At 71.7% G+C, this 56,828-nt stretch carries 52 protein-coding genes and 1 pseudogene (2 of these 53 cut by a window edge); 40 read left to right on the top strand and 13 right to left on the bottom strand.

The window, feature by feature from the left end:
- The 3 genes in view from ABT112_RS10710 to ccsB are tightly spaced (at most 3 nt apart) and all read left to right on the top strand, a layout consistent with a single transcriptional unit that may run on beyond the window.
- Positions 1-299, top strand: the end of a protein-coding gene (locus ABT112_RS10710) for a cytochrome c biogenesis CcdA family protein (RefSeq protein WP_351507916.1). 463 nt of this gene lie to the left of the window's left edge; 299 of the gene's 762 nt are visible here — the last part of the coding sequence; its start codon lies beyond the left edge, outside the window; the stop codon is at positions 297-299.
- A 3-nt stretch (positions 300-302) separates the two neighbouring features.
- Complete coding sequence (gene resB, locus ABT112_RS10705; protein WP_351507818.1) at positions 303-2,180, top strand: cytochrome c biogenesis protein ResB; 1,878 nt, start codon at positions 303-305, stop codon at positions 2,178-2,180.
- Positions 2,177-3,259, top strand: a complete 1,083-nt coding sequence (ccsB, locus tag ABT112_RS10700) for a c-type cytochrome biogenesis protein CcsB (RefSeq protein WP_351507816.1) — start codon at positions 2,177-2,179, stop codon at positions 3,257-3,259. Before resB ends, ccsB begins: the two co-directional genes overlap by 4 nt.
- A 104-nt stretch (positions 3,260-3,363) precedes the next feature.
- On the opposite strand, the gene ABT112_RS10695 is transcribed toward ccsB, so the two are convergent.
- On the bottom strand, positions 3,364-3,726 hold the full coding sequence (locus ABT112_RS10695; RefSeq protein ID WP_351507815.1) for a PLDc N-terminal domain-containing protein: 363 nt from the start codon (positions 3,724-3,726) through the stop codon (positions 3,364-3,366).
- A gap of 89 nt (positions 3,727-3,815) precedes the next feature.
- Between ABT112_RS10695 and ABT112_RS10690 the strand changes: the two genes are divergently transcribed.
- Positions 3,816-5,267 carry a menaquinone biosynthesis decarboxylase gene (locus ABT112_RS10690; protein WP_351507813.1) on the top strand — a complete coding sequence of 484 codons (1,452 nt, stop codon included), beginning with the start codon at positions 3,816-3,818 and terminating at the stop codon, positions 5,265-5,267.
- A complete protein-coding gene (gene mqnP / locus ABT112_RS10685; RefSeq protein WP_351507811.1) occupies positions 5,267-6,181 on the top strand; it encodes a menaquinone biosynthesis prenyltransferase MqnP in 915 nt (304 codons plus the stop codon). Before ABT112_RS10690 ends, mqnP begins: the two co-directional genes overlap by 1 nt.
- A gap of 190 nt (positions 6,182-6,371) precedes the next feature.
- Here the strand turns inward: mqnP and ABT112_RS10680 are convergent, their stop codons facing one another.
- On the bottom strand, positions 6,372-6,977 hold the full coding sequence (locus ABT112_RS10680; RefSeq protein ID WP_351507809.1) for a rhomboid family intramembrane serine protease: 606 nt from the start codon (positions 6,975-6,977) through the stop codon (positions 6,372-6,374).
- Positions 6,978-7,125: 148 nt separating this feature from the next.
- Between ABT112_RS10680 and ABT112_RS10675 the strand changes: the two genes are divergently transcribed.
- The 7 genes from ABT112_RS10675 to ABT112_RS10645 all read left to right on the top strand — a co-directional run bounded on the left by ABT112_RS10675 (position 7,126) and on the right by ABT112_RS10645 (position 13,336).
- Positions 7,126-7,833: a UbiX family flavin prenyltransferase gene (locus ABT112_RS10675; RefSeq protein ID WP_351507807.1), complete on the top strand. Its 708-nt coding sequence runs from the start codon at positions 7,126-7,128 to the stop codon at positions 7,831-7,833.
- Positions 7,834-8,044: 211 nt separating this feature from the next.
- Positions 8,045-8,497, top strand: a complete 453-nt coding sequence (locus ABT112_RS10670) for an Lrp/AsnC family transcriptional regulator (RefSeq protein ID WP_351507913.1) — start codon at positions 8,045-8,047, stop codon at positions 8,495-8,497.
- A 163-nt stretch (positions 8,498-8,660) separates the two neighbouring features.
- Positions 8,661-9,824 carry an aminofutalosine synthase MqnE gene (mqnE, locus tag ABT112_RS10665; protein ID WP_351507805.1) on the top strand — a complete coding sequence of 388 codons (1,164 nt, stop codon included), beginning with the start codon at positions 8,661-8,663 and terminating at the stop codon, positions 9,822-9,824.
- A 75-nt stretch (positions 9,825-9,899) separates the two neighbouring features.
- The gene (locus ABT112_RS10660) at positions 9,900-10,427 is read left to right on the top strand and encodes a GNAT family N-acetyltransferase (protein WP_351507911.1); all 528 of its coding nucleotides are present in this window, start codon (positions 9,900-9,902) and stop codon (positions 10,425-10,427) included.
- A 156-nt stretch (positions 10,428-10,583) separates the two neighbouring features.
- Positions 10,584-10,868: a DUF4229 domain-containing protein gene (locus ABT112_RS10655; protein WP_351507803.1), complete on the top strand. Its 285-nt coding sequence runs from the start codon at positions 10,584-10,586 to the stop codon at positions 10,866-10,868.
- A 356-nt stretch (positions 10,869-11,224) separates the two neighbouring features.
- Positions 11,225-12,562 carry a dicarboxylate/amino acid:cation symporter gene (locus tag ABT112_RS10650; protein WP_351507801.1) on the top strand — a complete coding sequence of 446 codons (1,338 nt, stop codon included), beginning with the start codon at positions 11,225-11,227 and terminating at the stop codon, positions 12,560-12,562.
- A gap of 150 nt (positions 12,563-12,712) precedes the next feature.
- Positions 12,713-13,336 (top strand): TetR/AcrR family transcriptional regulator, encoded by a 624-nt coding sequence (locus ABT112_RS10645; protein WP_351507799.1) that lies wholly within the window; start codon positions 12,713-12,715, stop codon positions 13,334-13,336.
- Positions 13,337-13,564: 228 nt separating this feature from the next.
- Here the strand turns inward: ABT112_RS10645 and ABT112_RS10640 are convergent, their stop codons facing one another.
- On the bottom strand, positions 13,565-14,797 hold the full coding sequence (locus ABT112_RS10640) for an FAD-dependent oxidoreductase (RefSeq protein ID WP_351507796.1): 1,233 nt from the start codon (positions 14,795-14,797) through the stop codon (positions 13,565-13,567).
- A 433-nt stretch (positions 14,798-15,230) separates the two neighbouring features.
- Between ABT112_RS10640 and ABT112_RS10635 the strand changes: the two genes are divergently transcribed.
- Positions 15,231-15,857: a TetR/AcrR family transcriptional regulator gene (locus tag ABT112_RS10635; RefSeq protein ID WP_351507910.1), complete on the top strand. Its 627-nt coding sequence runs from the start codon at positions 15,231-15,233 to the stop codon at positions 15,855-15,857.
- A gap of 3 nt (positions 15,858-15,860) precedes the next feature.
- On the opposite strand, the gene ABT112_RS10630 is transcribed toward ABT112_RS10635, so the two are convergent.
- Positions 15,861-16,808, bottom strand: coding sequence for a MaoC family dehydratase (locus tag ABT112_RS10630; RefSeq protein WP_351507794.1), 948 nt, complete (start codon positions 16,806-16,808; stop codon positions 15,861-15,863).
- Between the two features lie 491 nt (positions 16,809-17,299).
- Complete coding sequence (locus ABT112_RS10625) at positions 17,300-17,503, bottom strand: cold-shock protein (RefSeq protein WP_351507791.1); 204 nt, start codon at positions 17,501-17,503, stop codon at positions 17,300-17,302.
- A gap of 460 nt (positions 17,504-17,963) precedes the next feature.
- Here ABT112_RS10625 and ABT112_RS10620 point away from each other — a divergent pair, with 460 nt between their 5' ends.
- The 7 genes and pseudogenes from ABT112_RS10620 (at position 17,964) to ABT112_RS10590 (ending at position 24,639) form a co-directional block, all read left to right on the top strand.
- The gene (locus ABT112_RS10620) at positions 17,964-18,770 is read left to right on the top strand and encodes a menaquinone biosynthetic enzyme MqnA/MqnD family protein (RefSeq protein WP_502975311.1); all 807 of its coding nucleotides are present in this window, start codon (positions 17,964-17,966) and stop codon (positions 18,768-18,770) included.
- Positions 18,771-19,046: 276 nt separating this feature from the next.
- A complete protein-coding gene (gene mqnC, locus ABT112_RS10615; protein WP_351507789.1) occupies positions 19,047-20,243 on the top strand; it encodes a cyclic dehypoxanthinyl futalosine synthase in 1,197 nt (398 codons plus the stop codon).
- Positions 20,244-20,250: 7 nt separating this feature from the next.
- Positions 20,251-21,033 carry an amidohydrolase family protein gene (locus ABT112_RS10610; protein WP_351507787.1) on the top strand — a complete coding sequence of 261 codons (783 nt, stop codon included), beginning with the start codon at positions 20,251-20,253 and terminating at the stop codon, positions 21,031-21,033.
- Between the two features lie 225 nt (positions 21,034-21,258).
- A pseudogene (locus tag ABT112_RS10605) lies at positions 21,259-21,420 on the top strand (zinc ribbon domain-containing protein); the annotation flags it as partial.
- 105 nt (positions 21,421-21,525) lie between these two features.
- Complete coding sequence (locus tag ABT112_RS10600) at positions 21,526-22,656, top strand: serine/threonine kinase C-terminal domain-containing protein (protein ID WP_351507921.1); 1,131 nt, start codon at positions 21,526-21,528, stop codon at positions 22,654-22,656.
- 373 nt (positions 22,657-23,029) lie between these two features.
- On the top strand, positions 23,030-23,722 hold the full coding sequence (locus ABT112_RS10595; protein WP_351507785.1) for a demethylmenaquinone methyltransferase: 693 nt from the start codon (positions 23,030-23,032) through the stop codon (positions 23,720-23,722).
- The gene (locus ABT112_RS10590; protein WP_351507908.1) at positions 23,722-24,639 is read left to right on the top strand and encodes a glutaminase; all 918 of its coding nucleotides are present in this window, start codon (positions 23,722-23,724) and stop codon (positions 24,637-24,639) included. Before ABT112_RS10595 ends, ABT112_RS10590 begins: the two co-directional genes overlap by 1 nt.
- 176 nt (positions 24,640-24,815) lie before the next feature.
- On the opposite strand, the gene ABT112_RS10585 is transcribed toward ABT112_RS10590, so the two are convergent.
- Positions 24,816-25,271 (bottom strand): Lrp/AsnC family transcriptional regulator, encoded by a 456-nt coding sequence (locus ABT112_RS10585; RefSeq protein WP_351507783.1) that lies wholly within the window; start codon positions 25,269-25,271, stop codon positions 24,816-24,818.
- 129 nt (positions 25,272-25,400) lie between these two features.
- On the opposite strand from ABT112_RS10585, the gene ABT112_RS10580 reads away from it, so the two are divergent.
- Both ABT112_RS10580 and ABT112_RS10575 read left to right on the top strand, forming a co-directional pair.
- Entirely contained in the window at positions 25,401-26,411 is a 1,011-nt protein-coding gene (locus ABT112_RS10580) for an asparaginase (RefSeq protein ID WP_351507781.1), read from the top strand.
- A 330-nt stretch (positions 26,412-26,741) separates the two neighbouring features.
- Complete coding sequence (locus ABT112_RS10575) at positions 26,742-28,028, top strand: geranylgeranyl reductase family protein (RefSeq protein WP_351507778.1); 1,287 nt, start codon at positions 26,742-26,744, stop codon at positions 28,026-28,028.
- Positions 28,029-28,090: 62 nt separating this feature from the next.
- Here the strand turns inward: ABT112_RS10575 and ABT112_RS10570 are convergent, their stop codons facing one another.
- The 3 genes from ABT112_RS10570 to ABT112_RS10560 all read right to left on the bottom strand — a co-directional run bounded on the left by ABT112_RS10570 (position 28,091) and on the right by ABT112_RS10560 (position 29,824).
- Complete coding sequence (locus tag ABT112_RS10570) at positions 28,091-28,540, bottom strand: PIN domain-containing protein (RefSeq protein ID WP_351507776.1); 450 nt, start codon at positions 28,538-28,540, stop codon at positions 28,091-28,093.
- Positions 28,534-28,776 (bottom strand): hypothetical protein, encoded by a 243-nt coding sequence (locus ABT112_RS10565; RefSeq protein ID WP_351507774.1) that lies wholly within the window; start codon positions 28,774-28,776, stop codon positions 28,534-28,536. The genes ABT112_RS10570 and ABT112_RS10565 overlap by 7 nt, the downstream gene beginning before the upstream one ends.
- A gap of 262 nt (positions 28,777-29,038) precedes the next feature.
- Positions 29,039-29,824, bottom strand: a complete 786-nt coding sequence (locus ABT112_RS10560; protein WP_351507771.1) for a C40 family peptidase — start codon at positions 29,822-29,824, stop codon at positions 29,039-29,041.
- Between the two features lie 807 nt (positions 29,825-30,631).
- On the opposite strand from ABT112_RS10560, the gene ABT112_RS10555 reads away from it, so the two are divergent.
- From ABT112_RS10555 to ABT112_RS10485, 15 genes are all read left to right on the top strand, one after another.
- Entirely contained in the window at positions 30,632-30,991 is a 360-nt protein-coding gene (locus tag ABT112_RS10555; protein WP_351507769.1) for an NADH-quinone oxidoreductase subunit A, read from the top strand.
- 10 nt (positions 30,992-31,001) lie between these two features.
- Positions 31,002-31,556 carry a NuoB/complex I 20 kDa subunit family protein gene (locus ABT112_RS10550; RefSeq protein ID WP_351507767.1) on the top strand — a complete coding sequence of 185 codons (555 nt, stop codon included), beginning with the start codon at positions 31,002-31,004 and terminating at the stop codon, positions 31,554-31,556.
- On the top strand, positions 31,553-32,311 hold the full coding sequence (locus tag ABT112_RS10545) for an NADH-quinone oxidoreductase subunit C (RefSeq protein WP_351507765.1): 759 nt from the start codon (positions 31,553-31,555) through the stop codon (positions 32,309-32,311). The genes ABT112_RS10550 and ABT112_RS10545 overlap by 4 nt, the downstream gene beginning before the upstream one ends.
- The gene (locus ABT112_RS10540) at positions 32,311-33,645 is read left to right on the top strand and encodes an NADH-quinone oxidoreductase subunit D (protein ID WP_351507763.1); all 1,335 of its coding nucleotides are present in this window, start codon (positions 32,311-32,313) and stop codon (positions 33,643-33,645) included. Before ABT112_RS10545 ends, ABT112_RS10540 begins: the two co-directional genes overlap by 1 nt.
- Positions 33,646-33,671: 26 nt before the next feature.
- The gene (gene nuoE, locus ABT112_RS10535) at positions 33,672-34,499 is read left to right on the top strand and encodes an NADH-quinone oxidoreductase subunit NuoE (RefSeq protein ID WP_351507907.1); all 828 of its coding nucleotides are present in this window, start codon (positions 33,672-33,674) and stop codon (positions 34,497-34,499) included.
- Positions 34,499-35,890, top strand: a complete 1,392-nt coding sequence (gene nuoF / locus ABT112_RS10530) for an NADH-quinone oxidoreductase subunit NuoF (RefSeq protein ID WP_351507761.1) — start codon at positions 34,499-34,501, stop codon at positions 35,888-35,890. The genes nuoE and nuoF overlap by 1 nt, the downstream gene beginning before the upstream one ends.
- On the top strand, positions 35,891-38,449 hold the full coding sequence (locus tag ABT112_RS10525) for an NADH-quinone oxidoreductase subunit G (protein WP_351507759.1): 2,559 nt from the start codon (positions 35,891-35,893) through the stop codon (positions 38,447-38,449).
- A complete protein-coding gene (gene nuoH / locus ABT112_RS10520; RefSeq protein ID WP_351507757.1) occupies positions 38,446-39,831 on the top strand; it encodes an NADH-quinone oxidoreductase subunit NuoH in 1,386 nt (461 codons plus the stop codon). Before ABT112_RS10525 ends, nuoH begins: the two co-directional genes overlap by 4 nt.
- A 92-nt stretch (positions 39,832-39,923) precedes the next feature.
- Positions 39,924-40,538: an NADH-quinone oxidoreductase subunit NuoI gene (gene nuoI / locus ABT112_RS10515; RefSeq protein ID WP_351507755.1), complete on the top strand. Its 615-nt coding sequence runs from the start codon at positions 39,924-39,926 to the stop codon at positions 40,536-40,538.
- Positions 40,535-41,362, top strand: coding sequence for an NADH-quinone oxidoreductase subunit J (locus tag ABT112_RS10510; protein ID WP_351507752.1), 828 nt, complete (start codon positions 40,535-40,537; stop codon positions 41,360-41,362). The genes nuoI and ABT112_RS10510 overlap by 4 nt, the downstream gene beginning before the upstream one ends.
- On the top strand, positions 41,359-41,658 hold the full coding sequence (gene nuoK, locus ABT112_RS10505; protein WP_351507750.1) for an NADH-quinone oxidoreductase subunit NuoK: 300 nt from the start codon (positions 41,359-41,361) through the stop codon (positions 41,656-41,658). Before ABT112_RS10510 ends, nuoK begins: the two co-directional genes overlap by 4 nt.
- Positions 41,659-41,670: 12 nt before the next feature.
- Complete coding sequence (gene nuoL, locus ABT112_RS10500) at positions 41,671-43,566, top strand: NADH-quinone oxidoreductase subunit L (protein WP_351507748.1); 1,896 nt, start codon at positions 41,671-41,673, stop codon at positions 43,564-43,566.
- Between the two features lies 1 nt (position 43,567).
- The gene (locus ABT112_RS10495; protein WP_351507746.1) at positions 43,568-45,163 is read left to right on the top strand and encodes an NADH-quinone oxidoreductase subunit M; all 1,596 of its coding nucleotides are present in this window, start codon (positions 43,568-43,570) and stop codon (positions 45,161-45,163) included.
- A 56-nt stretch (positions 45,164-45,219) separates the two neighbouring features.
- The gene (gene nuoN, locus ABT112_RS10490; RefSeq protein ID WP_351507905.1) at positions 45,220-46,830 is read left to right on the top strand and encodes an NADH-quinone oxidoreductase subunit NuoN; all 1,611 of its coding nucleotides are present in this window, start codon (positions 45,220-45,222) and stop codon (positions 46,828-46,830) included.
- A gap of 262 nt (positions 46,831-47,092) precedes the next feature.
- Positions 47,093-47,911 (top strand): glycerophosphodiester phosphodiesterase, encoded by an 819-nt coding sequence (locus ABT112_RS10485; RefSeq protein WP_502975308.1) that lies wholly within the window; start codon positions 47,093-47,095, stop codon positions 47,909-47,911.
- A 57-nt stretch (positions 47,912-47,968) separates the two neighbouring features.
- On the opposite strand, the gene ABT112_RS10480 is transcribed toward ABT112_RS10485, so the two are convergent.
- The 3 genes from ABT112_RS10480 to ABT112_RS10470 all read right to left on the bottom strand — a co-directional run bounded on the left by ABT112_RS10480 (position 47,969) and on the right by ABT112_RS10470 (position 51,398).
- On the bottom strand, positions 47,969-48,601 hold the full coding sequence (locus ABT112_RS10480) for a Uma2 family endonuclease (RefSeq protein ID WP_351507744.1): 633 nt from the start codon (positions 48,599-48,601) through the stop codon (positions 47,969-47,971).
- Between the two features lie 328 nt (positions 48,602-48,929).
- A complete protein-coding gene (gene fahA / locus ABT112_RS10475; protein ID WP_351507742.1) occupies positions 48,930-50,141 on the bottom strand; it encodes a fumarylacetoacetase in 1,212 nt (403 codons plus the stop codon).
- A 321-nt stretch (positions 50,142-50,462) separates the two neighbouring features.
- Entirely contained in the window at positions 50,463-51,398 is a 936-nt protein-coding gene (locus ABT112_RS10470) for an AraC family transcriptional regulator (protein WP_351507740.1), read from the bottom strand.
- Between the two features lie 81 nt (positions 51,399-51,479).
- Here ABT112_RS10470 and ABT112_RS10465 point away from each other — a divergent pair, with 81 nt between their 5' ends.
- From ABT112_RS10465 to ABT112_RS10455, 3 genes are all read left to right on the top strand, one after another.
- Entirely contained in the window at positions 51,480-52,445 is a 966-nt protein-coding gene (locus ABT112_RS10465) for an NAD(P)H-binding protein (RefSeq protein ID WP_351507738.1), read from the top strand.
- 241 nt (positions 52,446-52,686) lie between these two features.
- Positions 52,687-53,697: a polyprenyl synthetase family protein gene (locus ABT112_RS10460; RefSeq protein ID WP_351507736.1), complete on the top strand. Its 1,011-nt coding sequence runs from the start codon at positions 52,687-52,689 to the stop codon at positions 53,695-53,697.
- A 373-nt stretch (positions 53,698-54,070) separates the two neighbouring features.
- Entirely contained in the window at positions 54,071-55,354 is a 1,284-nt protein-coding gene (locus ABT112_RS10455) for a LolA family protein (protein WP_351507734.1), read from the top strand.
- Between the two features lie 336 nt (positions 55,355-55,690).
- Here the strand turns inward: ABT112_RS10455 and ABT112_RS10450 are convergent, their stop codons facing one another.
- On the bottom strand, positions 55,691-56,828 hold the 3' portion of the coding sequence (locus tag ABT112_RS10450) for a M28 family metallopeptidase (RefSeq protein ID WP_351507732.1). Its footprint extends 227 nt past the window's final position; the window shows 1,138 of its 1,365 coding nt (coding positions 228-1,365); its start codon lies off the right edge, out of view — the gene reads right to left on this strand; it ends in the stop codon at positions 55,691-55,693.

The raw sequence follows: 56,828 nt of genomic DNA, 5'->3' as shown, positions 1-56,828 counted from the left end.
GCCTCGGCCCGACGCTGGCCGCGGTCAACACCCTGGCCCTCCGCGAGGCGAGCGCCGGCCGCGGGGCGCTGCTCACCACCGTGTACTGCCTGGGTCTGGGCCTGCCCTTCATACTGGCGGCGGTCGCCTTCCGGCGGGCGCTCGGCGCGTTCGGCTGGGTCAAGCGGCACTACGTCTGGGTGATGCGGACCGGCGGCCTGATGCTGGTCACCGTCGGAGTCCTGCTCGTCACCGGCGTCTGGGACCGGATGATCGCCGACATGCAGGTCTGGACCTCCAACTTCACCCCGGGAATCTGATCCATGACCCACACGGACAACGCCACCGCCGACGCCGCGGAGGAGACCGGCCTGGGCGCAGCCGGCTCCCAGCTGTCGACGGCGCCGGTCGAGGAGCAGCCCGGGCAGGCGATGCCCGGGTCCTTCGGCGGGGTGCGCCGGCCCGGGGTGCTGGGTGGGCTCGCCTGGTCGGGCCGGGAGGCCGTCGGCTGGGGCCGCTGGTTCTGGCGGCAGCTCACCTCCATGCGCACCGCGCTGATCCTGCTCTTCCTGCTGTCGCTGGCCTCCGTCCCCGGTTCGCTGGTGCCGCAGTCGAGCGTCGACCCGGTCAAGGTCCAGACGTTCAAGGACCAGCACGAGACCCTCGCCCCCGTCTACGAGAAGCTGGGGCTCTTCCACGTCTACAGCTCGGTGTGGTTCTCGGCCGTCTACATCCTGCTGTTCGTCTCCCTCATCGGCTGCATCGTCCCCCGCAGCTGGCAGTTCGTGGGCCAGCTCCGCGGCCTGCCGCCGGCCGCGCCGAAGCGGCTGACCCGGCTGCCCGCCCACACGACCTGGCGCACGGACGCCGAGCCCGGGCAGGTGCTCGCCGCCGCGCAGCGCATGGTCCGGCGGCGGCGCTTCCGCGCCCACACCGTCGGTGACGCCGTCGCAGCAGAGAAGGGCTACCTGCGGGAGGCCGGGAACCTGGTCTTCCACATCGCGCTGATCGTGATGCTCGTGGCCTTCGCGGTCGGGCAGCTGTGGAAGTCGGAGGGCGGCAAGCTGATCGTCGAGGGCGACGGCTTCTCCAACACGCTCACCCAGTACGACGACTTCAAGTCCGGCAGTCTCTTCGACGCCGACAGCCTCGCGCCCTTCGGCTTCTCCCTGCACTCCTTCGACGCGACCTACGAGCGGAAGGGCCCGCAGAAGGGCACCCCCCGCAAGTACCGCGCCGACGTCACGTACTGGGAAGGCGCGGACGGGAAGACGAAGCGGAGCGCCATCGAGGTGAACAAGCCCCTCGATGTCGCGGGCAACAAGGTCTACCTCCTCGAGCACGGCTATGCGCCGGTCGTCACCGTCCGGGACGGCCAGGGCGACGTCGCCTACCAGGGTTCGGTGGCCTTCCTCCCGCAGGACGGCAACCTCAGCTCCGTCGGCGTGATCAAGGTCCCGGACTACCGGGACAAGGACGGCAAGAAGGACCAGCTCGGCTTCCAGGGCCGGTTCGCCCCGACCTATGCGCTGGACGCGGTCCGCGGCCCGCACTCCTCCTTCCCGGCGCTGGACTTCCCGGTGCTGTCGCTGAACGCCTACCACGGCAGCCTCGGCATCGACTCCGGGCTGCCGCAGAACGTGTACCAGCTCGAAACGCGCAAGATGAAGCAGTTCAAGGACAAGAACGGCGACATCTTCCGCAAGGCGCTGCGTCCGGGCGAGACCATGAAGCTCCCGGACGGCGCGGGCTCCCTGAAGTTCGACGGGGTGAAGGCCTGGGCCAGCTTCCAGGTCTCCCACCGGCCCGCCAACGGGTTCGCCCTCGGCGGCGCGGTGGCGGCGCTGGCCGGTCTCGCGGCCTCGCTCTTCATCCAGCGCCGGCGCGTCTGGGTGCGGGCGGTGCGCGACGCCGACGGCAGCACGGTCGTCGAGATGGCCGGGCTCGGCCGCAGCGAATCGGCGAAGCTCCCGGAGGAGCTGGCCGATCTCGCCGTGGCCCTCCGGCCGGACGCGCCGCCGACGGAGCACGCTCCCGAGCAGGCGGCCCGGGACTCCGAGATGGCGGACCCGGCCCCCGAGGAGAGTGCAGCCACCGAACCAGCCGGCTCACCAGCGGCGGAAACACCAGCGGCGGAAACGCCGGCCGACCCACCAGCCGACCCTGCCGAACCCGGAGAAGGCGAAGGAGCACGCGCGTGAACCTCGCGGCCGCGGCCAACGAGAACCTGGCCCACATCAGCAACGTGCTGATCTATTCGGCGATGGCGGTCTACACCCTCGCCTTCATCGCGCATATGTCGGAGTGGGTCTTCGGCAGCCGCAGCAAGGTGGGCCGCACCGCTGCCGCGCTCACCGCGCCCGCGGCCCCCGAGGTCACCGTCACGGCCTCCGGACAGGCCGGCGGCACGGCCGTGCTCGACCGCCCCAAGGTCGTCACCCGGTCCGTCGCGGGCACCCGTGACGTGCCCGACGGCCCCGGCGCCGCCGGCGGCACCGAGAAGGGCGATCTGTACGGCCGCATCGCCGTCTCCCTGACCGTCCTCGCCTTCCTCATGCACTTCGGTGGCGTGCTCACCCGTGCGCTCTCGGTGGAACGCGCCCCCTGGGGCAACATGTACGAGTTCTCCACCACGTTCTCGATGGTGGCCGTGGCGGTGTACCTCGTCCTCCTCGTGCTGAAGAAGAACGTGCGCTGGATCGGACTCCCTCTGGTCACGAGCGTCCTCCTCGATCTGGGCCTCGCTGTCTCCGTCTTGTACACCGACAGCGACCAGTTGGTTCCCGCCCTGCACTCGTACTGGCTGTGGATCCACGTCTCCTGCGCGATCATCTCCGGCGCGGTCCTCTACCTCGGCGCGGTCGGCAGCCTGCTGTACCTCTTCCGCGACCGCTACGAGGCCCGGCTCGCCGACCCGTCGGGCCAGCAGCCGGGCGCCTTCGCCGCCTCGGTCCTGGAGCGGCTGCCCTCCGCCGCCAGCCTCGACAAGTTCGCGTACCGCATCAACGCCACGGTGTTCCCGCTGTGGACCTTCACGATCATCGCGGGCGCCATCTGGGCCGAGGCCGCCTGGGGCCGCTACTGGGGCTGGGACCCCAAGGAGGTCTGGTCCTTCATCACCTGGGTCGCCTACGCCTGCTACCTGCACGCCCGCGCCACCGCCGGCTGGAAGGGCCGCAAGGCCGCCTACCTGGCCCTGATCGCCTTCGGCTGCTACCTCTTCAACTACTACGGCGTGAACATCTTCGTCACCGGCAAGCACTCCTACGCCGGGGTCTGACGGCTCGTTCGACGACGGCGGCCGTCCCACCGAGAAGGCTCGGTGGGACGGCCGCCGTCGTTCTGTCCGTCTCCCCCCCCGGGATGCGCGGGGAGTGAACCCGCTCAGCCCCGGTTCTCGTCCGGGCCGTGGTCCTCGTCCCGCTCCCGCTCGGGGTCCTTGTCCCGCGACGCCTCGCGGTCCTTGTCCAGGGACTTGAGGAAGTCGGGGTTGTCGTCCGGAGCGACCCAGCGGCCCCCGCCACGGCCGCCGAACGACCGGGTCGTGCCGCCCGCCGTCGCGCGCCGGGGGCGTCCTGCGAGGAACCACGCGAGCGAGCCGAACAGCGCATAGCCGAAGAGCACGATGATCAGCACCCAGGCACCCTTGGGAAGCTTGCGGACCTCGTTCTCGGGGGTGTTCAGACAGTCGATGAACGCGTAGATCCACATCGCCAGGACCAGCAGAAACGGCAGATACCTGAGCATGGTGGTGCGGTCCCCCTGACGGCGGGCGGTGAGGCCGGGCGAGGCCCCGGGTACGTGACCAGGGTAGTAGGTGCCCGATACTGGGGCGTATGGCTTACGACGATCTTCGCTCCCTGCTGCGGGCGCTGGAGCGCGACGGCGACCTCCAGCGCATCAAGGCCGAGGTGGACCCCTTTCTGGAGGTCGGTGAGATCGTCGACCGGGTGAACAAGGCCGGCGGACCCGCGCTCCTCTTCGAGAACGTCAAGGGTTCGGCGATGCCGCTGGCCATGAACGTCTTCGGGACCGACCGCCGCCTGCTCAAGTCCCTCGGACTGGCGTCCTACGACGAGATCAGCGAGAGGATCGGCGGTCTGCTCAAGCCGGAGCTGCCGCAGGGCTTCGTCGGGATGCGGGAGGCCTTCGGCAAGCTGGCCGGCATGGCGCACGTGCCGCCGCGGAAGGTCAAGGACGCCCCGGTCCAGGAGACCGTCCTCACCGGTGACGACGTCGACCTCGACCGGCTCCCGGCCCTGTTCACCTGGCCGGAGGACGGCGGGTCGTTCTTCAACCTCGGCCTCACGCACACCAAGGACCCGGAGACCGGGGTCCGCAACCTCGGGCTCTACCGGCTCCAGCGCCACGACCGCCGGACCATCGGCATGCACTGGCAGATCCACAAGGACAGCCGCAACCACTACCAGGTGGCGGCCCGCCGCGGGGAGAGGCTGCCGGTCGCCATCGCCTTCGGCTGCCCGCCCGCGGTGACGTACGCCTCCACCGCGCCGCTGCCCGCCGACATCGACGAGTACCTGTTCGCCGGATTCGTCCAGGGCAAGCGCGTCGAGATGGTCGACTGCAAGACCGTGCCGCTCCAGGTCCCGGCCAACGCCGAGGTCGTCCTGGAGGGCTGGCTGGAGCCCGGGAAGATGCTGCCGGAGGGCCCGTTCGGGGACCACACCGGCTTCTACACCCCGCAGGAGGACTTCCCGGCCCTCACCATCGACTGCGTGACGATGCGTCGGCGGCCGCTCCTCCAGTCGATTGTCGTCGGCCGGCCGCCCACCGAGGACGGGCCGCTGGGGCGCGCCACCGAGCGCTTCTTCCTGCCGCTGCTCAAGGTGATCGTGCCGGACATCGTGGACTACCACCTGCCCGAGGCGGGCGGCTTCCACAACTGCGCGATCGTCTCGATCGACAAGCGCTACCCCAAGCACGCGCAGAAGGTCATGCACGCCATCTGGGGCGCGCACATGATGTCGCTCACCAAGCTGATCGTCGTGGTCGACGCCGACTGCGATGTGCACGATCTGCACGAGGTCGCCTGGCGGGCCCTCGGCAACACCGACTACGCGCGTGACCTGAGCATCGTCGAGGGCCCGGTCGACCACCTCGACCACGCCTCCTACCAGCAGTTCTGGGGCGGCAAGGCGGGCATCGACGCCACCCGGAAGCTGCCCGAGGAGGGCTACACCCGGGACGGCGGCTGGCCGGAGATGGTGCGGTCCGACCCGGAGACGGCGGCGAAGGTCGACCGCCGCTGGAAGGAGTACGGCCTGTGATGTCCGCCGCCGAGGGCGTCGTCGGGCCGGGCCCGGCACCGACGGGCCGGGTGAAGGCATTCCTCCGGCTCGTGATGATCGAGCACTCGGTCTTCGCGCTGCCCTTCGCCTACATCGCCTCGCTCACCGCGATGTTCCTGGAGGACGGCCGGGTCCACTGGGGAGAACTGCTCCTGGTCACCGTCGCGATGGTGGGGCTGCGGACCTTCGCCATGGCCGCCAACCGGATCATCGACCGTGAGATCGACGCCCGGAATCCGCGCACCGCGAGCAGGGAGCTGGTCACCGGCGCCGTCTCCGTCCGGTCCGCCTGGACGGGTGCCCTCGTCGCCGTCGTCGTCTTCCTCGGGGCCGCGGCCCTGCTCAACCCGCTCTGCCTGGCGCTGGCCCCGGTCGCGGTGATCCCGATGGTGGTCTATCCGTACGGCAAGCGGTTCACCCACTACCCACACGCCATCCTCGGCCTGGCGCAGGCCATGGGCCCGGTCGGCGCCTGGCTGGCCGTCACCGCGGACTGGTCCTGGGAGGCGGTGCTCCTCGGGCTCGCCGTCGGCATCTGGATCGGTGGCTTCGACCTCATCTTCGCCTGCCAGGACGTCCAGGCGGACCGGGCGCACGGGGTGCTCTCCGTCCCGGCCCGGTTCGGGGTCGCGGGCGCGCTGTACGGGGCGCGGGCATGCCACGTCCTGACGGTCCTGCTGCTCGCCTGGTACGGCCTGGCCACCGGTGCGGGGGTGTTCTTCTGGGCGGGGCTGCTGATCGTGGTCACGGCGTTCCTCTACGAGCACAGCATCGTCCGGCCCGGCGATCTGTCCCGGCTCAACCGGGCCTTCTTCACCGTCAACGGCTTCATCGGCATCGCGCTGTTCGTCTGCTCCCTGCTCGACCTGCTGGTGCGCGGCCTGACGGTCTGACCGTCGGGCCGCCGACGGCGGGTACCGGTCGCCGTCGGCGCGCGCCGGGGGCTGCCGCAACCGGGACGGTGCCCGGGGCACAGCGGTGCGGGCGGCACATGCCGGAGCCCGTCGCCATCGGGGGCGGGGCGGCGTCGGACGGGAAGCGCGCCATCGCCGACCGGAGCAAGGGGCCGGTGGCCGCCCGGCTTCAGACGGGCTCGTCCGGGCGCCCGCGGCGGAACAGGAAGGCCGCCAGCACCCCGCCGACCAGGCCGAAGAGGTGCCCCTGCCAGCTCACCGCGCCCGCGCTGGGCAGCACGCCCCACAGAATCGAGCCGTAGACCATCGCCACCAGCAGGCCGACCAGGATGTCCAGCGGCCGGCGGTCGACGAACCCGCGGACCAGCAGATAGCCGAAGAGCCCGAAGACGACGACCGAGGCGCCCGCGGTCACCGAACCCGGCGGCGCGGTGAACCAGACACCGAGGCCCCCGACCAGGACGATCACGCAGACCACCCCGAGGAAGCGGCGCACGCCGCCGAGGGCCGCGAGGAAGCCGAGGATCAGCAGCGGCACGGTGTTCGCCGCGACGTGTCCGAAGCCGAAGTGGAGAAAGACCGCGGGCGGTATGTCCGCGAGTTCGGCCGGCTCGCGCGGGGTGATGCCGTACGGGTCGAGGGCGTGCCCCGTCGCCACGTCGACGGCTTCGAGCAGCCACAGCAGCGCCACCCAGCCGACCATCAGCACGGCCGCGGCCTTCATCCGGTCGCCTCTGCTCCGCCCCGCCGGCGCGGCCGCCGGTCCGTACGACATCGCACCTCGCCTCCTGTGCTCTCGCCCGGGCCCGGCCTCCTCCGCGGGCGCCGCGCTCCGGGCCGTCACCCGGACAACGGCCGAGGTGGGGCACCCGGTTCCTGCCCGGGCAGGGTTCCCGGTGGCTGCCTCCGGATAGGCTCGGGCCGTGCAGCCGCCCCAGCAGCAACCGAACGACGCCGCCGCCACCGGCCCGCGCCGGCCGTGGGTCGTCGGCGTGTCCGGCGCCTCCGGCACGCCCTACGCCGCCGCCGTCCTGCGTGCCCTGCTGCACGCGGGCGAGCCGGTGGACCTGGTGATCAGCCGGGCCTCCCGGCTCACGCTGCTGGACGAGACCGGCATCTCCTTCCGGGACGCCCACTGGCGCGCGGACCTCCGTACCTGGCTGGCGCGCGGCGCGGACGGCACCCCGGACTTCTTCGCAGCGGGGCTGCCGGACCTGGACGACGTGCGGTACTGGTCCGCGGGCGATCTGGCGGCCGGGCCCTCGTCGGGCTCGTACCCCGCCCGGGGCATGCTGATCGTTCCGGCGAGCACGGCCTGTGTGGCCGGGGTGGCGCTGGGGCTGTCGAAGGATCTGCTCCAGCGGACCGCGAGCGTGACCCTCAAGGAGCGCCGGACGCTGGTGGTCGCGGTCCGCGAGACACCGCTGAGCGGTCAGACGCTGAAGCAGCTGGTGGCGCTGGACGAGGCGGGGGCCGTGGTGCTGCCGGCCTCCCCGGCGTTCTACGCCGGGGCGACCCACATCCAGGAGCTGGTGGACTTCGTCGCGGGCCGGGCCCTGGACGCGGCCGGGGTGCCGCACACGCTGTACCGCCGGTGGCAGGGCGACATCGGAGGCTCCCGGGCGGAGTAGTCGCTCCGCTCCACGAGGGAGGACGGTCGCTTCCCGCGCCGGGGGGAAGCGAGGCTCGGCTGCGCCCCTGCCCCGGTGCGGCCCCGGGCGGGGCGACACCCGTACCGTGTCTTCGGGTATTGGCTGAAAGATTCACAGGCGAGTGGGGTTCCGCGCCTTAAATTTTATATATTGAACCTGAAATGACTGAATAATGGAAGGCTCCAGTTACATGGACGCGGTGGACAGGCAGCTCATCCAGGCCCTCCGGGAGAACGGCAGGGCCTCGTACGCCGAGCTGGGCAGGCTCGTCGGGCTCTCCGGGCCCAGCGTCACGGACCGGATCAACCGTCTCGAGGCGGCCGGCGTGATCACCGGCTACCGGGCGACCGTCGACTCCGCCTCCCTCGGCCTCGGGGTCACCGCCCTGATCGGCATCTCGCTGACCGACGCCACCGACCACGAGGACGTCGCGTACCGGCTGCGCGACCTGGAGGAGATCGAGGACTGCTGGTTCATCGCCGGCGACGACTCCTACATGCTCAAGGTGCGGGTCGGCAACGTCGACGGCCTGGAGAAGACCATCCGCCGGCTCTCCGGCACCAAGGGCGTCTCCCGGACCCGGACCACCATCGTGCTCTCCACCAAGTGGGAGAACCGGGTCGGCGAACTCCCCGAGGAGTGACCGGCCCCGTCCGGGACCGGGCAGCCGTCCGGGGCCGTCCGTCCACGGCCCCGGGCGCCGCGTGGGCCCGGAACGGCGGGGTCCGGGAGTGGTGCGGGCCGGTGACACAGGGGTGGCGTACGCTCGGGTGAGCCCGATCGGAAGACGTATGGGAGGCGGCCGCATGGACGCGGGGCTCAAGCGTGAGCTGGAGGAGAAGGTCCACGCGGGGGAGCGACTGACCCGTGAGGACGGCATCGCCCTCTACGAGTCCGACGACCTCGCCTGGCTGGGCGGCCTCGCCCACGAGGTGCGGACCCGCAAGAACGGCGACGTGGTCCACTTCAACGTCAACCGCCACCTCAACATGACGAACGTGTGCACCGCGTCGTGCGCCTACTGCTCGTTCCAGCGCAAGCCGGGCGAGAAGGACGCGTACACGATGCGCATCGAGGAAGCGGTCCGCCTCGCCAAGGCGATGGAGGGCGAGAACCTCACCGAGCTGCACATCGTCAACGGTCTCCACCCCACGCTGCCCTGGCGCTACTACCCGCGCTCCCTGAAGGCCCTCAAGGAAGCCCTCCCCGAGGTCTCGCTGAAGGCGTTCACCGCCACCGAGATCCACCACTTCGAGACGATCTCCGGGCTGACGGCCTCCGAGATCCTCGACGAACTGATCGACGCCGGGCTGGAGTCGCTGACCGGCGGCGGCGCCGAGATCTTCGACTGGGAGGTGCGGCAGCACATCGTCGACCACCGCACCCACTGGGAGGACTGGTCGCGCATCCACCGCCTGGCGCACGAGAAGGGGCTCAAGACCCCTTCCACCATGCTGTACGGGCACATCGAGGAGCCCCGGCACCGCGTCGACCACGTGCTGCGGCTGCGGGAACTCCAGGACGAGACCGGCGGCTTCCAGGTCTTCATCCCGCTGCGCTACCAGCACGACTTCGTCGACATGCAGGACGGCAAGGTCCGCAACCGGCTCCAGGCCCGCACCACGATGGCCACCGGGGCGGAGGCGCTGAAGACGTTCGCGGTCTCCCGGCTGCTCTTCGACAACGTCCCGCACGTCAAGGTCTTCTGGGTGATGCACGGCGTGCAGACCGCGCAGCTCGCCCTCCAGCACGGCGCGGACGACATGGACGGCTCGGTCGTCGAGTACAAGATCACGCACGACGCCGACAACTACGGCACCCCGAACAAGCTGACCCGGGACGACCTGCTCGACCTGATCCGCGACGCCGGCTTCCGCCCGGTCGAGCGGAACACCCGGTACGAGGTCATCCGCGAGTACCCGGGGCCGGACCCGGAGCGCCGCGAGACCCCGCAGCCGATGCGCCTCTGAGGTCCGCCGCGGCCACCTCATGACCGGATTCGGGGGGCCGGGCCGGATGCGCGCGAAACCGTAGGCTCCGTGGCCATGCCGCTCACGTTCGACCCGGACCCCGCCGTCACCCCCGGTCTGCGCGACGGCGTCTGCGCCCTGTGGGCGGAGGTCGCGAACGCCGGGGGCGCCGTCGGCTTCGTTCCGCCGGTGACGCCCCAGGACGTACGGCCCGAGCTGCTCACCCAGCTCGCGTCCATGGCCCGGGGCCGCACCCGGCTCGTCGTCGGTCGCGACGAGGACGGCACGGTCGTGGCGGCCGCCTTCCTCACCCTCAACACCGCCGCGGTCTCCCGCCACTGGTGCTGGGCCCACACCGTGCTGGTCCATCCGTCCCGGCAGCGCCAAGGTCACGGACGGGCCCTGATGGCCGCCGTCGGGCGCACCGCCCGCGGACTGGACGGCATCCACGGCATCCGGCTGACCTGCCGGAGCGGCCTGGGCCTGGAGGAGTTCTACGGCGCCTGCGGCTACCGGGAGGTCGGCCGGGTGCCGGACGGGATCCGGGTCGCGGACGGCGGCTTCCACGACGACGTGACGTTCTGGCTCCGGCTCCGCCGGTGACCTGAGCCGGAGAGCCGCTGCCCACTGCCACCGAATCGCCGGCACAGGCCCTGCGCCCTGCCCGAGGACCGGTCGGTCCCCCTCATTTGATCCGGATCCGGACATGCTTCACTGGAGTCGGCCCCGTACCGCCACCGCAGAGAAGAAGGTCCCTCCGTGAGCAGCAAGCAGCACGCCACTCTCCGCTACACCGCGATGCGCTTCGGCATCTTCGCCGGCTGCTTCCTCGTCGTCTGGGGCCTGACCCGCCTGCAGATCCTGCCGAGCGGTATCGGTGACTCCCACATCATCTGGGTGCTGCTGCTCGCCCTCATCCTGTCGGCGCCGCTCAGCTTCATACTCCTGCGCAAGCAGCGCGACCGGATGTCCGAGGAGGTCGCGCCGCGCGTGGAGCGGGTCAAGGAGCGGCTGACCGCCAACCAGGCCCAGGAAGACGCGTAACGCTCGTCACAGCACTGGGCCCTCTCCGGCACCGTCCGGCCACACCCCATCGCGGAGCAACCGCTCCACGGTGGGGTGTTCACGTTGTGCGCGGGGGTGTGCGCCGCCCCGTCATCTCAAAGAAGATCTTTGAATAGCTCAAAGTTCAAGTGTTACCGTGACGGGCATGACGACAGCAGCAGCGCACCGCATGGCCATGGGGCATCCGCTCATGGCGCGCCTGCCCGTCGATCTCTGCCGCTGTCTGCCCGCGGCCTGTTGCCGCAGCTGAGCGACAAGCATCGTCGGCGCTGCCGTCACCTCACGGCCCGCCGCACCCCGTGTCCCCCTGTTTTGTTCCTCGCCGGAGTGTGCCCGTGTCCACCGAAGCCCCCGCCCCGCAGCCGGCTGCCGAGAAGAGACTCGGCAGCCTCATACCGAAGGTGCCGTTCTGGGCGCAGATCCTGCTGGGTCTCGTCCTCGGCGTCGTGCTCGGCTGGATCGCCCGCAGCGGCGACGTCGGCTGGCTGCTCACCACCCTCGACAAGACCGGCTCGATCTTCGTCCAGCTGCTGAAGCTGGCGGTGGCGCCGCTCGTGTTCTTCGCGATCCTGGTGTCCATCACCAATCTGCGGAACGTCAACAACGCCGCCCGGCTGGCGACCCGCACCCTGCTGTGGTTCATGGTCACCTCGCTGATCGCGGTCGCCATCGGGCTCGCCATCGGCCTGATCACCAACCCGGGCTCGGGCACCGGCCTGACCCCGAAGGACGGCGCCAAGCCCGACGAGGCGGGCACCTGGCTGGACTTCCTGACGGGCATCGTCCCGGAGAACGTCATCACGCCGTTCACCGAACTCAACGTGCTGCAGATCGTCTTCATGGCCGCCGTCGCCGGTGTCGCCGCGCTCCAGCTCGGTGAGAAGGCGCAGCCGATCCTGGACCTCAGCCAGTCCGTCCTGGAGCTGCTGCAGAAGGCCCTCTGGTGGGTCATCCGGCTCGCCCCGGTCGGCACCCTCGGCCTGATCGGCTACGCCATCGCCACCTACGGCTGGAACCTGATCGGCAAGTACGCGACCTTCACCGCCGACGTCTACATCGGCTGCGCGCTGGTGATGTTCGGTGTCTACCCCCTGCTGCTGACGACGGTCGCCAAGGTCAACCCGCTGCAGTTCTTCCGGGGCGCCTGGCCCGCCATCCAGCTGGCCTTCGTCTCCCGCTCCTCGGTCGGCACCATGCCGGTCACCCAGCAGGTCACCGAGCGCCTCGGCGTGCCGAAGGAGTACGCCTCCTTCGCGGTCCCGTTCGGCGCCACCACGAAGATGGACGGCTGCGCGGCGATCTACCCGGCGCTCGCGGCGATCTTCATCGCGGAGATCTTCGGGGTGCACCTGGGCGTGGGCGACTACCTCCTGATCGCCTTCGTCTCCGTCGTCGGCTCGGCCGCGACGGCGGGTCTGACCGGCGCCACGGTGATGCTCACCCTCACCCTGTCCACGCTGGGCCTCCCGCTGGAGGGCGTCGGCCTGCTGCTGGCGATCGACCCGGTCCTGGACATGATGCGCACCGCCACCAACGTGGCCGGCCAGGCGCTGATCCCGGTCATCGTCGCCGCCCGCGAAAAGATCCTCGACCGTGACGCGTACGCCGCCGCCGGCGAGGACGCCCCGCACGGCGCGGAAGCGGACGCGGAGCCGGCCCCGGTCGCCGCGTAACCGTCCTTCCCTGCCGCGGAGCCCCCGATTTCCCCCCCGGATCGGGGGCTCCGCTCCGTCCCGGACCGCCACCGGGCGGACCGCGGCGGGTCCGGGCGCGGTGTACGGTCTGGTGTCGGCCGAAGTGCGAGGAAAGGGGAGGGCGTCGTCATGACTCCTCGACGGAGCCCCGACCCCGACGCGCCGACCTTCACCGAGCTGGCCCGCCGTCAGCAGATCATCGAGTGCACCATCGACCTGATCTCCACCCGGGGGTTTCCGGCGACGTCGCTGTCCGCGATCGCCGAGGAGGCCGGGATCTCCAAGGCCGCGGTGCTGTACCACTTCGCGTCCAAGGACAACCTCACCCGGGACACGCTGTCCTATGTGCTCGGGCAGTTCACCCGCTATGTGAACGAGTGCCTGGCGCGCCAGGCGGACCCGCGGGCCGCCGTCATGGCCTACGTCCGCGCGATGATCTCCTACCAGCAGGCCAACCGCCGCCATGTCCGGGTGATCACCGAGATGCTGCTGGACGACGCCGGCGGCACGCGGCTGAAGACACCCGGCTCCCATGACACGGCCGGCCGCTGGCAGGCGCTGGCCGATCTGCTGGCCCAGGGGCAGCGGGCCGGCCAGTTCCGGGAGTTCGCCCCGCAGGTCGTGGCACTCGCGATCGGCGGCGCGATCGACGGCGTGGTCGCCCACTGGCTCTCGGACCCCGGTCTCGATCTCGACGCGGCGGCGGACGAGTTGGAGGTCTTCACCCTGCACGCCATCGAACGCCGCGACTGACCCTTCCGCCCGGAGTCCCGGAGTCCCGGAGTCCCGGAGCCCCGGAGCCCCGGAGCCCCCTCCTCCCGCGAGCGGTCCGGCTCCCCGCCCGGGTCGACGGCGCCGGTGAGTGGCAGGTGCCGGCTCCCGCGAGCGGTCCGGCTCCCCGCGGCGGCTCCGCTTGCGCGACAGCCTCCCTGCGCGACAGCCTCCCTGCGCGACAACTCGCCCCTGCGCGACAGCTCGCCGCTACGCGGCGGCCCGGGCGAAGTCCGGTGCGTGCTCGGGGCGGACGCCGATGCCGCCGAAGTAGCCGATCACGGTGCGCAGCGCCGGCACGCGCCGCACCAGCCGCATCGGCACCGGCAGCCGGTCCCCGTCGAGGGTGCCGTCCAGGGCGGGCCGCAGCAGCATCTCGTGCTCGCCCGCCTGCGACTTCTGGGTCAGGGCCGTCGGCCAGTGGCGACGCCGCTGCACCCGTGCCAGGTCCCGTACGCCGACGGTGCCGCGGCGCAGCGGCTCGGCGAGGATCCGGGCGGCCGCCACGGCATCCTGCACCGCGAGGTTCACCCCGACACCGCCGACCGGCGACATGGTGTGCGCCGCGTCCCCGATGCACAGCAGGCCGTCGGTGTACCAGCGGCGGAGCCGGCCCACCGTCACCTCCAGCAGTTTGACGTCGTCCCAGGAGCGGATCGCGTTCGTCGCATGGTGGTCCCAGCCGAACAGGGCGCCGAGCCGCTGCCGCAGCCAGTCGATGTCGTTCCTCCGCAGCTGAGCGTCCTGTCCCTTCCTGATGAGGTAGGAGGCCTGGTAGTAGTCGCCGCGGTCCACCGTGACCGCGGCCTCGCCGTCCCCGAACAGCGCGAACACCCGGCCGTGCCCCGAGCCGGTGGCGTCCTGCCGGGGTATCCGCACCCACCAGACGTCCATCGGGACGTCGAACCAGTCGGAGCGCAGTCCGGCCGCCCGGCGCACCACCGAGTCCCGGCCGTCGCAGCCGACGGTCAGGTCCGCCGAGAGCTCACCGGGCGAGCCCTCCGCGTCGACGTAACGCACGCCCGTCACCCGCCCGTCCGCGCTGCGCAGCCCGGTGACCGAGGTGCACATCCGCAGGGTGAACGACGGCTCGGCGGCGGCCGCGGTCGCGAGCAGGTTCAGGAAGTCCCACTGCGGGACCATGGCGATGTACTTGTGCCTGCCGGGCAGGCGCCGGAAGTCGGCGAGGGCCACCGGCGTCCCGCCGATCACCATGCGCATCTCCTCCAGCCTGCGCTGCGGCAGTCGGGCGAAGCGTTCGCCGAGGCCGAGCTCGTCCAGGAGCCGGAGCGTCGACGGATGCACGGTGTCCCCGCGGAAGTCGCGCAGGAAGTCCCGGTGCTTCTCCAGCACCGTCACCTCGATCCCCGCCCGGGCGAGCAGCAGCCCGAGCATCATCCCCGCCGGGCCGCCCCCCACCACGCAGCACGTCGTCTTCTCCATGGACCCGCCCCTCTCGTCGAAACGCCTGCCCCACGGATCGGGCCGGCCCGTTCGCCCGCCCCGATGTAACCGCACGGTCAGCAATCTAACCGATCGGTCAGCCGCGTGGGGGTCGAACTCCGAAACCGGCGTTCTGCGCCTGATGGTTCGTTCGCCGGGCCCGTGCGACAGACCTTCACCTGTCTGAGGGCGTCTCAACCGGCGGATCCCGGAGGGTCGTCCGGCACGGGGTCGCGCGCGGCGGCGACGGAGGCGGCCCCGGCGCGACCCCACCGGAACGCGCCGCACGGAACGGGCGCGGAGCCTGCCGGGAGGCACGGGCCACCGCCGTGTACGGGCCGGTCGGCCCCGGTGCCGCCGGGCGCCACCGTAGGCTTACCCGCGAGTAGGAAACGGTGGGGAGGCGGCCAGGGTGGGCGGGAAGACCAAGCGAATGCCCCGGGCGGTGCGAGAGCGGCAGATGCTGGACGCGGCGGTGACCACGTTCGCGCAGCGGGGGTACCGGGCCGCCTCGATGGACGAGATAGCGGAACTGGCGGGCGTGTCGAAGCCCCTGGTGTACCTGTATCTCAACTCCAAGGAGGAGCTGTTCGGCGCCTGCGTCCGGCGGGAGGCACAGGCGCTGGTGGAGGCCGTGCGGAACGCGGTCGAGCCGGAGTGCGGGCCGGCGTCCCGACAGCTGTGGCACGGGCTGCGGGGCTTCTTCGCGCACACCGCCGACCACCCGGACGGCTGGGCGGTGCTCAACAGCCAGGCCCGCACCCATGGCGAGCCCTTCGCCGACGAGGTGGCCGCCATGCGCGAGCAACTCGTCGCGTACGTGCGGCGGCTCATCGCCGCGGCCGGCTGCGAGACCCGGTGCGCGCCGGAAGCGGCCGAGCGGGAGATCGCCGCACTGGCGCACGCCCTGGTCGGCGCGGCCGAGTCCCTGGCGGGCTGGGCCAACGCCGTTCCCGGCGAACGTCCTTCGGCGCAGGAGACCGCGACCATCGCGATGAACTTCGCCTGGCCGGGGCTGCAGAACCTGATGGACGGCAACCGCTGGTCACCGGCCCCCTGAACGTCAGCGGTTGCCGGGGCGCGCGGCCACCGGCCCGGTGTCCGTCGCCGCCCGCCCGGAGCGGTTCCCGGAGCCGTCCGCTTCGGTGGCGCCCCGGACGACCTGCCCGGCGAGGTGGATCCGCCGGCCGTCCGGACCGCCGCGCAGCTGAAAGGCCTGGCCGGCGGCGGCGTAGGTGACCGTCGAGGGGAGCAGGACCGGCGAGGTGAACTCGGCCCGGACGAAGACCTGTTCCGCCAGGGAGGCGCCGGACTCGGCCACACAGCGGGCGAAGCTCCAGATGCCGTGGGCGATGGCCCGGGGGAAGCCGAGCGGCTTGGCGGTCCAGGCGTACAGGTGGATCGGGTGGTAGTCACCGGTCGCCGCGGCGTGCCGGCGCCCGAGGTCGGCGGGGAGCGTCCAGGTGGCGCGGGCCGGCAGCAGCTCCGCCGCGCGGGCGGTGCGGTGGTCCCGCTCGGGCCGGGCGGGATGTCCGCGGCGGGTGAGATAGGTGCAGCGGCCCTGCCAGACCAGCTCGCCGTCGCGCCGGGCCTCGGTCACGATCGTCGCCGTGGTGCCCCGGCGGTGGGCCCGCAGCCCCTCCGCGTGCACCCCCAGCTCCAGGACGTCCTCCGTGCTCAGCGGTGCCCACTGCCGGATCTCCGCGGAGGTGTGGACCAGGCCCAGCAGCGGGAGCGGGAAGGCGCGGTCGGCCATCAGCCGGGCGGTCAGCGGAAAGGCCAGGACATGCGGATAGGTGAGCGGCAGCGGCCGCGTCTGCGAGAAGCCGCACACCCGGGCGTACGCACAGAGACGGCCGAGGTCGATCCGGGCCTCGGGGATGACGAGCCGCGTGCCCGGCAGCAGGGCGTCCGCTCTCGGCCGCTTGCCGATGCCGGTCATGATGCCCTTGCCGAGGGCCGGCATCAGCCGCGGCGGGCGGGGCAGTCGGACAGCGGTCGAATCGGCCATGGGCCAACTCCTCACCATGGCTGGGGTGGCGCCAATTTACTTTCCAGTAAGGCTAGTCAACTTGACCCGGCCTCGAAAGGAGCGGGTTTGGAGGTAGGGCGTGGCCGGCTGCCGCGTGGTTGGTGCCCTCGACGCCGGCCCGGATGGCGTACCGCTTCTTCCACTCCTCGGTTCGCTGTTCCTGGCGACGCCGGCCGACATGCCCGGATCGAGTGATCCCGGGGCCGCCGTCCGGCCGTACCGGGGATCCGCACGGCCCGCTGGGATGCCCTGAAGCTCGGCCGGGGCCGGGGCGGGGGTCCTGCGTCCCGTACCGGCCGGGGTGATTCTCGGAGCGGCCGCCGGGCCGGGATCAGGAGCGCGCCCCGGGCTGCCGCACCGGCACACCGGGCAAAGGCAGGAGCCCCGCTCCCCGCCGAAGCGGGGAGCGGGGCTCCTTGGGTACTGCTGCGTCGACCGCGATCGGCCGACCCCGGTGGAGATCCGAAGGATCAGACCGGGGTGACGTTCTCCGCCTGCGGGCCCTTCGGGCCCTGGGTGACGTCGAAGTTCACGGTCTGGTTCTCTTCCAGGGAGCGGAAGCCAGTCGCGTTGATCGCGGAGTAGTGGACGAAGACATCGGGGCCGCCGCCGTCCTGGGCGATGAAGCCGAAGCCCTTCTCGGCGTTGAACCACTTGACGGTTCCGGTAGCCATAAGCCCTCCTTGGGCCAAAGGGTTGCCCTGCTCCAGAACCTGCAAGAAGTCTGAAAACTACAAAAGCCTGCGGCGTCACATGCTCCGCAGGCTCTGTACTGCAAGGGAAACCAAACTGCAACTTGCCGTGAGCGTAGCACGGGGCGCTCAGCCGGAGAAAGAGGCGAAGATCACCCGAGGGTGGGGTTTCGTGCTGAGACTGCCGCCGTGGCCCGCTGTGGCATGGATTTCCCTGGTTTCAGGTGATCTGTGGTGACGTGTCCCCATGCCTTGTGTCCCGGCGTGTCGGGCGTGTCCCGCTCGCACCTCCGCCACGCGCACCGGGGCCCCGGGTCCGGTGCCGCACGGCCCCTGGGGCTAGCCTCGCGCTGTGGACCATCCTGAGCGAGCTGCTGCCCCCGCCGTTGACGATCATCCTCGCACCCGGCCCCGGGTCGGCCACATCCAGTTCCTCAACTGCATGCCCCTCTACTGGGGCCTCGCCCGTACGGGCGCCCTGCTGGACTTCGAGCTGAGCAAGGACACCCCCGAGAAGCTCAGCGAACAGCTCATCCGCGGCGATCTCGACATCGCGCCGGTCACCCTCGTGGAGTTCCTGCGCAACGCCGACCGGCTGGTGGCCTTCCCCGATCTCGCGGTCGGCTGCGACGGGCCGGTCATGTCCTGCGTGATCGTCTCCCAGGTGCCGCTGGACCAGCTGCACCGGTCCCGGGTGGCGCTGGGCTCCACCTCCCGCACGTCGGTGCGGCTCGCCCAGCTGCTCCTCGCCGAGCGGTACGGCATCGAGCCCGACTACTACAGCTGCCCGCCCGACCTCGGCGTGATGATGCAGGAGGCGCAGGCGGCGGTGCTGATCGGGGACGCCGCGCTGCGTGCCTCCCTGCACGACGCGCCGCGCCTCGGCCTCCAGGTGCACGACCTGGGGCGGATGTGGAAGGAGTGGACCGGGCTGCCGTTCGTGTTCGCGGTCTGGGCGACCCGCCGCGACTATCTCGCCCGGCATCCGCGGATCGTGTCCTCCGTCCACGAGGCCTTCCTGGACTCGCGTGATCTCTCGCTGGAGGAGGTCACGAAGGTCGCGGAGCAGGCCGCCCGCTGGGAGGAGTTCGACGCCGGGCTGCTGGAGCGGTACTTCACCACACTCGACTTCCGGCTGGGCGCCGAGCAGCTGAAGGGCATCGCCGAGTTCGCCCGCCGGACGGGGCCCACGACGGGCTTCCCGGCGGATGTCCGGGTGGACCTGCTCGGCGGCGGCCCGGCGGTGTAGGCGCACGTCGGCCGGGCCCGGTCCGCGCCCGGGGTCCGTGCCCGCGGCCGCTTGCCCGGCCCGCACCTGCCGCCCGCTCGCGGATGCCGGTGCGTCCGGCCGTGCGCGGAGCCGGAGTTCCGGGCCTCCGGAGCGGGAGGCGCCGCACGACGGGCGGCGCCGCGCCGGGGGCCACCGGGGCCGTCCGACCCCTGGCGTACGCTGGATCGGTCCGACTGTGCCATTTCGGGGGGCGACCCCCGGACGCCCGAAAACCTTCCGGAAGGGACGTCCCCGGTGAGCGAGAGCGCCGACCTCCAGTCCGTCCTCGACCGCGCCGCAGCCGGTGGCCGCATCACCCCGGAGGAGGCGCTCGACCTGTACCGGTCGGCGCCGCTGCACGCGCTGGGCGCTGCCGCCGACGCCGTGCGCCGCCGCCGCTACGCCGGCACCGAGCACATCGCGACGTACATCATCGAGCGCAACATCAACTACACCAACGTCTGCGTGACGGCGTGCAAGTTCTGCGCCTTCTACGCCCCGCCGAAGAGCGACAAGGGCTGGACGCGCGACCTCGACGACATCCTGCGCCGCTGCGCGGAGACCGTCGAACTCGGCGGCACCCAGGTGATGTTCCAGGGCGGGCACCACCCCGACTTCGGCGTCGAGTACTACGAGGAGCACTTCTCCGCGATCAAGAAGGCGTTCCCGCAGCTGGTCATCCACTCGCTCGGCGCGTCCGAGGTCGAGCACATGGCCCGGATCTCCGGGGTATCGGTCGAGGACGCCATCACGCGCATCCACGCCGCCGGGCTCGACTCCTTCGCCGGAGCCGGCGCCGAACTGCTCCCGGCCCGCCCCCGCAAGGCCATCGCCCCGCTCAAGGAGTCCGGCGAGCGCTGGCTGGAGATCATGGAGACGGCGCACGGGCTGGGCGTGGAGTCCACCTCGACGATGCTGATGGGCACCGGGGAGACCAACGCCGAGCGGATCGAGCACCTCCGGATGATCCGCGACGTCCAGGACCGTACGGGCGGCTTCCGCGCCTTCATCCCGTACACCTACCAGCCGGAGAACAACCATCTGAAGGGCCGGACGCAGGCCACCCTCTTCGAGTACCTGCGGATGATCGCCATCGCGCGGCTCTTCTTCGACAACGTCGCCCACATCCAGGGCTCCTGGCTCACCACCGGCAAGGAGGTCGGCCAGCTGTCCCTGCACTACGGCGCGGACGACCTCGGTTCGGTGATGCTCGAGGAGAACGTGGTCTCCTCCGCGGGCGCCAAGCACCGCTCCAACCTGCGCGAGATCATCGACATGATCCGGGCGTCCGGGCGGGTCCCCGCGCAGCGCAACACCACCTACCAGCACCTGGCCGTGCACGACGACCCGGCGAACGACCCGGTCGACGACAAGGTCGTCTCGCACTTCTCCTCGACGGCGATCGCCGGCGGCACCGCGCACCCGGAGCTCAAGCTCATCGACGCGAGCTGAGCACCGCGTGCTGACCGTCCACATCGCCGACGCCGTCTGGCCGGGCCCCGGCCGGGAGCCGGTGCCGGGCGGTGCGGTCGCGGTCAGCGGCACGCGGGTGGCGGCCGTCGGGCCGTACGCGGCGGTGGTCGCGGAACACCCCGGCGCGCGCGTGCGGCGCTGGCCGGGGCTGCTCACGCCCGGGCTGGTCAACCGCCGCGCCCCCGAACTGCTCGAAGAGATCTACCACCCCGATCCGCGGGAGGCCGACCGGCTCGGGACCGAGCCGGTGCGGTCCCCGGACCTGCTCGACGCGCTCGCGCTGACGCCCGCGCAGTGGGCGGGCAGCGCCCGGCGCGGACTGCAGCGGATGCTGGGGCACGGCACGACCGCGGTGACCGGCCCGTTCCGCTCCCCGGCGGTCCGCACCGCGGTGACGCGCGCCGGGCTGGTCCTGCTCGCCCCGCCCGCGGGTGCGGGGGCTGGTGCGGTTGTCGGCGCGGGGAGTGCCGGTGATGCGTCGCTCGACCCGTTGGACGCGATGGGGACCCCGGCGGGGGAGCTGCCGGAGGCGGTCCTCGCGGGGAGCCTGGAGCCCGGCGCGCGTGCGGACTTCGCCGTTTTCGACGTGCCGGTCGGGGAGTTCGACGTGCCGGTCGGGGAGGCGGCCGTCGGCGGGTACGCCGCCGAGGGGCCATCGGCCGAACCGGACGTGGACGTACCCGCCGCGGTGACCGAACTGGTCGAGCGGGGAGCGGGCAGCTGCGTCGCCACGGTGCTCGGCGGGCGGCTCGTCCACCGGCAGCGGTAGTTCGTCGGCGACACCCAGTCCGTCCGCGGCGCTGGTCGTCGGTGGTGCTGGTCGTCGGCGGTGCTCGGTCGTCGGTAGCGCTGATCCGTCGGTGGAGCTCGGTCGTCGGCAGTGCCCGTTCGCGTATCCACGTGCGGTTCCGGAGCCGGACGAGCGGGGCGGCCGGCGGATTTCTGCGCTTTCCGTAGGACACGGGCGGGCGTCAGTGGCCTGACGTACGCTCATATGTCCCGGAACACACGGTCGTTGCCGGGAACCGGCAGGGTGGTGGCACGAGTCCGTACCGACGTCGGTGATCTCCTAGTCACGGAGGGCGATATGCCGCCGTTCTGCCCCCACTGCGCAACAGAACTCCCCGCTGAGGCCCGTTTCTGCATGGCGTGCGGACGGGAAGCCGGGCAGGCGGCCGACACATCCGCGGAGCCGGTGTCCGCGGCCCCGGTGCGAGTGGAGGGTGAGCCCACCGCCCCGGAGCCCGCGGACGGTGAGTCGGTGGATCAGGAGTCCACGAGCCGTGGGTCCGCGGGGGAGAGCGAGGACGATCACGAGCCGACGGTGGTGGTCCCGGCCGGCTCCGGGGCCGACTCCCGGGCGGCGTCCGGCGAGGCGTCGTCCGAGGCGTCGCCCGAGGGCGGAGCTGCCGCCGCCGAAGCCGCCACCACCCGGTTCGAGGCCGGGGGCGCGGTGGTCCCCGCCCCGGCGCAGGCCGTCGGACCCGCCGCCGCTCAGCCCGGTGAGGTGGACCCCCACAGCCCGACCGTGGCCGGGGTGCAGCATCCGGCACCGACGTTGATCGGGCCCCGGGCGCAGCCGCAGCAGCCGGCCCAGGCCGGTGTGCCGGCTCCGCCGGCGCTGATCGCGACGCCGTCGCCCCGGCCGCCTGCCGCCCGCAATCGCCTGGTCACCTGGGGAGTCCTGGTCCTGGCCGCCTTCGTGGTGGGCGGCGTGGCCACGGCGGGGGCCCTCGTCCTGCGCGGTGGTGACAAGGGCGGCACAGCGGCCGGGCCCGGCGACGACAAGCCCTCGGCGGTGCGGAGCGCGGCCCCGGCCACGCCGGGGCCCGGTGCGTCGACGGTGGGCGCCGTCCCGTCGGTCTCGGCCGGCGTTTCCCCGCCCGCGCAGTCGCCGTCCTCGACCGCCCCCGCCGCGGTGCCGGTCACCCCCGGCCCGGCCTCGGAGGCCGGGCTCCCCGAGAACTACCGGCTGGCCCGCGATCCGCAGGGCTTCTCCCTCGGGGTACCCCGGTTCTGGCAGCGGGAGGTCAGCGGCGGTCAGATCGACTACCGGGGCACGACCGGCAACTCGTATCTGCGGATGGGCATCCGCAGCACCGCCCAGTCCTCCTACGACCACTTCCTGGAGCTCCAGGACATCGTCCGGAAGAAGAGCGCCGACTACCGGAACGTGGAGCTGACCGAGAACACGTTCCAGGGGCGCCCCGGCGCCCGCTGGGAGTTCACCTGGACCGAGAAGGGCACCGGACGGACGATGCACGCCATCGACCAGTCGTACGTGACCGAGGACGGCACCGAGTACGCGATCTACTTCCAGGAGCGGGACGACATGTGGCGCGTGGCCCGGGAGGTCTTCGACGTCGCGCTGAACACCTGGTCCGTGGGCTGACGCTGCCAGGGGAGCGGGAGCGGGAGCGGGAGCGGGGAGTGGGGAGCGGGGAGCGGGTGAGCCGGGCGCCGGCTTCTCCTCCGCCCCGCGCGCCCGCCCCCGCGCGCCCGGGGACCGGCCGCGCAGGCCCGCCGCCTCGGCCGCCGTCTCCGCGCCCGCCCCGCGCCCGCCCTGCGTCCGCGAACTGTGCCCGTCCCCGCGAACCGGGCCTGCCCCGCGCCTGCCCCGCGCCCGCGAACCGGGCCTACCCCGCGTCCGCGAACCGCGCCCGCCCCGGGCCCGCCCCGCGCCCGCGAACCGGGCCGGCGCCGTTCCGTCGGGCCCGTCGAGCCCCTGCCGTCGCCGGCCGGGGCCGCCTGCCAGAATGGGGCGCGTGACCCGAGCCTCCCTGGACAAGCAGCCGCACGAAGTCGCCGCGATGTTCGACGATGTGGCGGCCAAGTACGACCTCACCAACGACGTGCTGTCGCTCGGCCAGGCACGGCTCTGGCGCAAGGCGGTGGCCCAGGCCGTCGCCGCCCGCCCCGCCGAGCGGGTCCTGGACCTCGCGGCCGGGACGGCCACCTCCTCGCAGCCCTTCGTCGAGGCCGGCGCCTACGTCGTGCCCTGCGACTTCTCCATCGGCATGCTGCGCGAGGGCAAGAAGCGCCACCCCCACATGCCGTTCACCGCGGGGGACGCGACCCGGCTGCCGTTCGCGGACGCCTCCTTCGACGCGGTCACCATCTCCTTCGGGCTGCGCAACGTGCAGGACACCGACACGGCCTTCGCCGAGCTGCTGCGCGTCACTAAGCCGGGCGGCCGGGTCGTGGTGTGCGAGTTCAGCCATCCCACCTGGCAGCCGTTCCGCACGGTCTACACCGAGTACCTGATGCGGGCCCTGCCGCCGATCGCGACCGCGGTCAGCAGCAACCCCGACGCGTACGTCTACCTCGCCGAGTCCATCCGGTCCTGGCCGGACCAGCCCGCGCTCGCGGCGCGGATGCAGAAGGCCGGCTGGTCCAAGGTGGCGTGGCGCAATCTCACCGGTGGCGTCGTGGCGCTGCACCGGGCCGTCCGTCCCTGATGGAGCCGGACTACCAGGCCGTACTGGAGCAGGTCGCGGAGGACATCGCGCCGCAGATCGGCCACGGCCGCCCCGCGGAGTACATCCCGGCCCTGTCCACGGTCGACCCGCAGCGGTTCGGCATGGCGCTCGCCGATGTGCACGGGCAGGTGTACGGGGTGGGGGACTGGCAGGAGCCGTTCTCCACGCAGAGCATCACCAAGGTCTTCACGCTGGCGCTGGCCCTGGCGCGCGGCGGCGACAGCCTGTGGCAGCGGGTGGGCCGCGAGCCGTCCGGCAACCCGTTCAACTCGCTGGTGCAGCTGGAGTACGAGAACGGCATTCCGCGCAATCCCTTCATCAACGCGGGCGCCCTGGTGGTCACCGACCGGCTGCACGGCCTCACCGGCGACGCCCGGGGCGCCCTGCTGGACTTCCTGCGCACGGAGAGCGGCAACGACCGGCTGGACTTCGCGCCCGAGGTGGCCGAGTCGGAGGCCGGGCACGGCGACCGCAACGCCGCCCTGGGCTACTTCATGGCCAGCTGCGGCAACATGGACAACCCCGTGCCGACCGTCCTCGACCACTACTTCTGGCAGTGCTCCATCGAGATGAACTGCGCCGACCTGGCGCTCGCCGGGGGCTTCCTGGCGCGGCACGGCGTGCGGGCGGACGGCACGCGGCTGCTGACCCGGAGCGAGGCCAAGCAGGTCAACGCGGTGATGCTGACCTGCGGCACCTATGACGCCGCGGGCGAGTTCGCCTACCGGGTGGGCCTGCCGGGCAAGAGCGGCGTCGGCGGCGGCGTCCTCGCGGTGCTGCCGGGGCGGGCGACGCTGTGCGTGTACAGCCCGGGGCTGGACGCGCGGGGGAACTCGGTGGTGGGCGTGGCGGCGCTGGACCGCTTCACGACCCTGACCGGGCTCTCCGTCTTCTGACCTCCGCTCCGGCGGGCGCATCGCAGGAGCGTGCGCGCTGCCGGAGGGCGCGCCCCGCTGGGTCGGGAGCTCCGCCGGATCGCGCCCCCGCCGGATCGCGCGCCCCGCTGAGCCGGGCGCCCCGCCGGGTCCCGCGCCCGCCGGGCCGGGTGTCCCACCGGCCCGGGCGCCGGACGTCATCGGCCGATGGGCAGCCCCACCGGCTCCTTGATCCGCTTCATCACGATCTGCGAGTTCACCTCCGTCACCCCCGGCAGCGCCGTGATCCGCTCGATCCACAGCCGCTCGTAGGTGTCGATGTCGGCGACCGCGATCCGCAGCAGACATCCGGGGCTGCCGAAGAGCCGGTACGCCTCGACGACGTCCGGCAGGTTCTGGAGCGCCTCCTCGAAGGCCTCCACGCTCTCCCGGTCCCGCCGCACCTCCACCGAGACCAGCACCTCGAAGCCCCGCCCGACGGCCTTCGGGTCGACCACGGCGCGGTAGCCCCGGATCACCCCGTCGTGCTCCAGCTGCCGCACCCGGCGCAGACAGGGCGAGGGGGTCAGGCCGACCCGCTGGGCGAGCTCCTGGTTGGTCAGCCGGCCGTCCCGCTGGAGCTCGCGCACAATGTTGCGATCGATCTCGTCCATGTGAGCAATTATCTGCCACGTTCTGGCAATGGAATGTGAAGTTCAGCCATCCAATGCCAAGCGGAAACGCCTATTCTTGCCCGTTGGCCGTATGCAGCACGGTATGGACGGGAAGAGGGTGAGCAGGGCATGCGACGAGTCGTCGTGGTGACCACCGGCGGGACGATAGCCAGCCGCTGGCAGGGCAACGGGTACGCCGCCGACGCGGCCGGACAGGACGTGCTCGCCACGGCCGCCCTCCCCGAGGGCGTCGAGGCCCGGGTCGTCGATCTCTTCACCGTCAACAGCCCCCGGCTGACCACCGGCCATCAGCTCGTCCTGCTGCACACCGTCCACGAGATCCTGCAGGACCCGGCCGTCGACGGCATCGTCGTCACCCATGGCACGGACACCCTGGAGGAGTCGGCGTTCCTGCTCGACCTCCACCACGGCGACCGGCGCCCGGTCGTCTTCACCGGCGCCCAGCGCCCGCTGGAGGCCGCCGACGGCGACGCCGCCGGCAACCTCTACGACGCGCTGCTCACCGCGGCGCACGTGCAGGACCTCGGCACCCTCGCGGTCTTCGCCGGCCGGGTGCACGCCGCCCGGGGCACGGTGAAGACCCAGACCGTGGCCGCCGACGCCTTCGCCGACCCGTCGAACGCCGCGGTCGGAAAGATCGGCTTCGGCCGCGTCGAGGTGCTGCGCCGGCCGGTGCGCTCCGAGCCGCTGGCGCTGCCCGCCGCGGCCGCCGAGGTGCCGCGCGTGGACATGGTCATGCACCACACCGACGCCGACCCGCTGCTCTTCGACGCGGCCGTGCGGGCCGGGGCGCAGGGCATCGTGCTGGTGGCCACCGGCGCGGGCAACGCCACCCCGGAGTTCACCGAGGCCGTGGACCGCGCGGTCGCCCGTGGGGTGCTGGTGGCGCTGACCACCCGGGTCCCGGCGGGCCCGATCACGCCGATCTACACCGGTGGCGGCGCGGTGGACCTGATCGCGGCGGGTGCGGTGCCGACCGGCACGCTGCGGGCGGGCCAGGCCCGGATCGCCGTGCTGTCCGCGCTGCTGTCCGCCACGGACCCGGCCGAGCGCACCGCCGTCCTGCGGCGCATCGCGGACCCCAGCACCTCCGACGTCCCGGTCGTGGAGGCCGGCTGACGGGCCGACGGCGCGCGCCCGTCCTACGCGCCCCCGCCTGCCCGGCACCGCCGCCCCGCCAACTTCTCGCCCAACTCCCCGCACCCGGCGCCGTCCGGAAGCCCGCCGACGCTCCGGAACGGCCCGACGCTCCGGAACAGCCCCATGCTCCGGAACAGCGACGCTCCGGAACAGGGGCGAAAACCGCCGTACCCCCGTGCCCCCGCCCGTCCGCGGACGAGCCGGGGCGACCGGGTGCCGTGCCGCCGTCCGGAGGGCCCGTTCTAGACTGCGGAGATCCCGTTTTCTCCGCCGTGAGCGACGCCCGCCGAGAGCACCAGGAGTGCCGACGTGACCGACACCGACCTCAACGAGCGCAGCGCCGATGTGATCGTCGTCGGGGCCGGGCCAGCCGGGTCCACCACCGCCTACCACCTCGCGAAGGCCGGACTCGACGTCCTGCTCCTGGAGAAGACGGCCTTCCCCCGGGAGAAGGTCTGCGGTGACGGCCTCACCCCGCGGGCCACCAAGCAGCTCGTCGCCATGGGCATCGACATCTCCGAAGAGGCGGGCTGGCTGCGGAACAAGGGCCTGCGCATCATCGGCGGCGGCGTCCGGCTCCAGCTCGACTGGCCGGAGCTCGCCTCGTTCCCGGACTACGGACTCGTCCGCAAGCGCGACGACTTCGACGAGCAGCTCGCCCGCCAGGCGCAGAAGGCCGGCGCGCGGCTGTACGAGCGCTGCAACGTCGGCGCCCCGGTCCTCGACCCCCGCACCGGCCGGATCACCGGAGTCGAGGCGAAGCTCGGCGAGGAGAAGCTGCCGGTCACCTTCCACGCGCCGCTGGTGGTCGCCGCCGACGGCAACTCCACCCGGCTGTCCCTGGCGATGGGGCTGCACCGGCGCGAGGACCGGCCGATGGGCGTGGCCGTGCGGACGTACTTCACCTCGCCCCGGCACGACGACGACTACCTGGAGTCCTGGCTGGAGCTGTGGGACCGGCGGGACGGCGCCGAGCGGCTGCTCCCCGGCTACGGCTGGATCTTCGGCATGGGCGACGGCACGTCCAACGTCGGCCTCGGCGTGCTCAACACCTCCGCCTCCTTCAAGGAGCTGGACTGGCGCGAGGTGCTCAAGGCCTGGTGCGCGTCGATGCCGGAGGACTGGGGCTACACCCCGGAGAACATGACCTGCCCGATCCGGGGTGCCGCGCTCCCCATGGCGTTCAACCGGCAGCCGCACTACACCAAGGGCCTGCTGCTGGTCGGTGACGCGGGCGGGCTGGTCAACCCGTTCAACGGCGAGGGCATCGCCTATGCGATGGAATCCGGGCAGATCGCCGCGGAGGTCATCACCCAGGCGCACGCCCGGGCGACGCCCGCGCAGCGGGAACTCGCGCTGCGCGCCTACCCGAAGATCCTCAAGGACACCTACGGCGGCTACTACACGCTCGGCCGGGCCTTCGTGAAGCTCATCGGCAACCCGAAGGTGATGAAGGTGGCGACCCAGCGCGGTCTGACCCACCCGATGCTGATGAAGTTCACGCTGAAGATGCTGGCCAACCTCACCGACCCGACGGGCGGGGACGCGATGGACCGCATCATCAACGGCCTGAGCAAGGTGGCGCCGAAAGCCTGAGCAATTCAAGGCCGGGGCGCGCGGCACGAGGCGGGGCGTCCCGGCGTACGGCGGTTGGGCTCTCAGACGTTGACGATCTTCACCTTCGGCGAGCCGGGAAGCTCCTCGGCAGCCTTGCAGAGCGCCGGGATGTGTGACTTGTCGGATGTCACGAGCAGTACCGGGGGTGTGCAGAGTGCGGCCGTGGCCACCACGAGTGCGTCCACAAGGCATTCGTGACCGTCAAGGCCCGAGGCGTCCAGCAGCTTCGCCGCGGCGTCCGTCACCGCGTCGTTGACCGGTTTCACGTCGAACCGCGACAGGAGGAACTGGAGCCGCTTGGCGGCCTCTCCGCTGCGACGGACTTCCAGGGGCGTCAGGGCGGACAGCGCCACTCGTCGGCCACTCTGCTGAGCGACCTCGATGCGTGCCCGCATCCCTTCGTCGCCGTCGACGTGCAGCGAGAGCCCTTGGGCATCCAGGACGAGCGTGCCCTCGCTCTTGGCCTTGATCTTGAGGCGCTTGCTCACCATTCCTGTTCCGCCTGCCGCCGGGCTTCGGCGGAGACGGGGCCGAACGCCTTGCGGTCGGCGGCCACGACCTCGCGGAGCTTCTGCGCGGCGAGCCACTCCTCCAGGGCTTCGGCCACAACGGAGGAGAAGCCGTTCTTGCCGGTGCGCTCCTCGACTTCCTTGATCAGCGATTGCGCAAGCGACACGGATCTCTTACCGGCCCGCTCGGCGGCCTGGTGGGCTACGTGGCTGCTCATGTCTAGAACGTAACACCAGCGGTAGGAAATTTCTCGTCCGATGCTCACCCCGGGGGAACGAAGGCGGCCCCCGAAGGCGTAGCGCGCGCCGCCGCGCAGGCCGCCGGACATCGAGACGGCCCGTCGGCGGCGGCACCCCATCCAGGACAGGACCCATCCAGGACAGGAAACGCTGAGCCGGGACGGGAAACACCGAGGGCCCGACCGGCAGTCCGGTCGGGCCCACGGTGTGTCCGGGCGCCGGGCGCCCGTTCCGCTCTGGTCAGAGCACGCGGCGCGCGCTCGTCGGCGGGTAGTCGTCGAGGTTCTGCTTCACGACGCCCTTGCTGGGGTTGGCGGCGTCGATGTACTGGCCGTCGCCCACGTAGACGGCCACGTGGTAGGCGCTGCCGGTGCCGCCCCAGAAGAGCAGGTCGCCCTGCTGCAGGGAGTCCAGGGACACCTCGGTGCCGGTGGTCGACTGGTCCTGCGAGACGCGCGGCAGGTCGACACCCACGGACTTGAACGCGGCCTGGGTGAGGCTCGAGCAGTCGTACGCCGACGGGCCGGTGGCGCCCATGACATACGCCTTGCCGAGCTGGGCCTCGAGGAAGCTCAGCACCTGCCCGGCGCTGCCGGTGGCGGAGGAGGAGGCGGGGGCGCTCAGGGTGGTGCGCTCCGCGGAACGGGAGGCGCGCTCCTTCGCGGCGGCCTCCGCCTTGCGCTCGGCCTCAGCCTTGCGGTCCGCCTCCTGCTTGGCCTTCTTGGCGGCCTTGCGGGCGACGTCCGCGGCCCGGTCCTGCTGCTCCTGGAGCTCGGCGCGCTGCTGGTAGTCCAGGGCGGCCTGCTCGGTCGCCGCGGAGGACTGGGCGGCCGCGTCGGCGATCGCGGTGGTGACCGTGGGGAGTTCCGCGGTCTCGGCCGCCGCGGGCTCGGCGGCCTGGGCGCCCGACGCGCCGGTCACGGCCAGGGTGCTGAGGACGCCGCCGGCAACTCCGGAGCGCAGCACCCACGAGGTGGCGGTACGGCGGGGCTTCCGGCGGCTGGGTATGTGAGCGGTGTGGGACATGGGACCACGGGTATCAGGGGGCCGCGGTTACCTTCAAGAAACGTGTGCTGCGCCACACTTGTCGCGTACGCGTCGAGATTTGACCCCTATGGATCTCCGCGGGCGCTGTGCGGCACGGAGTCCGCTGTTCCGCTCACATCCGCGATCTAGGCGTTTCGTCGTTTCGCCCGAATTGCTCGCTGCTTACCACCGCTTGCCGTCGGTGGCCAAGCAATGCATTTCCGGCGGGTGAACCGGGGTGGGATAGCTAACAGATCGCCCGCGAATTGAATGCGGTGTCCCCGTCTGTGAACGCATGCACGTACCGGCGATCTTGTGGGCTTCGCGGCCTGTTTCCGTCACATCCGGTCACGCCTGGTCACATCCGGCGCCGGTTCATGCGCTCACCCCCGCCGTCCCCTTGGGGCGCCGACGGTGGCCCGTCGACCCCTCCGTCGCGATCTTCACGCGGGCGGGTGGCGTCTATTTATCAGCTGACGGCTTCCGGGGCGAATTTGCCAGTAAGGCTTCCCTTTGCTAGGCGACCCCCCACCTGACCAGCGGTAACACCCCTGATTGTCACACCTGGTGACGGCTCGGACGCTTCACGTATGAAGATCACCGCTCATCCGCCTTCATGATCGTTCGTCAGGTGGTGGAGATCACAAACTCCCTGCCGCACCCCGTGTCGCAGATCACAGACCGACAGGCATAGGATGCAGGCGACTCGGGCTTGTGAACTGCCTCACATAGCAGCGATCTTCGTGTCGGCAGTGCGCATGTCCGGTCACGGTCCGCAGTCATCGTCGACTGGAAGGAGCGAGGAGCGTGAACGCCTATGCGCCCATCCTCGTGCTCGGCGCCCTCGGGGCAGGCTTCGCGATCTTCTCCGTGGTCATGGCCGGCCTCATCGGTCCCAAGCGCTACAACCGGGCCAAGCTCGAGGCGTACGAGTGCGGAATCGAGCCGACCCCGCAGCCGGCCGGCGGCGGGCGTTTCCCGATCAAGTACTACCTGACGGCGATGCTCTTCATCGTCTTCGACATCGAGATCGTCTTCCTCTATCCCTGGGCGGTCAGCTTCGACGCCCTGGGACTGTTCGGGCTCGTCGAGATGCTCCTCTTCGTGCTCACCGTCTTCGTCGCCTACGCCTATGTCTGGCGTCGTGGCGGCCTGGAATGGGACTAGGGGCCACAACATGGGTATCGAGGAGAAACTGCCGAGCGGTTTCCTGCTGACGACCGTGGAGCAGGCCGCGGGCTGGGTGCGCAAGTCCTCCGTCTTCCCGGCCACGTTCGGTCTCGCCTGCTGCGCCATCGAGATGATGACCACCGGCGCCGGGCGCTACGACCTCGCCCGCTTCGGCATGGAGGTCTTCCGCGGCTCCCCCCGCCAGGCGGATCTGATGATCGTGGCCGGCCGGGTGAGCCAGAAGATGGCCCCGGTGCTGCGGCAGGTCTACGACCAGATGCCGAACCCCAAGTGGGTCATCTCCATGGGCGTCTGCGCCTCCTCCGGAGGCATGTTCAACAACTACGCGATCGTGCAGGGCGTCGACCACATCGTCCCGGTCGACATCTATCTGCCCGGCTGCCCGCCCCGTCCGGAGATGCTGCTGGACGCGATCCTCAAGCTCCACCAGAAGATCCAGGGCGAGAAGCTCGGCGTCAACCGCGAGCAGGCGGCCCGCGAGGCCGAGGAAGCGGCGCGGGCGGCCCTGCCCACCATCGAGATGAAGGGGCTGCTCCGGTGAGTGAGAACAACGGCGTCAACCCCGACCAGGACCTCAACGCCCAGAACCTGCCGGGCCAGCGGGGGGACCACGGCGAGGTCATCGGCACCCGCCGCGGCATGTTCGGCGCGAACAACGGCGGTGACACCAGCGGCTACGGCGGGCTCGTCCGGTCGGTGCGGCTGCCCGGCGCCTCGACCCGGCCGTACGGCGGTCCGAAGGGCGGTGACGGGGCCGGGGAGTTCGACGAGATCGCCGACGAACTCGAGGGCGCCCTGGAGGAACAGGGCCTGGTCCCCGGGAACGCCATCGAGAAGACCGTCGTCGACCGCGGCGAGCTGACCTTCCACATCGCGCGCGAGCACCTGCCGCAGGTGGCCCGGACCCTCCGCGACGATCCGGCGCTCCGCTTCGAACTGTGCACCGGGGTCAGCGGAGTCCACTTCACGGGGGACAAGGGACGGGAGCTGCGCGCCGTCTACCACCTGCGCTCGATCACCCACAACCGGCTGCTCCGGCTGGAGGTGAGCGCCCCCGACAGCGATCCGCACATCCCGTCGATCGTCCCGGTCTACCCGACCAACGACTGGCACGAGCGCGAGACGTACGACTTCTTCGGCATCGTCTTCGACGGCCATCCGGCGCTGACGCGGATCATGATGCCGGACGACTGGCAGGGCTTCCCGCAGCGCAAGGACTACCCGCTCGGCGGCATCCCCGTCGAGTACAAGGGCGCCCAGATCCCGGCTCCCGACCAGCGGAGGTCGTACACCTGATGTCTGCATCGCACGCGACGCCTCCCGCCACCGCACGGGAGACCACCGAAGGCACCGTCTACACCGTCACCGGCGGGGACTGGGACGAGGTCGCGGCCGCCGCCGCCAAGGCGGACGACGAGCGGATCGTCGTCAACATGGGCCCGCAGCACCCGTCCACCCACGGCGTGCTCCGGCTGATCCTGGAGATCGACGGCGAGACGGTCACCGAGGCCCGCTGCGGCATCGGTTACCTCCACACCGGCATCGAGAAGAACCTCGAGTACCGGACGTGGACCCAGGGCACCACGTTCGTCACGCGCATGGACTACCTCACCTCGTTCTACAACGAGACGGCGTACTGCATGGCGGTGGAGAAGCTGCTCGGCATCGAGAACGAGGTCCCGGACCGGGCGACGATCATCCGGGTGCTCCTCATGGAGCTCAACCGGCTCTCCTCCCACCTGGTGTGCATCGCCACCGGCGGCATGGAGCTCGGCGCCACCACGATCATGATCTACGGCTTCCGGGACCGCGAGATGGTCCTGGACCTGTACGAGCTGATCACCGGCCTGCGGATGAACCACGCATACATCCGGCCCGGCGGGCTGGCCCAGGACCTGCCGCCCGGCGCGGTCGACGCGGTCCGCGAGTTCGTCAAGAAGATGCGGAAGAACCTGCCGGAGTACGACAAGCTCGCCACCGGCAACCCGGTCTTCAAGGGCCGCATGCAGGACGTCGGCCACCTGGACCTCGCCGGCTGCATGGCACTCGGCGTCACCGGACCGATCCTGCGCTCCGCCGGACTCCCGCACGACCTGCGCAAGGCGCAGCCGTACTGCGGTTACGAGACCTACGACTTCGAGGTGCCGACCACCGACACCTGCGACGCGTACGGCCGCTTCCTGCTCCGGCTGGAGGAGATGCGGCAGTCGCTGCGGATCGTCGAACAGTGCCTGGACCGGCTGGAGCCCGGGCCGGTGATGGTCGGCGACAAGAAGATCGCCTGGCCCGCCCAGCTCGCGCTCGGGCCCGACGGCCTCGGCAACTCGCTCGACCACATCAAGAAGATCATGGGCACGTCGATGGAGGCCCTGATCCACCACTTCAAGCTCGTCACCGAGGGCTTCCGGGTGCCGCCCGGCCAGGCCTACACGGCCGTGGAGTCGCCCAAGGGCGAGCTGGGCGTGCACGCGGTCAGCGACGGCGGCACGCGTCCGTACCGGGTCCACTTCCGCGACCCGTCGTTCACCAACCTCCAGGCCATGGCGGCGATGTGCGAAGGCGGCCAGGTCGCCGACGTCATCGTGGCCGTGGCCTCCATCGACCCCGTGATGGGAGGCGTCGACCGGTGACAGACGTCAGCTTGGGCCTTCCGCAGATGCCCGCCCCCGACTTCCCGGCCGAGGTGCGGTCCCGGCTGGAGGAGGACGCGCGCGAGGTCATCGCCCGCTACCCCGACAGCCGTTCCGCACTGCTGCCGCTGCTGCACCTCGTCCAGGCGGAGGAGGGGTACGTCACCCGGACCGGTATCCGGTTCTGCGCCGAGATGCTGGGGCTGACCACCGCCGAGGTCACCGCGGTCGCCACCTTCTACTCCATGTACCGGCGCAAGCCGTCGGGGGAGTACCAGGTCGGGGTCTGCACCAACACGCTGTGCGCGGTGATGGGCGGCGACGCCATCTTCAGCGAACTCCAGGAGCACCTCGGCCTCGGCAACGGCGAGACCACCGAGGACGGCAAGGTCACCCTGGAGCACATCGAGTGCAACGCGGCCTGCGACTTCGCCCCCGTGGTGATGGTCAACTGGGAGTTCTTCGACAACCAGACCCCGCAGTCCGCCAAGCAGTTGGTGGACGACCTGCGGGCGGGCCGCACCGCCGAACCCACCCGGGGTGCCCCGCTGTGCACGTTCAAGGAGACCGCCCGGATCCTGGCCGGCTTCCCGGACGAGCGGCCCGGCGCGGTGGACGCCACCGGCGGCGCCGGGGCCCCGTCGCTGGTCGGCCTGCGGCTCGCCAAGGGCGAGGCCGCCCCCGGACGGATCGTCTCGCCGCGCTCCGCACCCCCGCAGGGCGCGGACGAGCAGCAGCCCCCGGCCGGCGGCGAAGCGCCCGCCGGGCACCCCAGCTCGCACGACGCCCCGCACACCACGGCGGCGTCCGACCCCCAGCACCCGGCCGGACCGGTGTCCGAGGAGGGTGAGTGATGACCGTGTCCACCGAACACGACGGCACTTCCCGGCCGGAGACGGGCGGGGGAGCGGCCCCCGAGAAGCTGCTGTCCCCCGTGCTGTCGGCCTTCTGGGACCAGCCGGACTCCTGGACCCTGGAGACCTACCTGCGCCACGACGGCTACGAAGGGCTGCGCGCGGCCCTGGCCATGCCGCCGGACGACGTCATCGCACTGGTCAAGGACGCGGGCCTGCGCGGCCGCGGCGGCGCGGGCTTCCCCACCGGCATGAAGTGGCAGTTCATCCCGCAGGGCGACGGCAAGCCGCACTACCTCGTGGTCAACGCGGACGAGTCCGAGCCCGGCACCTGCAAGGACATCCCGCTTCTCTTCGCCAATCCGCACTCCCTCATCGAGGGCATGATCATCGCCTGCCACGCGATCCGGTCGAGCCATGCGTTCATCTATCTGCGCGGCGAGGTCGTGCCGGTGCTGCGCCGGCTGCACCACGCCGTGGCCGAGGCGTACAAGGCGGGCTACCTCGGCCGGAACGTCCTGGACAGCGGCTTCGACCTGGACATCACCGTGCACGCCGGGGCCGGCGCGTACATCTGCGGTGAGGAGACCGCACTGCTCGACTCGCTGGAGGGACGGCGCGGACAGCCCCGGCTGCGGCCCCCCTTCCCCGCGGTCGCGGGCCTCTACGCCTGCCCCACTGTGGTGAACAACGTCGAGTCCATCGCGTCGGTTCCCGCGATCCTGCACCGGGGCAAGGACTGGTTCCGCTCGATGGGCAGCGAGAAGTCCCCCGGCTTCACGCTCTACTCGCTCTCCGGGCACGTCGCCCGCCCCGGCCAGTACGAGGCGCCGCTCGGCATCACCCTGCGGCAGCTCCTCGACATGAGCGGCGGCATGCGCAAGGGCCACCGGCTCAAGTTCTGGACCCCCGGCGGCTCCTCCACCCCGCTCCTCACCGAGGAGCACCTGGACGTACCGCTCGACTACGAGGGCGTGGGCGCGGCCGGTTCGATGCTCGGCACCAAGGCGCTGCAGTGCTTCGACGAGACGACCTGCGTCGTCCGGGCGGTGACCCGCTGGACCGAGTTCTACGCCCATGAGTCCTGCGGCAAGTGCACGCCCTGCCGCGAAGGCACGTACTGGCTGGTCCAGTTGCTGCGCGACCTGGAGGCCGGCAAGGGGCGGATGACCGACCTCGACAAGCTCAACGACATCGCCGACAACATCAACGGCAAGTCGTTCTGCGCCCTCGGCGACGGCGCCGCCAGCCCCATCTTCTCCTCGCTGAAGTACTTCCGCGAGGAGTACGAGCAGCACGTCACCGGGGGCGGCTGCCCCTTCGACCCGGCGAAGTCCACCGTCTGGGCCGACGACCACAAGACCGCCACCCACAAGGGGGTGCACGCGTAAATGACGATCACGACGAACGCCCCCTCCGGAGGCGGCGAGGCGGCAGTGCCGCCGGAGGACCTCGTCTCCGTCACCATCGACGGCATCGAGATCTCCGTCCCCAAGGGCACCCTGGTGATCCGCGCGGCCGAACTGCTCGGCATCGAGATCCCGCGCTTCTGCGACCACCCGCTCCTCGACCCGGCCGGCGCCTGCCGGCAGTGCATCGTCGAGGTCGAGGGCCAGCGCAAACCCATGGCGTCCTGCACGATCACCTGTACGGACGGGATGGTGGTGCGGACTCAACTCACCTCGCCCGTCGCCGAGAAGGCCCAGCGCGGGGTGATGGAGCTGCTGCTCATCAACCACCCGCTGGACTGCCCGGTCTGCGACAAGGGCGGCGAGTGCCCGCTGCAGAACCAGGCGATGAGCGCCGGGCAGGCCGACACCCGCTTCGAGGGGAAGAAGCGCACCTTCACCAAGCCGGTGCCGATCTCCACCCAGGTGCTGCTGGACCGGGAGCGCTGCGTGCTGTGCGCCCGCTGCACCCGGTTCTCGAACCAGATCGCGGGCGACCCGATGATCGAGCTGCTGGAGCGCGGCGCCCTCCAGCAGGTGGGCACCGGCGAGGGCGACCCCTTCCAGTCGTACTTCTCCGGCAACACCATCCAGATCTGCCCGGTGGGCGCGCTCACCTCCGCCGCGTACCGGTTCCGCTCCCGCCCCTTCGACCTGGTGTCGTCGCCGAGCGTCTGCGAGCACTGCGCGGGCGGCTGCGCCACCCGGACCGACCACCGGCGCGGCAAGGTGATGCGGCGGCTGGCGGCCGACGACCCCGAGGTCAACGAGGAGTGGATCTGCGACAAGGGCCGCTTCGCCTTCCGCTACGCCCAGCGGCCGGACCGGCTCACCACCCCGCTGGTGCGCAACGCCGGGACCGGTGAGCTGGAGGCCGCGAGCTGGCCGGAGGCGGTGGAGGCCGCGGCCCGCGGGCTGGCGGCGGCCCGTGAGCGGTCCGGCGGCGCCGGTGTCGGTGTGCTCACGGGCGGGCGGCTCACCGTCGAGGACGCCTACGCCTACGCCAAGTTCGCCCGGGTCGTGCTCGACACCAACGACATCGACTTCCGCGCCCGGGTGCACAGCGGCGAGGAGGCCGACTTCCTGGCGGCCTACGTCGCGGGGCGCGGCCGGGACCTCGACGGCAGCGGGCCGACCTACGCCGAGCTGGAGAAGGCCCCGGCGGTGCTGCTGGCCGGCTTCGAGTCCGAGGAGGAGGCGCCCGGCGTCTTCCTCCGCCTCCGCAAGGCGCACCGCAAGCACGGCCAGCGGGTGTTCTCGCTGGCCACCCACGCCACCCGGGGGCTGGAGAAGACCGGCGGCACGCTGCTGGGCGCGGCGCCCGGCACCGAGACCACCTGGTTCGCCGCGCTCGCGCGGGCTGACGCCGGCACCGCGCGGGACGGCCTGGACAGCGACGGGCTGCTGGCCGCCGAGGCGCTGCGCACCGAGGGCGCGGTGATCGTCGTCGGCGAGCGGCTGGCCGCGGTGCCGGGTGCGCTCACCGCCGCCGTGGGCGCCGCGAACGCCACCGGCGCCCGGCTGGTGTGGATCCCGCGCCGGGCCGGTGAGCGCGGCGCGCTCGAGGCCGGGGCACTGCCCGGGCTGCTGCCCGGCGGCCGGCCCGCCACCGACCCGCGGGCCCGTGAGGAGACCGCCGCCGCCTGGGGCGTCGGCGGGCTCCCGCAGCGGCCCGGCCGGGACACCGGTCAGATCGTCGAGGCCGCGGCGAGCGGTGAGCTGTCCGCGCTGCTCGTCGCCGGTGTGGAGGTCGCGGACCTGCCCGACCCGCAGCGGGCCCGCCGGGCCCTGGACGAGGTCGGCTTCCTGGTCAGCCTGGAACAGCGGCCGAGCGAGGTCACCGACCGGGCGGACGTCGTCCTTCCGGTGGCCGCCGTCGCCGAGAAGTCCGGCACCTTCCTCAACTGGGAGGGCCGGGCCCGGCCGTTCGAGGCCGCGCTCAAACCGGACCAGATGACCCGGCGCCACGTCCTCCCGGACGCCCGGGTGCTGCACATGATCGCCGACGCGCTGGCCGGCACCGCGGACGCCCCGCCGACCCCGGCCCTGGACCTGCCCGACGTCCGGGCGGCCCGGCGGGAGCTGGACCGGCTCGGCGGCTGGCGCGGCCCGTACGCCACGGCGCCCGGCCGGCCCGCCCAGCCGCTGCCCCGCCCCGACGCGGGCCAGGCGGTGCTCGCCGGCCACCGGCTGCTGCTCGACCGGGGGCGTCTCCAGGACGGTGACGAGGCCCTGGCCGGCACCCGGCACGCGGCGGTCGCCCGGCTCTCCGCAGCCACCGCCGCGGAGGCCGGGATCGCGGACGGCGACCCGGTGCGGGTGACCGGCCCGGCCGGATCGGTCGAACTGCCCCTGCTGATCACCCCGATGCCCGACCGGGTGGTCTGGCTGCCGATGAACTCCGTCGGGCCCGGCGTGACCGACGGTACCGGGGCGCGCCCCGGCGAACTGGTCACCCTCGGTGCGGGCACCGGGGCCGAGACGGCGGAGGTGCGGTCATGAGCGCAGTGACGTCCTGGCGGACCGGGCCGCTGACCTCGCTGGCGGCCGAGGACCTGTCCATGTTCGGGCGGGACCCCTGGTGGCTGGTGCTGATCAAGGCGGTCTTCTGCTTCGCGTTCCTGATGGTGACGGTGCTGTTCTCCATCGTCTGGGAGCGCAAGGTCGTCGCCTGGATGCAGCTGCGGATCGGCCCCAACCGGCACGGCCCCTGGGGCCTCCTCCAGTCCCTCGCGGACGGCATCAAGCTGATGCTCAAGGAGGACGTGGTCGTCAAGCGGGCCGACAAGGTCGTCTACGTCCTGGCGCCGGTCGTCGCCGCGATCCCCGCCTTCATGGCCATCGCGGTGATCCCCTTCGGGCCCGCCGGCAACGAGATCTCGATCCTCGGCCACCGCACCACGATGCAGCTCACCGACCTGCCGATCGCCGTCCTCTACATCCTGGCGGTCGCCTCGGTCGGGATCTACGGCATCGTGCTGGCCGGCTGGTCCTCCGGCTCGACGTACCCGCTGCTCGGCGGCCTGCGCTCCTGCGCGCAGATGATCTCCTACGAGATCGCGATGGGCCTGTCGTTCGCGGCGGTCTTCCTCTACTCCGGGTCGATGTCCACCTCGGCGATCGTCTCGGCGCAGGAGGACCGCTGGTTCGCGGTGCTGCTCCCGGTGTCGTTCCTGATCTACATCGTGGCGATGGTCGGCGAGACCAACCGCGCCCCGTTCGACATGCCGGAGTCCGAGGGCGACCTGGTCGGCGGTTTCAACACCGAGTACAGCTCCATCAAGTTCGCGATGTTCATGCTGGCCGAGTACGTCAACATGGTCACCGTCTCGGCGGTCGCGGTCACCCTCTTCCTGGGCGGCTGGATGGCCCCGTACCCGATCAGCGCGTTCTGGGAGGGGGCGAACCACGGCTGGTGGCCGATGCTCTGGTTCGTCGTCAAGGTCCAGCTGCTGCTGTTCTTCTTCATCTGGGTGCGCGGCACGCTCCCGCGGGTGCGCTACGACCAGTTCATGAAGCTGGGCTGGAAGGTGCTCATCCCGGTCTCGATGGTGTGGCTGATGCTGGTCGCCACGGTCCGGGCGCTGCGCAACGAGAACTACGACTTCCAGGACATCGTGCTGTACGTGGGCGGCGCCGTCATCGCGATCCTGCTGCTCTCCTTCGTCTTCGACATCTTCCGCCACCGCGCGGAGCAGAAGGCCGGGGCCGAGGAGGCACCGCCGGCCGCGTTCGACCCGATGGCGGGCGGCTTCCCGGTGCCGCCGCTGCCCGGACAGACCCTGCCGCCCGTGCCCCGGCGCCGTTCCCGCCAGGAGCGGACGCTCGTCGGGAACGGTCCGGCGGAGACCCCCGCCGAGGGCAAGGAGGCCGACGGTGCCTGAGTTCCGCGGCGCGGACCGCCGTCCACGGGCCCGAGCCCGTGCGACGACGACCGCGGCGACCCCAGTGACCCACGCCGGTGAGGAGGCATCCCGTGCCTGACTTCCAGAACCCCGTGGCCGGCTTCGGCGTGACCTTCAAGGCCATGTTCAAGAAGCGGCTGACCGAGCAGTACCCGGAGGAGAAGAAGCCCACCGCGCCCCGATTCCACGGGCGGCACCAGCTCAACCGGCACCCGGACGGGCTGGAGAAGTGCGTGGGCTGCGAGCTCTGCGCCTGGGCCTGCCCCGCCGACGCGATCTATGTGGAGGGCGCGGACAACACCGAGGAGGAGCGCTACTCCCCGGGCGAGCGCTACGGCCGCGTCTACCAGATCAACTATCTGCGCTGCATCCTGTGCGGGCTGTGCGTGGAGGCGTGCCCGACCCGGGCGCTCACCATGACCAACGAGTACGAACTCGCCGACCGGTCCCGTGAATCGCTCATCTACACCAAGGAGGAGCTGCTCGCCGGGCTGGAGGAGGGCATGGTCGACTCCCCGCACGCGATCTTCCCCGGGATGACCGAGAAGGACTACTACCGCGGGCTGGTCACCGAGGCCGCGCCGGGCACCGAGCGGCAGCCGGTCACCCACGGCGACAAGCCGCAGGAAGGCGCGGCGGACTTCGGGCCCGACGAGCCCGCGTCGGGGAAGGTGGTCGACGCATGAGCGCCCTCGCAGCCGCGGTGACCGGTGCGACCTCCACCGGTGAGGCGGTCCAGTTCTGGGTGCTGGGCACGGTCGCCGTCGTCGGGGCCCTGAGCACCGTCCTGATGAAGAAGGCGGTGCACAGCGCCCTCAGCCTGGCCGGCACCATGATCGTCCTGGCGGTCTTCTACCTCGCGAACGGGGCGTACTTCCTCGGCGTGGTGCAGATCGTCGTCTACACCGGCGCGGTCATGATGCTGTTCCTCTTCGTCGTCATGCTGGTCGGTGTCACCGCCGCCGACTCGCTCAAGGAGACCCTCAAGGGCCAGCGCTGGCTGGCGGCGGGCTGCGGCCTCGGGTTCGGCATCCTGCTGATCGCCGGCATCGGCAACGCCTCCCTGCGGAGCTTCAACGGCCTCGGGCAGGCCAACTCCGGCGGCAACGTCCAGGGGCTCGCCGCGCTGATCTTCACCAAGTACGTGTTCGCCTTCGAGATCACCGGCGCGCTGCTGATCACCGCGGCCGTCGGCGCGATGGTGCTCACCCACCGCGAGCGCACCGAGCGCGCCGCGAGCCAGCGCGAGCAGGCCGAGGCGCGGGTGCGCACCGGCACGCAGGTGCCGCCGCTGCCCGCCCCCGGGGTGTACGCCCGGCACAACGCCGTGGACATCCCCGGCCTGCTGCCGGACGGCACGCCGTCCGAACTCACCGTCAGCAACACGCTGCGCGCCCGCGGCCAGATCCGCGACGTCTCCGGTGAGGCGCTCGCCGACCTGGCGGCCCTGGAGCAGCGCGCCGAGGAGCGGCTCGGGCGGCTGGAGCGCAACGAGGAGGCGAGCAAGTGAACCCGGTCAACTACCTCTACCTCGCGGCGCTGCTGTTCAGCATCGGCGCCGCGGGGGTGCTGATCCGGCGGAACGCCATCGTGGTGTTCATGTGCGTCGAGCTGATGCTGAACGCCTGCAACCTGGCCTTCGTCACCTTCTCCCGGATGCACGGCAACCTCGACGGCCAGATCATCGCGTTCTTCACGATGGTGGTGGCCGCGGCCGAGGTCGTCGTCGGTCTGGCGATCATCGTGACGATCTTCCGCTCCCGCCACTCGGCCTCGGTCGACGACGCCAGCCTGATGAAGCTGTAAGGGGTCGCAACAGTGGAGAACCTCATCGGATTGCTCGTCGCGGCCCCGCTGATCGGCGCGGCCGTCCTCTTGTGCGGCGGACGGCGGCTGGACCGCAGCGGCCACTGGATCGGCACCGGTCTGGCGGCCGTCTCCTTTGCGCTCGGCGCGGTCCTCTTCGCCGACATGCTGGGCCGCCGGGGCGAGGAGCGCACCGTCCACCAGTACCTGTTCAGCTGGATCCCGGTGGAGGGGTTCCAGGCCGATGTGGCCTTCCAGCTGGACCAGTTGTCGATGACGTTCGTGCTGCTGATCACCGGGGTGGGGTCGCTGATCCACCTCTACTCGGTCGGCTACATGGAGCACGACGAGCGGCGCCGCCGCTTCTTCGGCTATCTCAACCTGTTCCTCGCGGCGATGCTGCTGCTCGTCCTCGCCGACAACTACCTGCTGCTGTACGTCGGCTGGGAGGGCGTCGGTCTCGCCTCCTACCTGCTCATCGGCTTCTGGCAGCACAAGCCGAGCGCGGCGACCGCGGCGAAGAAGGCGTTCATCGTCAACCGGGTCGGTGACGTCGGGCTGTCGATCGCCATCATGCTGATGTTCACCACCTTCGGGACCTTCGCCTTCGGGCCGGTGCTGGAGGAGGCCGGGGAGGCGTCCAGTGGCACGGTCACCGGGATCGCCCTGATGCTGCTGCTCGCCGCCTGCGGCAAGTCCGCCCAGGTGCCGCTGCAGTCCTGGCTCGGGGACGCGATGGAGGGCCCGACCCCGGTCTCGGCCCTGATCCACGCGGCGACGATGGTGACCGCGGGCGTGTACCTCATCACCCGCTCGTCGACGATCTTCAACGCCTCGCCCGACGCCCAGCTCGTGGTGGTGACGGTCGGCGCGGTCACGCTGCTCTTCGGTGCGATCGTCGGTTGCGCGAAGGACGACATCAAGAAGGCCCTGGCGGGTTCGACGATGTCGCAGATCGGCTACATGATCCTGGCCGCCGGCCTCGGCCCGATCGGCTACGTCTTCGCGATCATGCACCTGGTCACCCACGGCTTCTTCAAGGCGGGCCTCTTCCTCGGCGCCGGTTCCGTGATGCACGGGATGAACGACGAGGTGGACATGCGGAAGTACGGCGCCCTGCGCACGTACATGCCGATCACCTTCGTCACCTTCGGGCTCGGCTATCTGGCGATCATCGGCTTCCCGGGGCTGTCCGGCTTCTTCTCCAAGGACAAGATCATCGAGGCGGCGTTCGCCAAGGGCGGTACGGAGGGCTGGATCCTCGGCGGCACGGCCCTGCTGGGCGCGGCCATCACCGCGTACTACATGACCCGGGTGATGCTGCTGACCTTCTTCGGCGAGAAGCGGTGGCAGCCGGACGCGGACGGCAACGCGCCGCATCCGCACGAGTCGCCGCGCACCATGACCATCCCCATGATCGTGCTGGCCTTCGGATCGGTCTTCGCCGGCGGGCTGTTCAGTATCGACGAGTCGTTCCTGAAGTGGCTGGAGCCGGTCACCGGCCACAGTCACGGCCACTCGCCGCTGAGCGCGCTGACCGTCACCCTCGCCACCATGGTGGTGCTGGTGATCGGGGTCGCGATCGCCTGGGCCCAGTACGGCAGGCGCCCGGTCCCGGTGACCGCGCCGCGCGGCAGCCTGCTCACCCGGGCCGCCCGGCGGGACCTGCTCCAGGACGACTTCAACCACGTCGCCCTGGTCAAGCCCGGTGAGTACCTGACCCGCGGCCTGGTCTACCTGGACCACACCGTGGTCGACGGCGTGGTGAACGGCACCGCGGCCTCGGTCGGCGGGCTCTCCGGCCGGATGCGCAAGCTGCAGAACGGCTTCGCCCGCTCCTACGCGGTCTCGATGTTCGGCGGTACGGCGATCCTGATCGCCGCCACCCTGCTGATGAGGGCGGTCTGACATGTCCTTTCCCCTGCTGACGGTCACCGCGGTGACCCCGGCCGCCGGTGCCCTCCTCACCGCCGCGGTGCCCGCCGCCCGGCGCACCGCCGCCAAGTGGCTGGCCCTGGCCTTCTCGCTGGCCACGCTGGTGCTGGCGGCCGTGGTGCTGGTCCGCTTCGAACCGGGCGGCGGCCGGTACCAGCTCACCGAATCGCACGCCTGGATCGCGGACTTCGGGGTCCGGTACGAGCTCGGGGTGGACGGCATCGCCGTCGTCCTCGTGGCGCTGACCGCCCTGCTGATCCCGTTCGTCATCCTGGCGGGCTGGCACGACGCCGACCCGCTGGAGGAGAAGAACCCCAACCGCCGCTGGCGGCCCACCCAGGGCTTCTTCGCACTGATCCTCATGGTCGAGGCGATGGTGATCCTCTCCTTCGAGGCCACCGACGTCTTCCTCTTCTACATCTTCTTCGAAGCCATGCTGATCCCGATGTACTTCCTCATCGGCGGCTTCGGGGACCGGGCCCACGAGCACGGCGACGAGGCGGCGGCGACCCAGCGGTCGTACGCCGCGGTGAAGTTCCTGCTCTACAACCTGGCCGGCGGTCTGATCATGCTGGCCGCGGTGATCGGGCTCTACGCGGTGACCGCCGACGACCTCGGCACCGGGACGTTCTCCCTCCAGGAGATCGTGAAGGCCCGCGCGGACGGTTCGCTCGACATGGCGACCAACACCGAACGGGCCCTGTTCCTGGGCTTCTTCTTCGCCTTCGCCGTCAAGGCGCCGCTGTGGCCGCTGCACACCTGGCTGCCCAACGCCATGGGGGAGTCCACGGCCCCGGTCGCGGTGCTGATCACCGCGGTCGTCGACAAGGTCGGCACCTTCGCGATGCTCCGGTTCTGCCTCCAGCTCTTCCCGGAGGCGTCCACGTGGGCCACCCCGGCGATCCTCGTCCTCGCCGTGATCAGCATCATCTACGGCGCGCTGCTCGCGGTCGGGCAGCGGGACATCAAGCGGCTGATCGCCTACGCCTCGATCTCCCACTTCGGCTTCATCATCCTGGGCATCTTCGCGATGACCAGCCAGGGGCAGGGCGGCGCCACCCTCTACATGGTCAACCACGGGATCTCGACGGCGGCGCTGATGCTCGTCGCCGGCTTCCTGATCTCCCGCCGCGGCTCGCGCCTGATCGCCGACTACGGCGGGGTGCAGAAGGTCGCCCCGGTCCTCGCGGGCACCTTCCTCATCGGCGGTCTGGCCACCCTCTCGCTGCCGGGCCTGGCGCCCTTCGTCAGCGAGTTCCTGGTGCTGGTCGGCACCTTCAGCCGCTATCCCGTCCTCGGCATCGTCGCCACCGCCGGCATCGTGCTGGCCGCCCTCTACGTCCTGGTGCTCTACCAGCGCACCATGACCGGTCCGGTGAAGGAGGAGGTGCGCACCATGCCCGACCTCCGGGTGCGGGAGCTGGTGGTGGTGGCTCCGCTGGTCGCGCTGCTGCTGTTCCTCGGCGTCTATCCGCAGCCGCTGACCGAGATCGTCGACCCGGCCGTGCAGCACACGCTGTCCGACGTGGACCAGAAGGACCCCGAGCCCGAGCTGGAGGCCGCGAAGTGAACAGTGCGGTGACTGTCCACAGCCTGTGGACAACCTTGGCGGAAGCCCCGACTCCGATGGCCGCGCCGGACCGCATCCCGACGCCGCGCATGGAGTACGGGCAGCTCTCCCCGACGCTGATCGTGCTCGGCGCCGCCATCGTCGGGATCCTCGTGGAGGCGTTCCTGCCGCGCCGCAGCCGCTACTACACGCAGCTGCTGCTGTCGGTGGTCGCGCTCGCCGCGGCCTTCGCCGCCGTCGTCGGCCTGGCCGCCGGCGGCTACGCGACGGGCAGGTCCCGGATCTCGGCGATGGGCGCCGTCGCCGTCGACGGCCCGGCGCTCTTCCTCCAGGGCACGATCCTGCTGGTCTCCCTGGTCGCGGTCTTCACCTTCGCGGAACGGCGGCTCGACCCGGCCGCGCACGGCAACAAGGTCGACTCCTTCGTCGCCCAGGCCGGATCCGTACCGGGCGGGCCGGCCGAACGGGCCGCCGTCAAGGCCGGGTTCACCACCACCGAGGTCTTCCCGATCCTCCTCTTCGCGGTCGGCGGCATGCTCGTCTTCCCCGCCGCCAACGACCTGCTGACCCTCTTCATCGCGCTGGAGGTCTTCTCCCTCCCGCTGTACGTGCTCTGCGCGCTGGCCCGCCGCAAGCGGCTCCTCTCGCAGGAGGCCGCCGTCAAGTACTTCCTGCTCGGGGCCTTCTCCTCCGCCTTCCTGCTGTTCGGCATCGCCCTGCTCTACGGCTACGCGGGCACGGTCACCTACGCCGGGATCGCCGATGTCGTCGACGGCACCGTCCAGCGGATCGACCCGGTCCTCGCGACCACCATGGGCAACGACGTCCTGCTGCTCATCGGCGGGGCGATGGTGCTGATGGGGCTGCTGTTCAAGGTCGGCGCGGTGCCGTTCCACATGTGGACCCCGGACGTCTATCAGGGCGCCCCCACCCCGGTCACCGGCTTCATGGCGGCGGCCACCAAGGTCGCGGCGTTCGGCGCCCTGCTGCGGCTGCTCTACGTGGTGCTGCCGGGCCTGCGCTGGGACTGGCGGCCGGTGATGTGGGGCGTCGCGATCCTCACCATGCTGCTCGGCGCGATCGTCGCGGTCACCCAGACCGATGTGAAGCGGCTGCTCGCCTACTCGTCGATCGCGCACGCCGGCTTCATCCTGGCGGGCGTCATCGCCGCCACCCCGAGCGGGATCTCCTCGGTGCTCTTCTACCTGGTGGCGTACTCGTTCGTGACGGTCGGCGCGTTCGCCGTGGTCACCCTGGTGCGGGACGCGGGCGGCGAGGCCACCCACCTGTCCAAGTGGGCCGGGCTGGGCCGCCGTTCGCCGCTGGTGGCGGCCGTCTTCGCCGTGTTCCTGCTGGCCTTCGCCGGGATCCCGCTGACCTCCGGGTTCTCCGGCAAGTTCGCGGTGTTCAAGGCGGCGGCGGAGGGCGGCGCGGGCACGCTGGTGATCGTCGGTGTGATCTCCTCGGCCATCGCCGCGTTCTTCTACATCCGGGTGATCGTGCTGATGTTCTTCAGCGAGCCGAAGCCGGAAGGGCCGACGGTCGCGGTGCCGAGCCCGCTGACGACGACCGCCATCGGGGTGGGCGTCGCGGTCACGGTGGTGCTGGGCGTCGCGCCGCAGTACTTCCTGGACCTGGCGAGCCAGGCGGGGGTCTTCGTGCGGTGACACGGGCGGCTCCCGTCGACGCCGGTGCCCCGGGGCTTGAAGCCCCGGGGCACCGGCGTGTATCGGGGTGGTGGCGCTGGGCGGCCGCCGTGTGCCGGGGTGGTTCCCCGGGCGCCGCCGCTTATCGGGGCAGGAGGCCCGCTCCGACACGCGGCGCGGGTCGGCAGGCCGGTCCGCTCGTGCCATGACGTGTCATTCAGGGACGTTCCGCGCACCACGGGGCGTTGGGTGGGCGTTCACCGTCGGATGACAGCCTGCTTGCGTGAACCTCCCACAGCCCAAGCGCCTGCGCCGCACCCCGGCCGTGCCCCCTGACCGGGCCGCCGAGGTCGTCGCCCACCGCGGCGCCTCCCACGACCGCCCGGAGCACACCCTCGCCGCCTACGAGCAGGCGATCGCCGACGGAGCCGACGCGCTGGAGTGCGATGTGCGGCTGACCGCCGACGGGAGACTGGTGTGCGTCCACGACCGGCGGGTGGACCGCACCTCCGACGGCCGGGGCGCCGTCTCCGCGATGACCCTGGCGGAGCTGGACCGGCTCGACTTCGGGTCCTGGCGGGGCGAGGGCGCCGAGCCGGCCCGGGCGCTGGCCTTCGACGAACTGCTCGCCCTGGCCACCTCCGCTCCGCGCCCCGTGGCGCTGGCCGTGGAGACCAAGCACCCCACCCGGTGGGGCGGCCGGGTCGAGCAGGAACTCGTCCGGCAGCTACGGCTGTTCGGACTCGACCGGCGCGTCCCCGGTGAGCCGCCCCGGGTGCGGCTGATGAGCTTCTCCCGGACGGCGCTGCGCCGGATGGCGGTCCTGGCGCCCGATCTGCCGCGGGTGCTGCTCACCGAGCGCCGGTGGCCGCTGCCGGGGCGGGCCGCCGCGCTGCCGCGCGGGGTGCGGATCGCCGGGCCGGGCATCGACCTGGTCCGGTCCCGGCCGGAGCTCGTCTCCCGGCTGCGGGCGGCCGGGCACCGGGTCCATGTGTGGACGGTGGACGAGCCGGAGGACGTGGAGCTCTGTCTCCGGCTCGGCGTGGAGGCCCTGATCACCAACCGGCCGCGACAGGTACTGGAGCAGATCGGGGACCGGTGAGGGGGCTTACCGCCTGACGGGAGGGGCCGACCGCCTGCCCGTCGATCCTCTTTCGGTCTATGTGTTGGCGTTGGTGCCGCGGCGCGGGGTGATCTCGGTGAGGTCGAGATCGATGGTGAAGGGAACCGAGACCTTGAGCCGGTCATGGAAGATTCCGGTGGGAACGAAGACACCGGTCGCGGGCTCCAGCTCGAAGACGTAGACGACGGCCCGGCCCTTGTCGTTCTCAACACGCCAATAGTGGGGAATCCCGGCTTTGGCGTACTTGAGCGGCTTCGCTTCGCGGTCGCGTGCCTTGGAGTCGGGGGAGACCACCTCGATGGCCAGAACGACCTCCTCGGCCGGGAATCGGGTCTGGTCGTCGTCCAGGACAACCTTGCCCGGGACCACGACCACATCCGGCTCCGGCCGGTTCTGCCGGTCGATGTCGATGGTGAATTCCCGGACGACCTCCAGGTCATCGGGGGCCGCCGACTCCAGACGCAGCCTGAGGAAGTCGACGGCGCGGGTATGGAAGATGGTCTGCGGACTCACGAAGACGAGGCTCCCGTCGATCAGCTCCGTGTGGGGAGGAAGGTTCGGAAGCCGGTCCAGGTCGTCGGCGGTCCAGCCGCCCTCGGGCGGGATCGGCCACCTGGGCCCCGACGCCTCGGTCACGGGCTCGGTCTCGGGCTCGGGTTCGACACTCATCAGTGCTCCCATGGGCTGGAGTCTCGCCGGTTGGTCCAGCGTATCGGCGGAAAACGGATGAGGTCCCCACGTACGTGTGACCGAGTCGCGCGCCGTTGACCCGTGCCGACGCTCGTACGCTCCCTCTCACCCTCCCGCGAGGCGAGGGCCCGCACGGCCGATTCCGGTCGTCGGTGACCGCGGTGGCGAGGGCGGTCCGCGGCACCCCGTGAGCGCCCCCGGCCGCACACCCGTGGGTGTGCCCGGTGGTCGGTCACACCGCCCGAGCGCCGGGGCCGGTCAACGCCGGGAGCCCTCGCCGGTCACACCCCCAGAACGCCCCCGATCGTCACACCGCGGGAGCGACCCGCCCCGTCACCTCGCCCAGTCCGATCCGCACGCCGTCCGGGCCCGGTGCCCAGGCGGTCAGGGTGACCTCGTCGCCGTCCTCCAGGAAGGTGCGCTTGCCGTCCGGCAGGTCCAGCGGGTCACGGCCGCCCCAGGTGAGCTCCAGCAGGCAGCCGCGCTGCTCGACGGCGGGTCCGCTGACGGTGCCGGAGGCGTACAGGTCGCCGGTGCGCAGCGACGCGCCGTTCACCGTCATATGGGCCAGCTGCTGCGCCGCCGTCCAGTACATGGTGGAGAACGGCGGCTCGGACACCGGGTGCCCGTTGATCGCGACGGTGATCCGCAGATCCAGCCCGCCGGGCTCCAGCGCGCTGTCGTCCAGGTAGGGGAGCAGCTCGTGGTCGCGCTGCGGAGGGGCGGTGCGGGCCTCGTCCAGGGCGTCCAGCGGGGTGACCCAGGCGGAGACCGAGGTGGCGAAGGACTTGCCGAGGAACGGGCCCAGCGGGACGTACTCCCACGCCTGGATGTCCCGCGCCGACCAGTCGTTGAGCAGGCAGACACCGAACACGTGGTCGCGGAAGGCGGACTGCGGGACCGTTTCGCCGAGCGCCGTCGGGGTGCCGACGACGAAGCCGACCTCGGCCTCGATGTCGAGCCGCCGGCTGGGGCCGAAGACGGGTGCGGTGTCGGCCGGGGACTTGCGCTGCCCGTGGGGGCGCCTGACCGGGGTGCCGGAGACGACGACGGTGCCGGCCCGGCCGTGGTAGCCGATCGGCAGGTGCTTCCAGTTGGGGGTGAGCGGTTCGCTGTCGGGCCGGAACATCCGGCCGACGTTCGTGGCGTGGTGCTCACTCGCGTAGAAGTCGACGTAGTCGGCGACCTCGAAGGGGAGGTGCAGGGTGACGTCGGAGAGCGGGTGCAGGAACGGTTCGATGGCCGGGTAGCCGAGCCAGGTCCTGATCCCGGCCCGGACGGCCTGCCAGGTGGGGCGGCCCGCGGCCATCAGGGCGTTCAGCGTGGGGTGCGCCAGCACATCGGAGTGCGGGGAGCCGAGAGCGGTGCCCGCGGTGTGGACGTCCAGCACGTGGTTCCCGTAGCGGACGCCGATGCGGCGGCGGTCCGGCTCGTCGGCGGTGCTGAAGATGCCGTAGGGGAGGTTGTGCAGGCCGAAGGGGTCGCCTTGCGCAAGATCGAGCGGGCTCTGCTGGGGCATCGTCGGTGCCTCGCCTTCCTGTCCGCCGTGGGTCGATCCACAGGCTACGGCCTCGAGGCGGGCCGCGGACCGGTGGGCATTGAATACTAAAGTCCTCGCAATTGCCCGGAAAGGCCCCTGTGTCGGGGCAGGTTGCGGAGAACGGCCTCCTGCCGGGCACCGGCCCCGCGCGGCACCGGGCGGACAGCGTGGTGGCCGGGGGGCCGCGGTCCGGTCCGAACGGGCTCTGCCGAGGGGGCCGCGGTCCGGCCCTGGCGGGCTCTGCCGAGACGTTCCGTCAGCCGCCTTCCGCCGGTCCGCCTCGCCCCCACGGGCGCCGGCTCAGGACGTGCGCACCCGGTGCTGCTGCGGGCTGATGCCGTGGACGCGCTTGAAGGCGGTGCTCAGCGCGAACGAGCTGCCGTAGCCGACCTGCCGGGCCACGGCGCCGACCGTGGTGTCGGGTTCGCGCAGCAGGTCGGCGGCGAGGGTCATCCGCCAGCCCGTCAGATAGGCGATCGGCGGCTCACCGACCAGCTCGGTGAAGCGCCGGGCGAGCGCGGCCCGGGAGACCCCCGTTCCGGACGCCAGGGCGGCCACCGTCCAGGGCCGCGCCGGGTCGTTGTGGAGCAGTCGCAGGGCGTGGCCCACCACCGGGTCGCCGTGAGCCCGGAACCAGCGGGGGGCGTCGGATTCCGGACGGGAGAACCAGGCCCGGAGGCCGGAGATGAGGAGCACGTCGAGCAGTCGGTCGAGAACGGTCTCCTGGCCCGGCTCGTCCTTGACGATCTCCTCGCCGAGCAGGGTGAGGGCGGGGCAGTCCCAGGTGTCCCCGGGCAGGACCACCAGCGCGGGCAGCGCCGCCAGGAGCCGCCTGCTGATCGCACTGTCCAGCTGGTAGGTGCCGGTGAGCATGACCGTCGAGCCGCTGGGGCCCGTCCCCCAGGTGCGAACGCCGAGGTCCGTGAGCTCCGTCAGGGGTTCGCCGGACACCGTGGTGCACTGCTGCCCCGGCTGGATCACCGCTTGCGGCCGGGTGTCCGGGGTGTCGGCCACGCGGTACGGGTCCGGGCCGCGGACCAGCGCGATGTCGCCGGGGCGCAGCCGGACCGGGTCCGCGTCGTCGGGCACGATCCAGGCGTCGCCGCTCACCAGGGCCACGAGGGTGAGGGGAGCCCGGTCCTCGATCCGGAGGCACCACGGCGGCTCCATGATCGACCGGAGCAGGAACGCGCCCCGGGCCCTCGGTCCGGTCAGGAGCCCCGCCAGCGCGTCCATGCCGCCGAGTGTAGACGCTTGCACATGCGGGCGAGCCTTTCAGCCATGTTCCGTCTCACCGGGCCCGGCTTCACTGGAGCCATGAATCGGAACGAGCACGAGAACGAGCACGAGAACGAGGGCAAGAACGAGCACGAGCGCGAGCACGGGAACGAGCGAAGGAACGAGCGCGAGCGCGAGTGCGGAAACGTGACGCCTGACGAACACGAGAAGAAGCCGACTCTGGTCCTCTGCGGCACCGGGAAGACCGGACGCCGGGTGGCGGAGCGCCTGGAGAAGCGCGGCCTGCCGGTGCGCATCGGATCCCGCTCGGCCGAGACGCCGTTCGACTGGGAGGATCCGGCGACCTGGGCACCCGTGCTGCACGGGGTGGACGCGGCGTACCTGGTGTACTACCCGGACATGGCGGTCCCCGGGGCCGCGGACGCGGTGCGCCGCTTCGCCGCGCTCGCGGTGGAGGCCGGGGTCCGGCGGCTGGTGCTGCTGTCCGGCCGCGGCGAGGAAGCGGCTCTCGTCGGGGAGCGGGCGGTGCGGGAGTCCGGCGCCGACTGGACGATTCTGCGCGGCAGTTGGTTCGCCCAGAACTTCAGCGAGCACTTCCTGCTGGAGCCGGTGCTGTCCGGGGAGATCGCCCTGCCGGCCGGAGCCGTGGCGGAGCCCTTCGTCGACGCCGGGGACATCGCGGACGTCGCCGTCGCGGCCCTGACCGAGGACGGGCACGCGGGCAGGGTCTACGAGCTCACCGGCCCCCGCCTCCTCACCTTCCAGGACGTGGCCGGGGAGATCGGCCGGGCGGCCGGCCGGGAGGTCCGTTACGTCCCGGTGTCCGCGGCGGAGTACGCCGCCGCCGCGACGGCCGAGGGCGTGCCGGAGGACCTCGTCTCCCTGATGACCTACCTCTTCACCGAGGTCCTGGACGGCCGCAATGCCTCCCTGAGCGACGATGTCCGGCGGGTGCTCGGCCGGGCGCCCCGGGACTTCGTCGACTTCGCGCGGGAGGCCGCTGCCGCCGGCGTCTGGTCGGGCGTCCGGGAAGCGCAACGCTGAGGAGGGGGCCGGGCGGAGGGGTGCCGCGGAGGGGCGTATCGGCGCTGGTGGCGCCCGGTGTCGATGAACGGAATGATGATCAAGGTCGTATGGGGTACCGCCCCTGGTGCCGCTCGCGCGGGTGAGGGGTACCGGTCGGGGCAGGCGCCCGCTGTGATCGCCAGGCGACCGGATACGCTGCCACTGGTGACAGCGACACATCGACATTCCACGTAGTCGTCCGCAGACAGGAGAACCCCTCGTGACCGTCGTCGGGCCGTTCGGGCTGATCTTGCGGGACCAGGCTCTGGAAGCCGACGTCCGGGCCGCGTTGGCGGCCGTCGAGGAGGGCCTGACCGAGGCCACCAAGAGCGACGTCCCGTTCATCACGGAGGCGGCGCAGCACCTCGTCCGGGCCGGCGGGAAGCGGTTCCGCCCGCTGCTGGTGGCGCTGGCCTCGCACCTCGGCGACCCGAACGCCCCCGGTGTGGTGCCCTCCGCCGTGGTCGTGGAGCTCACGCACCTCGCGACGCTCTACCACGACGACGTCATGGACGAGGCCGATGTGCGGCGCGGGGTGCCCAGCGCCAACGCGAACTGGGACAACTCGGTCGCGGTGCTCACCGGGGACTTCCTCTTCGCCCGCGCCTCGCACATCCTGGCCGACCTCGGCCCGGAGGCCGTCCGGATCCAGGCGCAGGCGTTCGAGCGGCTGGTCACCGGGCAGATCCTGGAGACCGCCGGCCCGCGCGACGGCCAGGACCCGGTCGAGCACTACCTCGACGTGCTCGCCGGCAAGACGGGCTCGCTCGTCGCCGTCTCCTGCCGGTTCGGCGCGATGATGGCGGGCGCGGACGAGGCCGTCGTGGACACTCTCACCCAGTACGGCGAGCGGCTCGGCACCGCGTTCCAGCTGTCGGACGACGTCCTCGACATCGCCAGCGACAGCCACGAGTCCGGCAAGACCCCGGGCACCGACCTGCGCGAGGGCATCCCCACCCTGCCGGTGCTCCACCTGCGGGCCCGGGCCGCGGCGAGCGGCGACCCGCGCGACCGCGAGCTGTGCGAACTGCTCGACGGGGACCTCACCGACGACGCCCGGCACACCGAGGCCCTGCGCCGGCTGCGCCTCCACCCGGCGCTGGAGCAGGCCCGCCGGGACACCATCCGCTACGCGGAGGAGGCGCGCGCGACGCTGGCGCCGCTGCCGGACGGCCCCGCGAAGGCCGCCCTCGAAGCGCTGTGCGACGCGGTGGTCCACCGGGCGGGCTGACCCCCTTTGCGCCGGGCGGGCCGACCCGGCACAGGGTGAGCTGACCACGGCCGCGGCCGACGGGTGACGGCGCGGCAGGATGCGCGGACGGCGCACGCGGTGTAAGCACTGCCGCCCGGTCGCCGGGCACTCGGGCCGCGGAAGCGCGGAACCCCTAGTGGATGCTCCGCCCCCAGCGGTATGCGCTCCGCCGTGCGGACGGGGCGTCTCATCCTGTAGGCGTACACCGAGTTGATCCCGTCGGGTGACGCATTCCCCCCGGTCCGTTTGATGGGATTAGTAGCACAACAGCGGCGGGCACAGTGTCACTGTCCGCGAGACGAGCCCCACGGGTGCCATCGACCAACCGCCGCCGACGACGGAGGTAGAGCAGATGCTCAGGAAGCGACCGGCACAGGTCAGCGACGTACGGGAAGCGGAAGGGGACGACACCGCAACGGGCCGCAGGGCCGGACGTTACGTGGTCCCGGTCGTCGGGTTGGCGGGGGTGGCGGCCCTCACGATCGGGCTCGTCCCCGCCTTCGCCGGCGTGGGCGCCCCGGATCTCCCGAAGGTGTCGGCCGAGAAGCTGATCGCGAAGATGGCCGCCTCCGACGTCCGGCAGGTCTCCGGCACCGTGAAGATCGACACCGACCTCGGGCTGCCCTCGATGCCCGGCGGCTCGGGCGGCGGCCTCGTCGGTGACGCGATGAAGGACGCCGGGGGCAAGGGCGGCGGGGCCAAGGACGGCGCCGCCCTCGACCCGCAGGCCAAGCTGATGGAGCTGGCCACGGGATCGCACACCCTCAAGATCGCCGCGGACGGCCCGGAGAAGCACCGGCTCTCCGTCCTCGACGGCGGCGACGAGTACACCATGGTCCACAACGGCCAGGACGTCTGGGCGTACGCCTCGGCCGACAAGGCGGTGTTCCACGCCAAGGGGCCCAAGGCCGACGCCGGGGACTCCGACCGCCGGGAACTGCCGGACCGGGCCACCCCGCAGGCCCTCGCGAAGCAGGCGCTGACGGCCGTGGACAAGACGACCCGGGTCACGGTCGACGGCACGGCCAAGATCGCCGGGCGGGACGCCTACCAGCTGGTGATCCAGCCCAAGCAGGCTCAGTCCACGGTCGATTCGATCCGGATCGCGGTGGACGCGGAGAACGGCGTGCCGCTGAAGTTCACGCTGTCCCCGAAGAGCGGCGGCAAGCCGGTCCTCGACGCGGGCTTCACCTCGGTCGACTTCGCCAAGCCCGACGCGGGCACCTTCGACTTCACGCCGCCCCGGGGCGCCAAGGTCACGGAGGAGGGGGACCTCGACAAGAAGGCCGAGAAGGACGGGATGTCCGCTCCGGACCTGGGCCTCCCCTTCGACCCGTCGGCCGGTTCCGGTGACGGAAGCGGGCCGAAGGTCATCGGCGAGGGCTGGGCGTCCATCGCCGAGCTCCAGGCCCCGCGCTCCGGTTCCCACCAGGGCGGTTCCGGCGACGACAAGGCGCGCCCCGAGGCGTCCGGTTCGCCCCTGGACAGCTTCGGCGACAAGGTCAGCGGGAAGTTCGGCAAGGGCACGGTGTTCAGCACCCGCCTGGTCAACGCCCTGATGACGGAGGACGGCGGGGTCTACGTCGGCGCCGTCGACAAGGCCGCACTGATCAAGGCCGCGAACGCGGCCCACTGATCAAGGCCGCTAACGCGGTCGAGTGGCCGCAGCCGAGCGGACGCGGCTGCCGCAACCGCGTGGACGCCGTGGCGGTCCGGTGCCGAGCCGGTCCGCCATCGCGTCATCCATGAGGTCCCGGGCCGTACCCCTCCGTGCCCGGGTGGTGCCGCCGCGGCCGCACGAGCCGCCACGGCACCAAGGGCCCGGACGCCGGTCGGCGTCCGGGCCCCGGTCTTCCACCGTGCTCGCTCCGGCGGATGCTCTCCCGGGCTCCCGGGCTCCCGGGCTCAGGGCCCGGGCCGCGCGTGACCGGTGCCCGGAGGCACGGCCCCGTGCGACCGGCCGGACGGCCCGTCAGAAGGTGAGCTTCCAGCTGTCGATGTAGCCGGTGTCCTGGGCCGCGATGTCCTGGACCTTGAGCTTCCAGGTGCCGTTCGCCGCCTCGCTCGAGGCGTTGACGGTGTAGGTGGCGATGACGTTGTCCGCCGAGTCCGAACCGCTGGAGTTCTTCAGCCGGTACGCGGTCCCGTCCGGTGCCACCAGGTCGACGACCAGGTCACCGCGCCAGCTGTGCTTGATGTCGACCCCCACCTTCAGGGCCGACGGCGCGTTGCCCGTGCGGCCCGTGACCTCCAGCGCGGACGTCACCGCCGCGCCGTTGTCCGGGATGCTCACGTCCGCGGTGGTCTCGAAGACCGTCCCCGGCTGGGTGGTCCCGGTGCCGAGCGTCCACACCGCGTGGGCGATGGCGTCGGCGTTGCGGTCGAGCGCGGTGTCGTTGATGTTCGTGGTGGTGTCGCAGGAGGAGTGGTAGCAGCGGTCGAACGCCTGTCCGGCCGTACCGCCCCACTTCTGGGCCTGGGCGGCCGTCTTGCGGTAGTCGGCGCCCGTGAAGAGGCCGCCCACCGGCACCCCGACGTTCTTGAACGGGGCATGGTCGGACCGTCCGTCGCCCTCGGTCTCGATCTCCGTGGGCACGCCGAGCCCCGCGAAGTAGTCCTTGAACGTGGTCTCGATCGTGGGGTCGTCGTCGTAGACGAAGTACCCCGGGTTCGGTGAGCCGATCATGTCGAAGTTCAGATACCCGGCGATCTTCGAGCGCTCGGCGGACGGCAGGTTGTTGACGTAGTACCGGGAGCCGACGAGGCCGAGCTCCTCCGCGCCCCACCAGCCGAACCGCAGATGCTTGGCCGGCTGGAGGTTCGCGCGGGAGACGGCGAGGGCGGTCTCCAGGACGGCGGCCGACCCGGAGCCGTTGTCGTTGATGCCGGCCCCCGAGCTGACCGAGTCGAGGTGCGACCCGGCGAACAGCACCTGGTCGGGGTCGCCGCCCGGCCAGTCGGCGATCAGGTTGTAGCCGGTCGAGCCGCCGGAGGTGAACTGCTGGACGGTGGTGGTGAACCCGGCCGCGTCCAGCTTCCCCTTCACGTAGTCCAGCGAGGCCTTGTAGCCGGTGCGGCCGTGGGCGCGGTTGCCGCCGTTGGCGGTGGCG

This window comes from Streptomyces sp. NPDC002055 (assembly GCF_040296705.1).
In the GTDB taxonomy this organism is placed as follows: Bacteria; Actinomycetota; Actinomycetes; order Streptomycetales; family Streptomycetaceae; genus Streptomyces.
This window is presented reverse-complemented; position numbering and strand designations above follow the sequence as displayed.

Excerpts from the sequence above, each read along its gene's own strand:
- resB (WP_351507818.1), top strand. The coding sequence starts at position 303 with ATGACCCACACGGACAACGCCACCGCCGACGCCGCGGAGGAGACCGGC.
- ABT112_RS10695 (WP_351507815.1), bottom strand. The coding sequence starts at position 3,726 with ATGCTCAGGTATCTGCCGTTTCTGCTGGTCCTGGCGATGTGGATCTAC.
- ABT112_RS10690 (WP_351507813.1), top strand. The coding sequence starts at position 3,816 with ATGGCTTACGACGATCTTCGCTCCCTGCTGCGGGCGCTGGAGCGCGAC.
- mqnP (WP_351507811.1), top strand. The coding sequence starts at position 5,267 with ATGTCCGCCGCCGAGGGCGTCGTCGGGCCGGGCCCGGCACCGACGGGC.
- ABT112_RS10680 (WP_351507809.1), bottom strand. The coding sequence starts at position 6,977 with ATGTCGTACGGACCGGCGGCCGCGCCGGCGGGGCGGAGCAGAGGCGAC.
- ABT112_RS10670 (WP_351507913.1), top strand. The coding sequence starts at position 8,045 with ATGGACGCGGTGGACAGGCAGCTCATCCAGGCCCTCCGGGAGAACGGC.
- mqnE (WP_351507805.1), top strand. The coding sequence starts at position 8,661 with ATGGACGCGGGGCTCAAGCGTGAGCTGGAGGAGAAGGTCCACGCGGGG.
- ABT112_RS10660 (WP_351507911.1), top strand. The coding sequence starts at position 9,900 with ATGCCGCTCACGTTCGACCCGGACCCCGCCGTCACCCCCGGTCTGCGC.
- ABT112_RS10645 (WP_351507799.1), top strand. The coding sequence starts at position 12,713 with ATGACTCCTCGACGGAGCCCCGACCCCGACGCGCCGACCTTCACCGAG.
- ABT112_RS10640 (WP_351507796.1), bottom strand. The coding sequence starts at position 14,797 with ATGGAGAAGACGACGTGCTGCGTGGTGGGGGGCGGCCCGGCGGGGATG.
- ABT112_RS10635 (WP_351507910.1), top strand. The coding sequence starts at position 15,231 with ATGCCCCGGGCGGTGCGAGAGCGGCAGATGCTGGACGCGGCGGTGACC.
- ABT112_RS10630 (WP_351507794.1), bottom strand. The coding sequence starts at position 16,808 with ATGGCCGATTCGACCGCTGTCCGACTGCCCCGCCCGCCGCGGCTGATG.
- ABT112_RS10625 (WP_351507791.1), bottom strand. The coding sequence starts at position 17,503 with ATGGCTACCGGAACCGTCAAGTGGTTCAACGCCGAGAAGGGCTTCGGC.
- ABT112_RS10620 (WP_502975311.1), top strand. The coding sequence starts at position 17,964 with ATGCCCCTCTACTGGGGCCTCGCCCGTACGGGCGCCCTGCTGGACTTC.
- ABT112_RS10590 (WP_351507908.1), top strand. The coding sequence starts at position 23,722 with ATGGAGCCGGACTACCAGGCCGTACTGGAGCAGGTCGCGGAGGACATC.
- ABT112_RS10585 (WP_351507783.1), bottom strand. The coding sequence starts at position 25,271 with ATGGACGAGATCGATCGCAACATTGTGCGCGAGCTCCAGCGGGACGGC.
- ABT112_RS10580 (WP_351507781.1), top strand. The coding sequence starts at position 25,401 with ATGCGACGAGTCGTCGTGGTGACCACCGGCGGGACGATAGCCAGCCGC.
- ABT112_RS10570 (WP_351507776.1), bottom strand. The coding sequence starts at position 28,540 with ATGGTGAGCAAGCGCCTCAAGATCAAGGCCAAGAGCGAGGGCACGCTC.
- ABT112_RS10565 (WP_351507774.1), bottom strand. The coding sequence starts at position 28,776 with ATGAGCAGCCACGTAGCCCACCAGGCCGCCGAGCGGGCCGGTAAGAGA.
- ABT112_RS10560 (WP_351507771.1), bottom strand. The coding sequence starts at position 29,824 with ATGTCCCACACCGCTCACATACCCAGCCGCCGGAAGCCCCGCCGTACC.
- ABT112_RS10550 (WP_351507767.1), top strand. The coding sequence starts at position 31,002 with ATGGGTATCGAGGAGAAACTGCCGAGCGGTTTCCTGCTGACGACCGTG.
- ABT112_RS10540 (WP_351507763.1), top strand. The coding sequence starts at position 32,311 with ATGTCTGCATCGCACGCGACGCCTCCCGCCACCGCACGGGAGACCACC.
- nuoE (WP_351507907.1), top strand. The coding sequence starts at position 33,672 with ATGCCCGCCCCCGACTTCCCGGCCGAGGTGCGGTCCCGGCTGGAGGAG.
- nuoF (WP_351507761.1), top strand. The coding sequence starts at position 34,499 with ATGACCGTGTCCACCGAACACGACGGCACTTCCCGGCCGGAGACGGGC.
- ABT112_RS10525 (WP_351507759.1), top strand. The coding sequence starts at position 35,891 with ATGACGATCACGACGAACGCCCCCTCCGGAGGCGGCGAGGCGGCAGTG.
- nuoH (WP_351507757.1), top strand. The coding sequence starts at position 38,446 with ATGAGCGCAGTGACGTCCTGGCGGACCGGGCCGCTGACCTCGCTGGCG.
- ABT112_RS10510 (WP_351507752.1), top strand. The coding sequence starts at position 40,535 with ATGAGCGCCCTCGCAGCCGCGGTGACCGGTGCGACCTCCACCGGTGAG.
- ABT112_RS10495 (WP_351507746.1), top strand. The coding sequence starts at position 43,568 with ATGTCCTTTCCCCTGCTGACGGTCACCGCGGTGACCCCGGCCGCCGGT.
- nuoN (WP_351507905.1), top strand. The coding sequence starts at position 45,220 with ATGGCCGCGCCGGACCGCATCCCGACGCCGCGCATGGAGTACGGGCAG.
- ABT112_RS10480 (WP_351507744.1), bottom strand. The coding sequence starts at position 48,601 with ATGAGTGTCGAACCCGAGCCCGAGACCGAGCCCGTGACCGAGGCGTCG.
- fahA (WP_351507742.1), bottom strand. The coding sequence starts at position 50,141 with ATGCCCCAGCAGAGCCCGCTCGATCTTGCGCAAGGCGACCCCTTCGGC.
- ABT112_RS10470 (WP_351507740.1), bottom strand. The coding sequence starts at position 51,398 with ATGGACGCGCTGGCGGGGCTCCTGACCGGACCGAGGGCCCGGGGCGCG.
- ABT112_RS10465 (WP_351507738.1), top strand. The coding sequence starts at position 51,480 with ATGAATCGGAACGAGCACGAGAACGAGCACGAGAACGAGGGCAAGAAC.
- ABT112_RS10455 (WP_351507734.1), top strand. The coding sequence starts at position 54,071 with ATGCTCAGGAAGCGACCGGCACAGGTCAGCGACGTACGGGAAGCGGAA.